The organism is Enterobacter sp. ku-bf2 (assembly GCF_001742765.1).
In the GTDB taxonomy this organism is placed as follows: Bacteria; Pseudomonadota; Gammaproteobacteria; order Enterobacterales; family Enterobacteriaceae; genus Enterobacter; species Enterobacter quasiroggenkampii.
The window spans coordinates 343,739-401,409 of sequence record NZ_MDVW01000018.1 but is presented as its reverse complement, the minus strand read 5'-3'; the positions used below and the strand labels follow the sequence as shown (position 1 = coordinate 401,409).

Genomic DNA, 57,671 nt, shown 5'->3' with positions numbered 1-57,671 from the left:
CTGGTGGTCTCTGCCCTGGTCATCAACTGGGCGATGATCAGCCTGGCACACATCAAGTTCCGCCGCGCGAAACAGCAGCAGGGCGTCACCACGCGCTTCCCTGCCCTGCTCTATCCGCTGGGTAACTGGATCTGCCTGCTGTTCATGGCGGCCGTCCTGGTGATCATGCTGATCACGCCGGGTATGGCGATTTCCGTCTACCTGATCCCGGTCTGGATTGCGATCCTGGGCGTGGGCTATCTGTTCAGTCAGAAAAGCCGTAATGCCATGAAGGCGCACTAAGCCTCCCTCCGCGGTACCTGCTTTTACGGGTACCGCGCGTTGTTACCTTCCTCACACTTTCGCGCCCACAGCGCATTTATCCATATCACCGCCCTGATACTGCAACGCATATATCCCTTCGCCAGCGAATAATTCTTTCCATACCGTAAACCGGAGAGCTGTCGATGGATAACAACACACTGTCAGTAAAAGAAAAGATCGGCTATGGGATGGGCGACGCCGGATGCAACATTATCTTTGGCGCCATCATGCTGTTTGTTAACTATTTTTATACGGATATTTTTGGCCTCGCCCCTGCGCTGGTCGGCGTGCTGCTGCTGTCTGTCCGCGTGATTGACGCCGTAACGGACCCGATCATGGGCGCGATTGCCGACCGTACCCGCAGCAAATATGGCCGGTTTCGTCCATGGCTGCTGTGGATCGCTTTCCCCTACGCGCTGTTCAGCATCCTGATGTTCACCACGCCAGAGTGGAGCTATAACAGCAAAGTTATCTATGCCTTTGTCACCTATTTCCTGCTGTCGCTCACCTACACCGCCATTAACATCCCCTACTGCTCGCTGGGCGGGGTGATCACTAACGACCCGAAAGAGCGCGTCGCCTGCCAGTCGTATCGCTTCGTGCTGGTCGGCATCGCCACGCTGCTGCTCTCATTAACGCTGCTGCCGATGGCCGACTGGTTTGGCGGGGACAACAAAGCCAAAGGCTACCAGATGGCGATGACCGTGCTGGCGCTGATTGGCACCTGTATGTTCCTGTTCTGCTTCGCCACCGTGCGCGAGCGCGTGCGCCCGGCGGTGCAGAGCAACGATGAGCTGAAGAACGATCTGAAAGACGTGTGGAAGAACGACCAGTGGGTACGCATTCTGCTGCTGACGCTCTGCAACGTCTGCCCCGGCTTTATCCGCATGGCGGCCACCATGTATTACGTTACCTGGGTGATGGGCCAGAGCACCCACTTCGCCACGCTGTTCATCAGCCTGGGCGTTGTTGGCATGATGCTCGGCAGCGTGCTGGCAAAAGTGCTGACCGACCGCTGGTGTAAGCTGAAGGTCTTCTTCTGGACCAATATCGTGCTGGCGATTTTCTCCTGCGCCTTTTATTTCTTCGACCCGAAAGCCACCGTCACCATCGTGGTGCTCTACGTCCTGCTGAACATCCTGCACCAGATCCCGTCTCCGCTGCACTGGTCACTGATGGCCGACGTGGACGACTACGGCGAGTGGAAAACCGGGAAGCGCATCACCGGCATCAGCTTCTCGGGCAACATCTTCTTCCTGAAGCTGGGGCTGGCGATTGCCGGGGCGATGGTCGGGTTCCTGCTCTCCTGGTACGGCTACGACGCGGGCGCGAAAGCGCAAAGCGCGGACGCCCTTAACGGGATCGTGCTGCTCTTTACCGTCATTCCCGGCATTGGATACTTAATTACCGCGGGCGTGGTACGTCTGCTGAAGGTGGATCGTGAAACCATGAAGCAGATCCAGGCCGATCTGGAGAAACGCCGCACCAACTACCGTGAACTGAACAACTATCAGGAACTGAAAGCCGCAGAGACAAAATAAGGAGAGCCAAATGCATCAGTGGCCAAACCCGTTTATCGAACAACGCGCCGATCCGTACATTTTACGCCATGAGGGGCAGTACTATTTTATCGCCTCCGTGCCGCAGTACGACAGGCTGGCGATCCGCCGCGCAGCGTCGCTGGAGGGCTTACGTCATGCCGAAGAAGTGGTGGTCTGGCGTAAACCCGACGCTGGCCCCATGAGCCAGCTGATATGGGCGCCGGAACTGCATCATATCGACGGAAAGTGGTACATCTATTTTGCCGCGACGCACACGCAGGCGCTCGATGCACTCGGGATGTTCCAGCACCGCATGTTTGCCATTGAATGTACCGACAGCGATCCGCTTACCGGCACGTGGGTGGAAAAAGGGCAAATCAAAACCCCGTTCGATACCTTTGCTCTGGACGCTACCACCTTTGTGCATCAGGGGAAACGCTGGTATCTGTGGGCGCAAAAGGCACCGGATATCACCGGGAACTCCAACCTTTATCTGTGCGAAATGGCGAACCCGTGGACGCTAAAAGGCGAGCCGGTGATGCTCAGCAAACCGGAGTATGACTGGGAGTGTCGCGGATTTTGGGTTAACGAAGGCCCGGCGGTGTTGGTTCACGGCGATAAGCTGTTTATCAGCTATTCCGCCAGCGCCACCGACGAGAACTACTGCATGGGACTGCTGTGGATAGACCTGAATGCCGATCCGCAAAACCCTGCAAACTGGCACAAATCCCCGCGTCCCGTATTCGTGACCAGCTACGAAAACCGCCAGTTCGGCCCGGGCCACAACAGCTTTACACAAACGCCGGAAGGGGAAGATGTGCTGGTGTATCACGCGCGAAACTACACCGAAATTGAGGGCGATCCGCTATACGATCCGAACCGTCATACCCGCCTGAAGCACGTCCGCTGGAATGAAAACGGGATGCCTGATTTCGGCATCCCGCCTGCGGATACGCTTTAGTCTTTGCGGCGCGCTGGCTTACACCAGCGTGCCGTAGATCGTCAGCAGCGCCACGATAACCACCACCACAAACGACGTTTTCTTCGCCATGGAGACAGCGGCTTTCGGTGTTTCAATCTTGTCGGTATGCGGCTCACGCGCCAGCGAGAACTGTGCCAGACGCGTTAACACCTGGTACTGCGACGTATGGCGGTCAGCAAGCGAAGCAAACCATGCGGGCAGCGCTTTCTCACCGTGTCCAATTAACGCGTACACCACGCCCACCAGACGCACCGGGAGCCAGTCGAGCACGTGCAGGATGGCATCGATGCCGGACAGCAAACGTTCATGCGGCGTCAGATAGCGGGCAAGCCAGGTCTGCCAGGCGCGCAGGAACGCATACCCCATCAGCAAGACCGGTCCCCACGGGCCGCCCACCACAAACCAAAACAGCGGCGCCAGGTAGTAGCGGAAGTTAATCCACAGCAGCGCGTTCTGCAGTTCGCGCAGAAACTCGCGCTCGTCGCAGTCCGGCGGCACGCCGTGGATCATCGTCAACTCGCTCGCCATGGCACCGCGCGCATGGGCATCGTCACGGGAGGCGGCTTTCAGGTAGGCGTGATAGTGCAAACGCACCTTGCCCGCACCAATGCACAGCACGCCGAGCAGGATCCACACCACCAGCAGCGGCACGTTGAAAAACAGTCCATGCAGCGCGCGCAGCAGCAGGAACGTAATGATCATCACTCCTGCCATCATCAGCAGCGTGCGCAGCATGGAAAAATGTTTGATACGGCGGAATAACACCTCCAGCCGGTGATCCAGATGCCAGTGCTCGCCGAGCTTGAACAGGCGTTCAGCGATGATAACCAGCAGCATGGTAAACAACGTCATGGTATCTCCTTATTCTGACGACGCGGTGAGCATGGCGCGGAACCGCAGCCAGTCGAATGCCGGGCCGGGATCGGTTTTTCTCGCCGGGGCAATATCACTGTGTCCCGTAATATTGTCGGCGATGGCCGGATAGAGTCCGATAAGCGTGCGGGTCACAGCCGCTAACTGTTGATACTGTGAATCGGTGTAGGGCGTGGTATCCGTGCCTTCCAGCTCGATCCCGATAGAAAAATCGTTGCACCGTTCGCGCCCGTGATACATCGACACCCCGGCATGCCAGGCGCGCTTATCAAATGGAACATACTGAACCACTTCACCATCGCGACGAATCAGGCAATGAGCCGACACGCGCAGATGCGCAATCTCAGCAAAGAAAGGATGGGCATCGGGATCTATCGTTCCCGTGAATAACGCATCGATCCACGGGCCGCCAAATTCCCCCGGCGGGAGACTAATATTATGAACCACCAGCAGTGTGGGCTTTTCATCCTCCGGGCGGCAGTCGTGGTGCGGCGAAGGCACATGCCGCGCATCCACCAGCCATCCGTTTTCTAACAACATGCTGGAACTCCTTATGTATGGTGCTGTTACTCGGTTCAGAGTAGCATGTTTCAATATTATGATTCGTTACCAATTTGGAGTTTTATCATGCCGCCTCGCCGCTACAACCCCGACCACCGACGTGAAGCGCTTCTGGAACGTATTAATATGGATATTCCGGCAAGCGTTGCCCATGCTTTGAAAGAAGACCTGGGCGGTGACGTCAATGCCGATAAAGATATTACCGCACAATTGTTGCCAAAAGAGACACGCTCCCACGCGGTCATTATCACCCGCGAAGAGGGTGTTTTTTGCGGCAAGCGCTGGGTTGAAGAGGTCTTTACCCAACTGGCGGGCGATGATGTGCAGGTAACATGGCACGTTGAAGATGGCGATAGCGTCACGCCCAATCAGCCGCTGTTCGAGCTGGACGGCCCCTCCCGCGTCTTGCTGACCGGCGAACGTACCGCGCTCAATTTTGTACAAACGCTCTCTGGCGTTGCCAGTGAAGTGCGCCGCTACGTTGACCTGCTGGCCGGCACCCGAACCCAGTTGCTGGATACCCGCAAAACGCTGCCGGGTCTGCGCACGGCGCTGAAGTACGCGGTGCTCTGCGGCGGCGGCGCAAACCATCGTCTGGGCCTGTCCGACGCTTTCCTGATTAAAGAGAACCACATTATTGCCTCGGGCTCCGTGCGCCAGGCGGTGGAGAAGGCCTTCTGGCTGCACCCGGACGTGCCGGTTGAAGTGGAAGTGGAAAACCTGGACGAGCTGGAGCAGGCGATTAAGGCCGGGGCCGATATCATCATGCTCGATAACTTCGAAACCGAGCAGATGCGCGAGGCGGTAAAACTGACCAACGGCCGGGCCCAGCTCGAAGTGTCCGGAAACGTCACCTTCGAAACAATCCGTGAATTTGCCGAAACCGGCGTGGATTACATCTCCGTCGGCGCGCTGACCAAGCACGTTCGCGCTCTCGACCTCTCGATGCGTTTTAAATAGTCATTCCTCTCCCCTCTCCGCCCGGAGAGGGGAATTTCAGCCCCGCTCGCAAATCCGCTGTTCTTCCCTGCAACGCGGCATAAATTCTCTGAATGCGCTCTCCCGTTCCTTTTTTTGCCCCTCGTTTCTGCCCTTTCGCGCTGACAGAGTAGCGCCACCTAACGTAAGGAGCAGATATGAACAGACAACACGGATTCACTCTCATTGAGCTGATGGTGGTCATCGGCATTATTGCGATTCTGAGCGCCATCGGCGTACCTGCCTATCAGAACTACCTGCGCAAAGCGGCGTTGACCGATATGCTGCAAACCTTCGTCCCCTACCGCACCGCCATCGAGCTTTGCGCGCTGGATCACGGGGGCGTGGAGAGTTGCGATGCCGGCAGCAACGGTATCCCTTCCCCCACCACGACACGCTACGTGTCGGGAATGAGCGTAGCGAAAGGGATCGTGACCTTAACAGGACAGGAAAGTCTTAACGGGCTGGAAGTGGTCATGACGCCGCAGTGGAACGACGCTAACGGTATGACGGGCTGGACGCGTCTCTGCAACATCAGCGCTGTTAGCGCCCTGAAGCAGGCCTGCGAAGACGTTTTCCGCTTCGACAATAACTGAGGAGCGGAAAATGAAGACCGATCAACTCGTGGCGCTTTGTCTTCGCCATCACGCACTGCTGCTTACCAGCGACAGTGAAATGGTCAGCATTGCCGTCGTGGGCAACCCCGCGGCTGAACTCATGGAGGCGCTGCGTTTCGCGACTCAGAAACGGATTGATATTGAGTGCTGGAGCGCTGAGCGCATGGAAAAACACCGGCAGCTCACGTCACAATCACATCTGCCCGGTGTTTCGCAAGCGCATTCAACGGTAGATATCCTCAACCACACGCTGCAGCAGGCAATCAACCAGCGCGCCTCTGATATTCATATCGAACCGATGGAGCACGCGTGCCAGATTCGTTTACGTATCGACGGCGTACTTTGCCCGCAGCCTCCGCTTGCGCCGGAACTGGCTAACCTGCTCAGCGCGCGTTTAAAAGTGCTGGGTAACCTGGATATTGCTGAGCGCCGTTTACCCCAGGACGGCCAGTTTACGATTGAGCTGGCCAACGAGCCGGTCTCGTTTCGGATCGCGACGCTTCCCTGCAGCGGCGGCGAGAAAATTGTGCTGCGTCTCCTGCAGCAGGTTCCGCAGGCCCTTGAGCCGAAAGCGCTTGGCATGAATGCTGAGCAGCTGGCCTGTTTTAATGCGGTTCTCCACCAGCCACAGGGGCTGATTCTGGTCACCGGGCCTACCGGCAGCGGCAAAACCGTGACGCTGTACAGCGCGCTGCAGTCGCGTAACACCCCTGACGTCAATATCTGCAGCGTCGAAGATCCTATTGAGATCCCCCTTGCCGGATTAAACCAGACGCAGATTAATCCCCGGGCGGGTTTAACCTTCCAGAGCGTGCTGCGGGCGCTGCTGCGTCAGGATCCCGACATCATAATGGTCGGCGAAATCCGTGACGGTGAAACGGCCGGGATTGCCATTAATGCTGCCCAGACCGGGCACCTGGTGCTGTCGACCCTGCATACCAACTCGACGACGGAAACGCTGGTTCGCCTGGAGCAGATGGGCGTCGCACGCTGGATGATTTCCTCCGCGCTGACGATGGTGATTGCCCAGCGACTGGTTCGACGTCTGTGTCCGTACTGCCGACAGAAAAGCGGGGAGCATGCGGACTTACCTCGCTCAGTATGGCCCAGACCGCTTCCACGCTGGCAGCCTACCGGCTGCGAGCGCTGTTACCACGGTTTTTATGGCCGCGTGGCCATTTTTGAAGTACTTGGGATCGACAATGCCCTGCGAAAGGCCATTGCCAGCGGGGCGGGAACAGACGTCATCGAGGCGAGCGCCCGCCAGGCAGGGATGATTTCTCTTTTTGAACACGGCTGCATGGCCGTCGAACAGGGGCTAACCACGATTGAAGAGTTGCTGCGCGTCCTGGGAATGCCCAATGGCGGCTAATCAGCTCTGGCGCTGGCGTGCGCTCACCAAAGATGGAGAACCCCGAAGCGGGACACTCTGGGCCACGGACCGCAATGCGGCCTTCACCCGGCTAATGCGTAACGACCTCCATCCTCTGACGCTTACCCGATGCACGCAGCGGCGCCGCTGGCGGCAACACCACTGCGACGAGATGTTTCATCAGCTCGCCACGCTTCTGCAGGCTGGACTGACATTGTCCCACAGCCTGCAAATGCTGGCAGAACAGCATCCGTTAAAACCGTGGCAGGCGCTGCTGCAAAGCATTGCCGATGAGCTCAGTGAAGGATGCCCGTTTTCGGAGTCGCTAAAAAAGTGGCCAGCCGTTTTTAGCCCGCTGCATGTCTCGATGGTGAAGACCGGGGAGCTGACAGGGAAGCTGGAGGCGTGCTGTCGTCAGCTCGCGCAGCAACAAAAAGCGCAGCAGCAGCTCAGTGCAAAAGTGAAAAAAGCGCTCCGCTACCCGGCGATCGTCCTGACGCTGGCTGTAGTGGTTGTGCTGGCGATGGTCACCCTGGTCCTGCCCGAGTTTGCTGCGATCTACAAAACGTTTAATACCCCGCTTCCCGTGCTGACGCAGATGGTCATGGGAATGGCCGCCTTTATGCAGTCATATGCCCTCGCGTTGTTCGCCCTGCTACTAACCCCCTTTGCCGTCGCCTGGGCTCTGCGGCAGAACCCTCGCTGGCAGCAAATCCTGATGCAGACGCCCGTGATGGGCGCACTGGCAAAAGGCCAAAAGCTGGGACACATCTTTACCGTGCTGTCACTCACGCAACAGGCAGGCATCCCCTTTTTACAGGGTCTGGAGAGTGCAGAAGAAACCGTTGAGAGCCGGTACTGGCAAGGGATACTTCGCAACGTGCGGGAGGACATTGAAAAGGGTCTACCCGTCTGGTCATCCTTTCAGAAGGCGGCATTGTTTACCCCGCTCTGTATTCAGCTTTTACGAACCGGTGAGATGTCAGGTGCGCTGGACATCATGCTGGCAAACCTTGCCCGTCATCACACGGAACAGACCTTTCAACGAGCAGATAACCTGGCGGCGCTTCTGGAGCCGCTGCTACTGATTGTGACGGGGGTCATTATCGGTACGCTGGTGGTGGCCATGTACCTGCCGATATTCCACCTGGGAGATGCGATGAGCGCGGGATAGTACAATAGGGCTGGCGCACGAGCATGCGCCAGCGAAAGCCATTACAGGCTATTGAATACGCGGTTTTCTTGTTCCTGAACGCGAATAAACGTCGTACGCTTTGTCAGCTCTTTCAGGCGGGATGCGCCCACGTAGGTGCAGGCAGAACGCAGGCCGCCGAGGATATCGCGTGCGGTGTTTTCAACCGGGCCGCGCAGAGGCAGCTTCACGGTTTTGCCTTCTGCCGCGCGGTATTTTGCCACGCCACCGACGTGACGGGTCATCGCAGACTCAGAGCTCATGCCGTAGAACAGCATAAATTTCTCGCCGTTCTCTTCAACGACGGTACCGCCGCTCTCTTCATGGCCTGCCAGCATACCGCCGAGCATCACGAAGTCCGCGCCACCACCGAAGGCCTTTGCTACATCCCCCGGCATGGTGCAACCGCCGTCGCTGATGATCTGGCCGCCCAGTCCGTGCGCCGCGTCGGCACATTCAATGACGGCAGAGAGCTGCGGATAACCGACGCCGGTTTTGACGCGTGTGGTGCATACGGAGCCCGGGCCAATGCCTACTTTCACGATATCGGCACCGGAGAGGATCAGCTCTTCACACATTTCACCGGTCACCACGTTGCCCGCGATGATGGTTTTCGTCGGCCAGGCCTCACGCGCCTTGCTGACGAACTGCACGAAGTGCTCGGAGTAACCGTTCGCCACATCAATACAAACGAAGTTCAGCGCCGGGTTAGCCTTCAGGATCTGTTTGGTCTTCTCGAAATCCGCATCGGAGGTGCCGGTGGAGACCATCACGTGCTTCACCACATCAGCAGAGGCGGACGCAACAAACGCATCCCACTCTTCAGGGCTGTAATGTTTGTGAACCGCGGTGAGAATATCGAACTGTGCCAGCGCGGTTGCCATCTCAAAGGTTCCCACAGTATCCATATTGGCAGCGATGATCGGCACGCCAGACCAGGTCTGACCGGAATGCTTAAAGGTGAATTGACGTTCGAGTTCAACGTCTGAGCGACTTTTCAGTGTAGAGCGTTTAGGGCGGATAAGAACGTCTTTGAAACCTAACTTCAGATCTTCTTCGATACGCATGTGCGGATTCCTGGGGTTAGAGGCAAATATGTTAAAAGCACAACTCCAGTGACGCTATCATACGCACTAATACCTGCTCCGCAAGACTGCGAAATTCTCTTTTTTTACGCTACAATCCTATAAATTTACCTAGTAAAAAGCCGGTAAACAGGGCTAAACAGTGACTGGCGCATCTGTGATTTTTAATCAACTGATTTTTATAATGAATAATTCCCAGGATTTGATTTAATGGGGTATATCGTTGCATTAACCGGCGGCATCGGTAGTGGCAAAAGTACCGTTGCGGACGCGTTTTCTCGTTTGGGTATCACGATTATCGATGCCGATATCATTGCCCGCCAGGTGGTAGAGCCCAATACACCCGCGCTAAAGGCCATCGCAGAACATTTTGGTCAGGCCATCATCAATGCCGATGGCACCCTGAATCGCCGTCAGCTTCGCGAATGCATTTTTTCCGATTCTGCGGAAAAAGTCTGGCTTAATGCCCTGCTCCACCCCATCATCCACCAGGAAACTCAGCGTCAGATCGCCGCGGCTCGCTCGCCCTATGTCTTGTGGGTGGTTCCGCTGCTGGTTGAAAATCAGCTGCAGAAGAAAGCCGACCGTGTGCTGGTGATTGATGTCACCCCCGAAACGCAAATCCAGAGAACCATGACGCGCGACCACGTCTCGCGAGAACATGCTGAACACATTCTTGCCGCTCAGGCCACGCGCGCTCAGCGCCTTGCCGTGGCGGATGATGTCATTGATAATAACGGCGCACCAGATGCCATTGCATCGGATGTTGCCCGTCTGCACGCGCAGTATCTGACGTTTGCCGCGCAGGCCGTTGCACAGGAAAAACCATAATGTCGACACACATCCTTTTTGAGCATCCGCTCAACGAAAAAATGCGTACCTGGCTGCGCATCGAATTCCTCATTCAGCAGCTTTCACAACATCTGCCGGTTAACGATCACGCTACGGCGTTGCATTTCTTCCGCAATGTAGGCGATCTGCTGGATGTGATTGAACGCGGCGATGTCCGCACAGAATTGCTTAAAGAGCTGGAGCGCCAGCAGCGTAAGTTACAGGCATGGGCTGAGGTTCCGGGGGTGGATGTAAGCCGTATCGATTCCCTTCGCCAGCAGCTTAAAACCAGCAGCAGCATCCTGATGGCTGCACCGCGCGTCGGGCAGTTTTTGCGTGAGGACCGCCTGATTGGCCTGGTGCGCCAGCGCCTGAGCATCCCTGGCGGTTGCTGCAGCTTCGACTTGCCGACGCTGCATATGTGGCTCCATATGCCACAAGCCCAGCGTGACGCGCAGGTGAACAGCTGGCTGGCAAGCCTGGAGCCGATGCACCAGACGCTGTCGCTGATCCTCGATCTGATCCGTAACTCAGCGCCGTTCCGCAAGCAAACCAGCCTGAATGGTTTCTACCAGGACAACGGTGATGATGCCGATCTTCTGCGCCTGAATTTATCGCTTGGCGAACAGCTTTATCCGCAAATTTCCGGGCATAAGAGCCGCTTTGCGATTCGCTTTATGCCTCTGGACAGCGAAAATGGCACCGTGCCGGAACGCCTCGATTTTGAACTGGCCTGTTGTTAAGGAGTGCCGATGTCTGATATCACCACCGTAAACTGCCCTACCTGTGGCAAAACCGTTGTCTGGGGCGAAGTGAGTCCGTTCCGCCCATTCTGCTGCAAACGCTGCCAGCTTATTGACCTGGGCGAATGGGCGGCGGAAGAGAAACGTATTCCGAGTAAAGGCGATCTCTCGGACAGCGACGACTGGAGTGAAAATCAGCAGTAATCTGTAAAGCCTGCTGACGCGTCGCTTAGCAGGCCTTCGGTTGTGCAACGAGCCGCATGATCACAGGCTCGTTGGCTGGCGGGAATTTTTCGGCATCACTTGCCTGAAGCGCCACCCAGTTACCCGGCTGCCCCTCTTTCCCCCAGGGTTCACCTTCCCAGCTTTCCACCAGCCAGAACCACAGCGTAATGTGCCTGTCCGGGAACTGGTATTCGAGCTTATCGAACAGCGTTGCGCCAAGCGGGGTGATCCCGACTTCTTCCTGAAGCTCGCGAACCAGCGCCGCTTCCGGGGTTTCACCAGCCTCAATTTTTCCGCCTGGAAACTCCCATTTGTTCGCCATATGGGCGTCGGCAGCACGCTGGGTGATAAAGATTTGGTTTTGCGGGTTGCGAATAATCCCGACGGCAATTTGCAGTATTTTCATATTGTTACTTCCATAAAAAAGGCGCAGATGTCTGCGCCTTTTTGTTTTTTTATGAATTTAGCTCAGACGCCCGTGACACGCCTTGTACTTTTTACCGGAGCCACATGGGCACGGATCGTTACGACCCACTTTGCGATCGCCAGTCTGCGCGGCGATCGCCGCTGCGGCTTCGCTGTCGTCGGTCTGATGGCTCAGCTGTTGCATTTGTGCCAGACGCTCGGCTTCTTCACGACGCTGCTGCTCCATCGCTTCTACCTCTTCCGGCATACGCACCTGAACCTTGCTCAGGGTGCTGATCACTTCATACTTCAGCGACTCAAGCATAGAGGCAAACATGGAGAAGGACTCACGCTTGTATTCCTGCTTCGGATCTTTCTGCGCATAGCCACGCAGGTGGATACCCTGACGCAGGTAGTCCATCGCCGCCAGATGCTCTTTCCAGAGGGAATCCAGCGTCTGCAGCATCACGCCTTTTTCGAAGTGACGCATCATCTCAGCGCCAACAACCTCTTCCTTACGCTTGTAAACATCCAACGCGGTTTCGTAGATACGCTCGCGCAGGGTCTCTTCGTGCAGCTCAGGCTCTTTATCCAGCCACTCTTTGATAGGCAGATCGAGGTCAAAGTCGTTTTTCAGACGTTCCTGCAGGCCTTCGATGTCCCACATCTCTTCCAGAGACTGAGGAGGAATATGCGCATCAATCGTGGCTTTAAACACATCTTCACGAATGCTGTTGATGGTTTCGCTCACGTCAGACACGTCCAGCAGTTCGTTACGCTGGGTGTAGATCGCACGACGCTGATCATTAGCCACGTCGTCATATTCCAGCAGCTGCTTACGAATATCGAAGTTGCGGCTTTCCACTTTACGCTGGGCGTTCGCGATCGCTTTGGTGACCCACGGGTGCTCAATGGCTTCGCCAGGCTTCATGCCCAGCTTGCGCATCATGCCGGACACGCGGTCGGAGGCGAAAATACGCATCAGCGCATCTTCCATCGACAGGTAGAAGCGGGAAGAACCGGCATCACCCTGACGACCCGCACGGCCACGCAGCTGGTTATCGATACGACGCGATTCATGACGCTCGGTACCAATGATATGCAGACCGCCGGATGCCAGCACCGCGTCGTGACGCACCTGCCAGTCGGCCTTGATCTGCGCAATCTGTTCAGGCGTTGGGTTTTCCAGCTCAGCCACTTCGGCCTGCCAGCTACCGCCCAGCATAATATCAGTACCACGACCCGCCATGTTGGTGGCGATGGTTACCGCAGCCGGATAACCTGCCTGCGCAACAATGTCCGCTTCTTTGGCGTGGAATTTGGCGTTCAGTACGTTGTGTTTAATACCCGCTTTGGTCAGCTCGTGAGAAACCACTTCGGATTTTTCAATGGAGATGGTCCCCACCAGAACCGGCTGGCCTTTGGCAGTACGCTCGCGGATATCTTCAATGATTGCCTGAATTTTTTCCGCTTCGGTCATGTACACCAGGTCCGGCATATCCTTACGAATCATCGGACGGTTGGTTGGAACGACCACGGTATCCAGCTTGTAGATGGAGCTGAATTCAAACGCTTCGGTATCGGCAGTACCGGTCATGCCCGCCAGCTTCTCGTACAGACGGAAGTAGTTCTGGAAGGTGATAGAGGCCAGCGTCTGGTTTTCGTTTTGAATATCCACGCCTTCTTTGGCTTCTACAGCCTGGTGCAGACCGTCAGACCAGCGACGCCCCTGCATGGTACGGCCGGTGTGCTCATCGACAATGATCACTTCGCCGTCTTTCACGATGTAGTCGACGTCGCGGGTGAACAGCGCGTGGGCACGCAGCGCGGCGGTCACGTGGTGCATCAGCATGATGTTGCTCGGGGAGTACAGAGACTCGCCCTCTTCCATAATGCCTTCAGCAACCAGCAGCTCTTCAATTTTCACCAGACCACGTTCGGTCAGGTTCACCTGGCGCGCTTTTTCATCAACGGAGAAGTGGCCTTCACCCTGGAAGGTATCCGAGTCTTCTTTCTCCTGACGCAGCAGGTGTGGAATGATTTTGTCGACTTTACGGTACATCTCGGAGCTGTCTTCAGCCGGGCCGGAGATGATCAGCGGGGTACGCGCTTCATCGATCAGGATGGAGTCTACCTCATCCACCAGCGCATAGTGCAGCTTACGCTGGACACGCTCTTCAGGGCTGAACGCCATGTTGTCACGCAGGTAGTCGAAGCCGTATTCGTTGTTGGTACCGTAGGTGATATCCGCATTGTACGCTTCACGCTTGGCTGGCGCAGGCAGGCCGGACATGTTGATGCCGACGGTCATGCCGAGGAATTCGAACAGTGGACGGTTGTTTTCGGCGTCACGCTGCGCCAGATAATCGTTGACGGTAACGACATGAACGCCTTTACCAGTCAGCGCGTTCAGGTAAGCCGGCAGCGTTGCGGTCAGGGTTTTACCTTCACCGGTACGCATTTCCGCGATGCAGCGCTCGTTAAGCACCATACCGCCCAGCAGCTGAACGTCGAAGTGACGCATGCCGAACACGCGCTTACTTGCTTCACGCACAACGGCAAACGCTTCCGGGATCAGACTTTCTAAGGTTTCACCTTTTTCCAGACGCGCACGGAATTCCGCCGTTTTCGCTTTCAGCTTATCATCAGAGAGCTTCTCCATCGCCGGTTCCATACCGTTGATGACGGCAACAGCTTTGCGCATACGGCGCAGGGTACGATCGTTACGACTACCAAAAACTTTAGTTAATAATTTGATTAGCATAATAAATTCTCAAACGCCCCATCATGGGCAGATAAATTAAGGTATTGAAAAAGTTAATTTAGCTGAGGCGTTGAGGCCCGGCGCGAATGCCATGAACCTGGCTAATCCAGGTTGATACAGAGAATGAAACAGGAGAAACGAGCGCGCGTTGCGCCGTCTCGCGCACCATGACCGGCGGCTGGCTGTCCTGCGTAAGCAGAGCATTAAGCGTGTCCAGCAGGGCAAGATGCTGTGCCTGCACCGGCAGCGTCTCTTCCGCCACAGGCATTGCCTGGGGCGCCATCGCGAAGGAGAGATGGCGGATAACCGTGCGGATAGCGTGCTGGTGCCAGTAATCAACGGAGAAATTCGGGCGGCGGCTGGCTTCAAGCCACGCGAGGTTTGTAAAGTTAACCCGCGTGTTGAGATCGTGTTTGCTGGTAGAGGTCTTCGCTGGCGTCGCCGCTTCGGCACTGTTACTGAGCGCAGGCAAGCCGAGACTCGCCGCGACCATCCCTAATAAGAGATGCGGCCAGAAGTAACGTCTGCCAAATTGTCGCCAGCGCGTCAGTATTCCGCTCACTTGCTCCACCACATAAGCCAGCCTGTAACAGGCTACTTTTAAGTTATTTTTTTAAGCGCCCAGATATTACCACTAAAGCCAATGCACATCAGCAGGAATGAGGTGCCGCCGCGGGGAAAAACGGTCAAGAATGCAGCTAACGCACGCATTTTCTGCGCAAGACAAACAAGAGATAACGCCGGGGCAAACGAAGAAGGGCAAAAATAAAAACGACTGGTCTTCCTGGTCGGAGAGAGTACCAGGTTAACCAGTCGATTTTTTACGAAACGGCGTGAACCGTTACGCCAGAACCATGTTTGGCGCTTTGAAAGCCAGCGGCAGTTCTGCTTCGTCTTCGAAGGTCACATATTCCCAGGCTTCCTGTTTTGCCAGGACGGCCTGCAACAGTTTGTTGTTCAGCGCATGACCGGATTTGAACGCGGTAAATGCACCAATGATATTGTGACCACACATAAACAGGTCGCCGATAGCGTCCAGCATTTTGTGACGAACGAATTCATCTTCGAAACGCAGGCCGTCTTCGTTCAGTACGCGATAATCGTCAACAACGATGGCACAATCGAAGCTGCCGCCCAGGCACAGGCCGCGGGACTGCAGATATTCGATATCACGCATGAAGCCAAACGTACGGGCTCGGCTGATCTGGCGCATAAACGCATCAGCAGAGAAGTTCATCGCGTAGCGCTGGGTGCTGGAATCAATCGCCGGATGGTTAAAGTCGATGGTAAAGTCCAACGAGAAACCATTGTACGGTTTGAATTCAGCCCACTTGTCGCCATCTTCGACGCGAACGGTCTCTTTGATGCGAACAAATTTCTTCGCGCAGTTCAGCTCTTCGATGCCGGCATCCAGCAACAGATAGACGAACGGTGCAGCACTGCCATCCATAATCGGGATTTCTGGCGCATCGACTTCAACAATAATGTTGTCGATACCCAGCCCCGCCAGGGCGGCGTTCAGGTGCTCTACGGTAGAAATCCGCACGTCATGCTCGTTCACCAGACAAGTACAGAGCATAGTATCACGCACAGATTTGGCATCGGCCGGAAAATCTACCGGTGGATTCAAGTCGGTGCGACGATAGATGACCCCGGTATTGGCCGGCGCAGGGCGTAACGTCAGCGTGACTTTCTTGCCGGTATGTAAACCGACACCCGTCGCCTGAACGATACGTTTAAGTGTCCTTTGTTTGATCATCGTATAATCTCGCCAAATTAACTATCCAACCGAGAGTGTATATCACTAACGGTGGGCCAGTTTAGCACAAAGAGCGCAAATCCCCTAATTCCAGCCAATTCTTAATCAGCTTGCTTACGCAGGAACGCCGGGATATCCAGATAATCTGGCTCTTTCGCCGTTTGCGGCGTTGGGTCGTTCACCACTTTCGCGGCCGGTTTCTGCTCTTGAGTCAGCGGAGACATACCGTGCTGCTGGTAACGATCCATTACCGGTTGCTGAGTCTGCTTGTTGGTCACTAAGGTGATCTCAGGACGCTTGTCCATACCGATACCGGTCGCAACAACGGTAACACGCAGCTCGTCGTTCATTTCAGGGTCAAGCGAAGTACCGATTACCACGGTAGCGTTGTCAGAGGCGAACGCACGGATAGTGTTACCCACGGTTTCGAACTCATCCAGACGCAGGTCAAAGCCAGCGGTAATGTTGACCAGCACGCCGCGCGCACCAGACAGATCGATATCTTCCAGCAGTGGAGAAGAGATGGCCATTTCAGCCGCTTCTTCTGCACGGTCTTCGCCGCTCGCCACGCCAGAGCCCATCATCGCGTAGCCCATTTCGGACATCACGGTGCGAACGTCTGCAAAGTCAACGTTCATCAGTCCAGGACGGGTAATCAGTTCAGCGATACCCTGAACCGCGCCTTTCAGCACGTCGTTTGCTGCACCGAAGGCGTCCAGCAGGGAGATACCGCGACCCAGAACCTTCAACAGCTTGTCGTTCGGGATAGTGATCAGCGAGTCCACGTGCTTGGACAGTTCGGTGATACCCTGCTCCGCGAAGGCCATACGCTTCTTGCCTTCAAAATTGAAAGGCTTAGTCACGACAGCAACGGTCAGAATACCTAAATCTTTAGCCACTTCAGCTACAACAGGTGCTGCGCCGGTACCGGTACCGCCCCCCATACCTGCTGCAATGAAGACCATGTCCGCACCTTCCAGTGCAGCGCGCAGGGCTTCACGATCTTCTTCAGCCGCATTGCGGCCCACTTCCGGGTTAGCCCCTGCTCCCAGCCCTTTGGTGATACCACCGCCGATCTGGATAGTCTGGCCTACAGCCGTCTTACGCAGTGCCTGTGCATCGGTATTAACTGCAAAGAATTCAACACCTTCAATGCGTTCACGCACCATATGCTCTACGGCGTTACCGCCGCCGCCACCGACGCCGATGACTTTAATCACCGCGTCGTTGGTCAGTTCCATAGGTTCAAACATAATTTCTCTCTCCGTTGTGCCTGTCGCCCGAGACCGCTAATTCTCTCCGGTCTCTTAAAAAAATTAAAACTCTTTTCGCAACCAGTTGTTCAGTCGTTTGACCCACGACCCCACTGAGACGCGTTTTTCCACTTCCGCTTCACCACTGAGATGAGATTCCTTCCCGTAGTGGAGCAGGCCCACAGCCGTTGAATAATACGGCTCCTGAGCATAATCCGTTAAACCGGTGATATTCAGCGGCGCACCAATACGCACCTGCGTATGGAACACGCGCTGTGCACAGGCCGCAAGACCTTCAATTTGCGCTGCACCGCCGGTTAATACAATCCCCGCCGCAAGATGATGCTTAACGCCCTGCTGACGAAGCTGTTCCTGTAACTGTAAAATTTCTTCGTTGACCAGGTTGAGCAGCTCGGTATAGCGCGGCTCGATCACCTCTGCCAACGTCTGGCGCTGCAGGCTGCGCGGTGGACGACCACCGACGCTTGGCACTTCAACGCTCTCATCTTTGCCAACAATAGAGCCCAGCGCACAGCCGTGGCGCACTTTAATCGCTTCTGCATCGCTCGGTGGCGTACCAAAAGCGTAAGCAATATCGCTGGTCACGACGTTCCCTGCGTACGGGATCACTTTGGTGTGGCGCAACGCACCGCCGGTATACACGGCCATGTCCATTGTACCACCACCAATATCGACCACACAGACACCCAGTTCACGTTCATCTTCGGTCAGCACGGAATAACTTGCCGCCAGACCGGCGAAAATAAGTTGGTCAACTTTCAGGCCACAACGTTCAACGGCTTTTACAATGTTCTTCGCCATATCGTTGTGACATGTGATCAGGTGCACTTTTGCCTGCATACGAACGCCTGACAGACCGACCGGGTTCTTGATCCCTTCCTGGTAGTCAATCGCATATTCCTGCGGGATCACATGCAACACGCGATGCTCATCGCGGACACGCACGGATTTCGCCGTATGCACAACGTTTTCAACGTCTTCCTGCGTCACTTCCTCTTCGGAAATCGGCACCATACCGATTTCGTTCTGGCAGCTAATGTGCTTACCAGAAAGGGCCAGATAGACAGAAGAAATCTGGCAATCTGCCATCAATTCAGCCTGATCGATGGCGCGCTGGACGCATTTCACCACCGATTCAAGATCGTTTACCCCACCTTTATCCATACCACGGGACGGGCAACTGCCCACGCCAATGATATTGACCATACCGTCGGGCAGAACTTCCCCTACTAAAGCGGCAACCTTCGCGGTGCCAATCTCCAGTCCAACTACCAGTTTTCTGTCCGTCGCCTTGATCATTGTTGTTCTGCCTGTACCTGTGCCTGATTCTGTTGCTGATTAGGTTCCTCGACCGGAGCCGGTACCCAACCGACTGCTGCGCCTGAGTCATAGCGCAAATCAACGTAGCTTATCCGTTTGCCGTCAGTCTGTGCCTGCTGCTGTAAAACCGGGTAAAGTTCGACAAAACGCGCCAGACGCTTCATGGTGTCCCCGCGCCCCAGGTTGAGCTTAATGCCGTTCGTTAACGTAAGCTGCCAGGAACGGCGCGCCGTCATGGCAGCATCTTTTAACGTAAACCTGTCCTTCGCCAGAACCTGACCCATTTCGCGAAAACCCTGTAACACTTCGTTTTCGCTGCCTTCAGGGCCATACAACATCGGTAAATTTTGCTTGTTGACACGATCGACCGGGACGCTGAAGGAATTTCCGTCGACGTCAACCATGTGCTGATCATTCCAACGCGCAATGGGCACATATTCAACCAGATGAATCTTCAATTCATCAGGCCATTGCTTTCTTACGCTCGCCTGTTTTATCCATGGCAGACGTTCAATCTGGCTCTGGATAATATTGACGTCCTGAGTCATAAAGGTGCCAGGCGAGCCCAGTGCCAGTATTGACTGGCGAATATCGTCGTTACGCGTGTAGTGACGCTCACCGGTGACCACCAGCTTAGAAAGTGGCAACCGCTGCGCATCTTCCATCCAGCCCAGGACCATCCAGCCGCTGATAAACACGGTGCACAGCACCCCGAGCAGGAAAATGATGCCTGCAAGACGCGTTCCATTACTGCGGCGTGAAGAGGTGTATTCTTCCTCGTCATCGCGGTTGCGCGTGTTCAATGCAGCCTGAGACATATCAGCCCGCCTGGTCCAGAATGCGTACGACTAACTGCGAGAAGCTCATCCCCGCCTGACGCGCGGCCATCGGCACAAGGCTGTGGCTGGTCATTCCCGGAGAGGTATTGGCTTCCAGCAGATAAAATTGTCCATCCCGGTCCTGCATCACGTCGATGCGCCCCCAGCCCTGGCAACCCAGAACATGCCAGGCTTTAAGCACCAGGGACTGTAAATCGGCTTCACGCTCAGCTTCAAGACCACTTGGGCAGAAATATTGCGTCTCATCAGAGAGATACTTCGCCTCATAATCATAGAAGACTCCAGCAGGTTGGATACGGATTGACGGTAAAATTTCTTCGCCAAGCATCGCGACGGTAAATTCCGGCCCGCTAAGCCATTTTTCTACCAGAACTTCATCATCATGTTGAAATGCCAGCGCTAAAGCGGACGCTAAATCGTCAGCTTTGTCGACTTTGGACATTCCCACGCTGGAGCCTTCCCGGCTGGGCTTTACAATAACCGGTAAGCCCAGTTCAGCAATGCGTGCATTAACGCTATCCGACAGGCCCAATTCAAATTCGTGTCGCGTCAGCGCTACCCATGGTGCGACAGGTAACCCTGCGCCCTGCCACAGCAGCTTGCTGCGCAGTTTATCCATAGAGATAGCGGAAGCCATCACGCCGCTGCCGGTGTACGGCAGGCCGATCAGATCCAGAAGCCCCTGCAGGGTACCGTCTTCACCGCCACGACCGTGTAAAGCGATAAAAACTTTATCGAAGCCCATGGCTTTTAATTGCGTCACGTCGACCTCTTTTGGGTCAACCAGGTGCGCATTGACGCCACCTTCACGCAGGCCCGCCAGTACAGCCGCGCCGGAATTCAGGGAAACCTCGCGCTCGGCGGAGGTGCCGCCAGACAGGACAGCAATCTTATCAGCCATGATGCTCATCCTCCTGGTTTTGCGGCTTCAGTTTGATTTCAGCTAAGGTACGGGCGATTTTGCCGATATTTCCCGCGCCCTGAATCAGAATCAGATCGTTACCAGTCAGAACCGGTGCCAGAATTTCCGCCACCTGTGCAGGGTCAGAAACCAGAATAGGGTCAACCTTACCGCGTCCACGAATGGTGCGACACAGAGAACGGCTGTCTGCGCCAGGAATCGGCGTCTCGCCTGCGGCGTATACATCCAGCATTAACAGGGTATCAACCTGCGACAGGACGCTGGCGAAATCGTCATACAGATCGCGCGTACGCGTGAAACGGTGCGGCTGGAACACCATCACCAGATTCTTGTCCGGCCAGCCCGCACGTGCGGCTTTAATGGTGGCGTCCACTTCGGTTGGATGGTGACCATAGTCGTCCACCAGCATCGCCGTACCGGCTTTACCGTTCACCGGATCCAGCGGGAATTCACCGAGGAAGTCGAAACGACGACCGGTGCCCTGGAAGCTTTCCAGCGCGCGCAGGATCGCATCATCATCAATGCCTTCTTCCGTCGCGACGGCCACTGCCGCTGCGGCATTGAGCGCGTTATGGCGCCCTGGCGCATTCAGCGTCACGTGCAGCAGCTCTTTGTCCTGACGCGCCAGCGTGAAGTGCCCCTGCGCGCCAATCTGTTTGTACTCTTCCACGCGGACGTCAGCGTCTTCACTGAAACCGTAGGTGGTGATTTGACGACCCACGCGCGGCAGCAGCTCGCGGATCACCGGATCGTCTACGCACATCACCGCGCGCCCGTAGAACGGCAGGTTGTGCAGGAAGTTGATAAAGGTCTGCTTTAAGTTCTCGAAGTCACCCTGGTAGGTATCCATATGGTCCGCTTCGATGTTGGTGACAATCGCCACCATCGGCTGCAGGTGCAGGAACGACGCGTCGCTCTCATCCGCTTCAGCAATCAAATAACGACTGTGGCCCAGACGCGCATGCACACCTGCGGCTTTGACCAGGCCGCCGTTGACAAACGTCGGGTCGAGACCCGCTTCTGCATAAATACTGGAGACCATCGCCGTGGTCGTGGTTTTACCATGGGTCCCGGCAATCGCGATGCCGTGGCGAAAACGCATCAGTTCCGCCAGCATTTCTGCACGGCGGATCACCGGAATGCGCGCGTCATGCGCGGCAACGATTTCCGGGTTGTCAGAGGAGATAGCGCTCGATACCACTACCACGCTCGCATCGCGCACGTTTTCCGGGCGATGATTGAAATAGATAGTCGCCCCAAGCGACGCCAGCTGCTGCGTTACAGGGTTTGGCGCCAGGTCAGACCCGCTGATCTGATAGCCTTCGTTAGCTAACACTTCGGCAATACCGCCCATGCCAGCACCACCGATGCCAACAAAGTGAATGTGCCGGACGCGACGCATCTCGGGCACGATTGAACGCAGTTTTGCCAGTTGTTGTGTATTCATTCTCTAAACGCCATCGACTACTTAAAATTCGTGCCGCGCTTCACGCGCTGCGAGGGTTAAGCCTGGGCTGCCAGGCTCACTTCTTTTGCCACCCGTTCCGTCGCATCAGGGATAGCCGCCGCGCGCGCGCGTTCAGCCATCTCAAGCAATACGTCTCTGTTCCAGCCCGCCAGGGTGGTGGCGACCGCGTCGGCGGTAAATTGTGGCTGCTCAAAAATTTTCGCCGCACCGGCTTTCTCAAGCGGCAGGGCATTCCAGTACTGCTGTCTGTCTTTGTGCTGGAAAGGCACAAACAGAGCCGGCAGCCCCGCGGCAGCGATTTCGCTTACCGTTAAGGCGCCAGAACGACAGACCACGACATCGGCCCAGGCGTACGCTGCCGCCATGTCGTCGATAAATTCCGTCACGTTATGCTGCGACTGCCCCGCCTCGGCGTAAGCCTGCTCAACGGTCTGCTGAGCGCCTTTTCCACTCTGGTGCCAGATGGTGACGGCATCACCCAGCTTTGCGGCAACCTGCGGCATCGTCTGGTTTAAAATACGTGCGCCCTGAGAGCCGCCGACGACCAGCACACGCACCGGCCCTTCACGGCCCGCCAGGCGAGCCTCCGGCAGCGGCAGTGCCAGTACGTCCACGCGCACCGGGTTTCCCACCACGTCCGCTTTCGTGAACGCGCCGGGAAATGCCTGCATGACTTTGGTGGCGATTTTCGCCAGCCATTTGTTGGTCAGACCCGCAATACCGTTCTGCTCATGCAGCACGACGGGAATACCTAACGACCACGCGGCTAACCCACCTGGACCCGAGACATAGCCGCCCATGCCCAGCACCACATCGGGCTTAAAGCGCTTCATGATGGTGCGCGCCTGACGCCAGGCGTTAAAAATGCGCACCGGTGCCAGCAGCATTGCCTTGAGGCCTTTGCCCCGAAGGCCGGAAATACGAATAAAGTCGATCTCAATACCGTGTTTCGGTACCAGGTCGGCCTCCATGCGGTCTGCGGTTCCCAGCCAGCGTACCTGCCAGCCCTGATCCATTAAATGGTGCGCAACCGCCAGTCCCGGGAACACATGTCCGCCAGTACCGCCTGCCATCACCATTAACCGCTTCGGTTGATTCATCGTGAACCTCGTGTAAACGCCTGGGCTTTTTCCAGACGCGTCTCATAATCTATGCGCAACAACAGCATGATGGCCGTCGACATAATCAACAGACTGGAACCACCATAACTGATCAACGGCAACGTCAGACCTTTGGTCGGCAGCATACCTGCTGCGGCCCCGACGTTAACCAATGCCTGGAAGCTAAACCAGATACCAATTGAGCAGGCCAGGAAGCCTGAGAAACGGTGATCGATCTCCAGCGCTTTCCGGCCGATGGACATGGCGCGGAAAGCGACGAAGAATACCATTAATAGCGCTAATACCACACCGATATAACCCAGTTCTTCCGCAATAATGGAGAAGATGAAGTCAGTATGCGCTTCCGGTAAATACTCCAGTTTCTGTACCGAGTTACCCAGCCCCTGCCCCCAGAGCTCACCGCGCCCAAAGGCCATAAGTGACTGCGTCAGCTGATAGCCGCTGCCGAACGGGTCTTCCCACGGGTTCCAGAACGAGGTCACGCGGCGAATACGGTAAGGCTCGGCGAGGATCAGCAGCACAACCGCTGAAATCCCCATCCCGATAATGGCGATGAACTGCCACAGCTTTGCGCCCGCCAGGAACAGCATAGCCAGCGTGGTGACAAACAGTACCACCACGGTACCGAGGTCAGGCTGCGCCAGCAGTAATACCGCCAGCACCAGAATCACGCCCATCGGTTTTAAGAAGCCGCGCAGGTTATTACGCACTTCATCTACCTTACGCACCAGGTAGTTCGCCAGGTAGCAGAACAGGGAGAGCTTGGTAAATTCCGCAGGCTGAATACGCAGCGGGCCAAAGGCGATCCAGCGTGATGCCCCGTTTACGGAACTCCCCACCACCAGAACGATCAGCAGCATAATGATCGAGGCGATCAGCATCGCCGTACTGTGTCGCTGCCAGAACTCCATCGGCAGACGCAAGGTCACCAGCGCCAGGCAGAATGCCAGGATAATGTACAGACCATCACGCTTGGCAAACAGGAAAGGATCGTTCGCCAGACGCTGCCCGACGGGCATTGACGCTGACGTCACCATAATAAAGCCGACCGCCGCGAGCCCCATCGTGAGCCAGAACAGCGTGCGGTCGTACATGATCAGGCTGTCGTTATCTTTTTGACGAGAGCCCATCACCCAGCCTTTGAGTGCCGCAAACAACCACACCAGGATCCCAAATCCTGGCAGGCGCGGCATTTTCAGGCGAGGGAGAGATAAACGCATCAGCCTAACTCCTTCGCCAGGCGGGTAAAGACATCACCACGCTGTTCGAAATTCTTGAATTGATCGAGGCTGGCACAGGCCGGAGAGAGCAGCACCATATCACCCGGCTTCACGCGAGGGGCAATCAGCCGCATCGCCTGTTCCATGGTTTCGGTTTGCTCGGCGACCTCAGGGCGCAGTGCAGCCAGCTCGCTGCCGTCACGGCCGAAGCAGTACAGACGGACGTTATCGCCGGAGAGATACGGCTTCAGGGACGAGAAATCCGCTGATTTACCGTCGCCGCCCAGCAGCAGATGCAGGGTACCGTCAACGTGCAGGCCGTTCAGCGCGGCCTCCGTGCTGCCCACGTTGGTGGCTTTGGAGTCGTTGATCCAGCGCACGCCGTTGTGCTCCAGCGCCAGCTGGAAACGGTGTGCCAGGCCGGAAAACGTGGTTAACGCTTTCAGGCTTGAGGAGCGCGGCAGCCCCACTGCGTCCGCCAGCGCCAGCGCCGCCAGCGCATTGGTATAGTTGTGCTGACCAGAGAGCTTCATCTCTTTCACGTTCAGCACTTTCTCACCTTTCACGCGCAGCCAGGTTTCACCCAGCTGGCGGTTCAGATGATAATCACCCATGGTGATGCCAAAACTAATGCAGCGGTCGTCTGCGCCACGCACCGGCATGGTCAGCGCATCATCGGCGTTCACTACGCAGACTTTGGCATTCTCATAAACGCGCAGCTTGGCAGCACGGTACTGCTGCAGACCAAATGGATATCTGTCCATGTGATCTTCAGTCACGTTGAGGATCGTCGCAGCGGCAGCATGCAGGCTGGAGGTCGTTTCCAGCTGGAAGCTGGAAAGCTCGAGAACATACAGTTCACAGCCTTTGTCCAGCAGCATCAGAGCAGGCAAACCAATGTTACCGCCAACGCCGACGTTCATGCCCGCCGCTTTTGCCATTTCCCCCACCAGAGTGGTGACGGTGCTTTTACCGTTAGAACCGGTAATCGCGATAACGGGCGCCTGCGCTTCGCGGCAGAACAGCTCGATATCGCCGACAATCTCAACGCCTGCATCTGCGGCAGCGCTCAGGGAAGGATGCGCCAGCGCCATACCCGGGCTGGCGACAATCAGATCGGCTGCCAGCAGCCAGTCATCATTCAGACCACCAAGGTGGCGTTCAACCTGTTCCGGCAGTTTATCCAGACCCGGCGGAGAGACACGCGTATCCATCACGCGCGGCGTCACGCCACGTGCGAGGAAAAAGTCCACGCAGGAAAGGCCCGTGAGGCCTAACCCGATGATAACGACTTTTTTACCCTGGTAATCTGCCATGATTAACGTACCTTCAGCGTTGCCAGGCCAATCAGCACCAGCATCAGCGAAATAATCCAGAAGCGCACAATGACGCGCGGCTCCGGCCAGCCTTTCAGTTCATAGTGGTGGTGAATCGGCGCCATACGGAAGATGCGCTGGCCGCGCAGCTTGAAGGAGCCGACCTGCAAAATCACCGACAGCGTCTCAACCACAAACACGCCGCCCATGATCACCAGCAGGAATTCCTGACGCAGCAGCACGGCAATAATGCCCAGCGCGCCGCCTAACGCCAGTGAACCAACGTCACCCATAAAGACCTGAGCCGGGTAGGTGTTGAACCACAGGAAGCCAAGCCCCGCGCCGACAATCGCCGTACAGACGATCACCAGTTCACCCGCGTGGCGCAGATAAGGGATGTGCAGGTAGTTCGCGAAATTCATGTTACCGGTCGCCCAGGCCACCAGCGCAAAACCGGCCGCCACGAAGACGGTAGGCATGATTGCCAGTCCATCCAGACCGTCGGTCAGGTTAACGGCGTTACCGGTGCCGACAATCACAAAGTACGCCAGCAGAATGTAGAACAGACCCAGCTGCGGCATCACGTCTTTAAAGAACGGCACGACCAGCTCGGTCGCTGGCGTGTCTTTCCCTGCCAGATACAGCGCGAAGGCCACGCCCAGCGCGATCACCGACATCCAGAAGTACTTCCAGCGGGCAATCAGGCCTTTGGTATCTTTGCGGACGACTTTGCGGTAATCATCGACGAAACCAATGATCCCGTAACCCACCAGAACCGTCAGCACACACCAGACGTACGGGTTGGACGGGTACGCCCACAGCAGTACGGAAACGACGATGGCAGTCAGGATCATGATCCCGCCCATGGTCGGGGTACCGCGCTTGCTGAAGTGCGATTCCGGGCCGTCGTTACGCACAACCTGGCCGAAAGAGAGCTTTTGCAGACGGGCAATCATGCGCGGGCCCATCCACAACGAGATGAACAGCGCAGTCAGCAGGCTGACGATGGCGCGAAACGTCAGATAGGAAAAGACGTTAAAGCCTGAGTAATATTTGACCAAATGTTCGGCCAGCCAAACTAACATGTCCCGTTCTCCTGTAATGCGTGCACAACCTCTTCCATGGCGGCACTACGTGAACCTTTCACTAACACTGTCACAATTTGTTTTTCTGTCATTAATGCCTTAAGGCGCTCAATCAACGCGGCTTTATCGGCAAAATGCTCGCCAACGCCGCTGGCCTGGCTAATCGCCTGGCTCAGTTTTCCTGCGCTCAGTACACAGTCCAGCCCCGCCGCTTTCGCCGCTTCACCGACCTGGGTATGACAGGCTTCGCTTTCGTCGCCCAGCTCTGCCATGTCGCCAACCACCATGATGCGGAAGCCCGGCATTTCAGATAACACCTGCACCGCCGCCGTCATCGAGCCAACGTTCGCGTTGTAGGAGTCGTCCAGCAGCAGTTTGTTTTCCGAAAGCTGAATCGGGAACAGGCGTCCCGGCACGGCTTTCAGGTTCGCCAGCCCGGCTTTGATTGCCTCATGTGAAGCGCCTACCGCCGTTGCCAGCGCCGCCGCCGCAAGGGCATTGGCGATGTTATGGCGACCCGGCAGCGGCAGCAGCACCTCCACGCCACCCGTTGGGGTGGTGAGGGTGAACTCGGTGCCGTGCGACGTCACATGGATATTGGTCGCCGTAAAATCACTGTTGGCCGCATTTGGCGAGAAGCGCCAGGTTTTACGCGCACCAATGATGCTCTGCCAGTTCAGCCAGTCGTTGTTATCGGCGTTCAGAATGGCGATCCCGCTTTCCGGCAGGCCGGTGTAAATCTCGCCTTTTGCTTTCGCCACGCCTTCCAGCGAGCCAAAGCCTTCCAGGTGCGCAGCCGCGAGGTTATTCACCAGCGCTGCTTCCGGTCGAGTCAGGCTCACGGTCCAGGCGATTTCACCCTGGTGGTTTGCACCTAACTCGATCACCGCATACTCGTGCTCTTTGGTCAGGCGAAGCAATGTCATCGGCACGCCGATGTCATTATTGAGGTTGCCCGCGGTATAAAGCGTATTGCCGCACTGGCTGAGGATCGCCGCCGTCATCTCTTTCACTGACGTTTTGCCAGAGGATCCGGTCAGGGCGACGACGCGAGCCGGCACCTGCTGACGAACCCAGGCCGCCAGCTCGCCGAACGCGAGACGCGTATCTTTCACCACAACCTGCGGCAGATCGATATCAAGCTTGCGGCTGACCAGCAGCGCACCGGCGCCGTTCTCTTTGGCCTGTTCAGCAAAATCATGCGCGTCAAAACGCTCGCCTTTCAGCGCCACGAACAGACAGCCAGCGGTGACTTTGCGGGTGTCCGTCGTCACGGCATCAATGGTCAGGTCTTGCCCGTGCAGGTCGCCGTGCAGTACCGCTGCGGCCTGGCTTAACGAGAGGCTAATCATGCGACGACTCCCAGCAGGCGAGCTGCCGTTACGCGATCGGAGTAATCCAGACGGCGGTTGCCAACGATCTGATAATCTTCATGGCCTTTACCCGCCAGCAGAACAACATCATTCTCCTGGGCCTGCATGATGGCGTTCGTCACGGCTTCCGCCCGGCCTTCCACGACGCGCGCGCGGCCCGCATCCAGCATGCCCGCCAGAATGTCATTAATGATGGCGCGCGGCTCTTCCGTACGCGGGTTGTCATCGGTGACAACCGGAATATCTGCGAACTGTTCCGCAATAGCGCCCATCAGCGGGCGTTTGCCTTTGTCACGATCGCCGCCACAACCAAACACGCACCAGAGCTTACCGGTACAGTGCAGGCGCGCCGCTTCCAGCGCTTTTTCCAGCGCATCCGGCGTGTGGGCATAATCAACCACAACGGTCGGTTTGCCCGGCGCGCTAAACACTTCCATACGGCCACAAACTGGCTGCAGACGCGCGGCGGTTTTCAGCAGTTCAGCCATCGGGTAACCCAGCGCCAGCAGCGTTGCCAGCGCCAGCAGCAGGTTGCTGACGTTAAACGCACCCATCAGGCGGCTTTCAATTTCGCCTTCACCCCAGGAAGAGGCAAAGCGGATGGTCGCTCCGCTATCGTGATAATTCACCTCAACCGCCTTCAGCCAGCGGCCGTGGCAGTTCGGATTGATATGGTCTTCCATCGATACGGCAACCGCATCGGGCAGCTTCGCCAGCCAGCGGCGGCCGACTTCATCGTCGGCATTGATGATCGCCTGACCACAGTGGTGAGTGGAATAGAGCAGCCATTTCGCGGCTTCGTAGTGCTCCATATCACCATGATAATCAAGATGATCGCGGCTCAGGTTGGTAAACACGGACGCGGCAAATTTCAGCGCCGCGACGCGGTGCTGTACCAGACCGTGCGAAGAGACCTCCATCGCGGCAAAGGTTGCGCCCTGCCCTGCCAGACCGGCGAGCACGTGCTGTACGTCAACCGCGGAGCCGGTGGTGTTTTCCGTCGGGCTCACTTTGCCCAGCAGACCGTTACCCACGGTCCCCATCACCGCGCCGGTTTCACCCAGCAGCTGAGCCCACTGCGCCATCAGCTGCGTGGTGGTGGTTTTTCCGTTCGTACCCGTTACGCCAACCAGGCGCAGCTGGTCGGAAGGTTCGTGATAAAAACGCCCCGCCAGTGCGGAAAGACGTTCGTTTAACTGGCTGAGATAGATGACCGGCACGCCGTGCATTTCACGGATCTCACCGTCGGTTGCCTCATCTTTAGCCTCAGCAATAATGGCAGCCACACCTTGCGCAATCGCCTGCGGGATATAACGACGCCCGTCCGCCTGATGACCGACCACCGCCACAAAAAGATCGCCAGACGCAGCCACGCGGCTGTCCAGTACCATCTCTCGCAGTGCTCGCTCCGGTGCATTTGGCACCCACGGAGCGAGAAGGTCGCGCAAATTACGATCTGCCACCTGTACCCTCGCCTTGATTAATTACAAATTCACTTTTTTCGCCCGTCGCCAGCGCATCCGGTTCAATGTTCATGGTGCGTAACACGCCGCCCATGATGGCCCCGAACACAGGCGCGGAGACGGCGCCGCCGTAGTATTTACCCGCCTGTGGATCGTTTATCACGACCACCAGCGCAAAACGCGGATTGCTTGCAGGCGCAACGCCTGCGGTATAGGCAATGTATTTGTTGATGTAGCGGCCGTCTGGCCCCACTTTTTTCGCTGTACCGGTTTTAATGGCGATACGATAGCCTTTAATCGCCGCCTTCACGCCGCCGCCGCCCGGCAGCGCCACGCTTTCCATCATGTGCACCACGGTACGAACGATGGATTCCGGGAAGATACGCTCGCCCGGGACCGGTGGATCAACTTTGGTAATCGACAGCGGGCGATAAACACCATAGCTGCCAATCGTTGCGTAGACTCGCGCTAACTGTAACGGGGTTACCATTAGCCCGTAGCCGAAAGAGAAGGTGGCCCTCTCTATGTCAGACCACCGTTGTTTTTGAGGATATAAGCCACTGCGTTCTCCGACCAACCCCAAATTGGTCGCCTTTCCCAGTCCAAAACGTGAGTAAGTCTCTACTAACGCTGAGGACGGCATCGCTAACGCCAGCTTTGAAACACCGACGTTACTCGACTTCTGTAACACCCCGGTCAGGGTCAATTCGCTGTAGCGCGCCACGTCTTTTATCTCGTGGCCGTTAATACGGTATGGGATGGTGTTCAGAACCGTGTTTTCATTGACGATGCCGCGCTGGAGCGCGGTCATCACCACCATCGGCTTCACCGTGGATCCAGGTTCGAACACGTCGGTAATCGCCCGGTTACGCATGGCATCTTTTGCGGTGCCGGTAAAGTTGTTCGGGTTGTAGGACGGACTGTTGGCCATCGCCAGCACTTCACCGGTGCTGACATCCACCAGCACGGCGCTGCCTGACTCCGCCTTGTTGAACGCCACGGCGTTGTTCAGCTCGCGGTAGACCAGCGCCTGCAGGCGCTCGTCGATACTGAGGGCCAGGTTGTGCGCTGCCTGACTGTCCGTGGAAGAGATATCTTCGATGACGCGCCCGTAGCGGTCCTTACGCACGATTCGCTCGCCCGGCTGACCGGTGAGCCACTTATCGAAGCTTTTTTCAACGCCCTCAATCCCCTGGCTGTCGACGTTGGTGAAGCCAATGAGGTGAGCGGTTACTTCGCCGGATGGATAGTAACGACGGGATTCTTCACGCAGATGAATGCCCGGTAGCTTCAGTTTGCGAATGTAGTCCGCCATGTCAGGGTTAACCTGACGCGCCAGATAGATAAAACGCCCTTTCGGGTTCGCGTTAACGCGGGAGGCCAGCTGATCCAGCGGCATTTTCAGCGCATCAGCCAGCGCTTTCCAGCGGTTATCAAGGGTAATGCCACCGGCGTCGTGCAGCTCTTTCGGATCGGCCCAGATAGCCTTCACCGGCACGCTCACCGCCAGCGGACGACCGGAGCGGTCGGTGATCATCCCGCGGGACGTGGAGACCTCCTGAACGCGCAGAGAGCGCATATCGCCCTGGCGTACCAGCATGTCAGGCGCGACGATCTGCAGCCAGGCCACGCGGCCCAGCAGAAAACCCAGCGCCAGTAAAATGCAGCCGCAAAGCAACGCAAAACGCCAACTGATAAAGTTGGCCTGTTCTTCCTGACGTTTTGGTTTTAGCGTTTTTGCCGCTGCTTTCATGCGTCGCGTTTTCCCTTATTTTTGTACTACGATATTTTCCTGTGAAGGATCAACATGCTGCAGCTGCAGCTTTTCCGTTGCGATCCGTTCAACCCGGCTGTGATCGCCGAGCGCGTTTTCTTCAAGGATCAGATTTCGCCATTCAATATCCAGCGCATCGCGTTCCAGTACCATCTGCTCGCGTTGCGCAGTCAATAAACGTGTATGGTGGGCTGTCGTCACCACCGTTACTGCCGTGACAATGATGCAAATGAACAGACAGAGTGGCAGTTTCCCAAACCGCAAAAGATCGTCGCCGATCACGCCAGGCAAGGCATGGCGCTCGTTGCTTCCTAACGAATCCTTAACTTTGCTTAGGGTCTCTGTCACTCTGCCGATCATGCGTTCGTCCTCTCTGCAACACGCAGCACTGAACTACGGGCGCGTGGATTCTCTGCCACTTCTTCTTCGCCCGGCATCAACTTGCCTAATGCTCGCAACTGACGGCCACCCAGCTTCCTGAGTTGTTCTTCCGTCATCGGCAGCCCCGCTGGCACCTGTGGACCGCGGCTTTGTTCACGCATAAAGCGTTTCACAATACGGTCTTCCAGCGAATGGAAGCTGATGATGGATAACCGCCCACCCGGGGCAAGCACGTCGAGCGAGCTTTTTAGCGCCAGCTCTATTTCCTCCAGTTCACTGTTTACCCAGATGCGAACCGCCTGGAAGGTACGGGTCGCGGGATGTTTGTGCTTATCCTTCACCGGGGTCGCTGCCGCGATCACCTCGGCCAACTCTTTGGTGCGGGTCATTGGCTCAATGCGGTTGCGCTCAACAATGGCGCGCGCGATACGTTTGCCAAAACGCTCTTCGCCAAACGTTTTAATGACCCATGCAATATCGGCTTCGTCAGCGGTCTGTAGCCACTCGGCGGCGGATTGTCCGCGCGTCGGGTCCATCCGCATGTCCAGCGGACCATCTCGCATAAAGGAGAAACCACGCTCAGCGTCGTCGAGTTGGGGTGAAGAGACGCCAAGATCGAGAAGAATCCCGTCGATCTTGCCCGTCAGGCCGCGCTCAGCCACATAGTCCGCGAGCGCAGAGAAAGGTCCATGCACGATGGAAAAGCGTGGGTCATTGATGGTCTGTGCAACGGCAATTGCCTGCGGATCGCGATCGATTGCCAGCAGACGTCCCTCCTCACCCAGCTGGGAGAGGATCAAACGCGAGTGGCCACCGCGACCAAATGTGCCATCAATGTAGATGCCATCCGGACGAATATTCAGGCCGTTAACGGCCTCGTCCAGTAACACCGTTTTATGTTTATAATTTTCCATCATATTTATAGAGACAAGTCCTGCAGTCGTTCCGATAATGTCGCGGAATCAGACTGCTCAGCGTCGATATCTTCCTTGACCTGTTGATACCAGGTCGTTTCATCCCACAGTTCAAACTTGTTGAACTGCCCGACCAGCATCACTTCTTTTGTCAGACCGGCATGTTGCCGCAACACAGGGGCAATCAGTAATCGCCCTGCGTTATCCATCTGACATTCACTGGCATGTCCCAATAACAGCCGCTGCACGCGGCGCTCCTGCGGGTTCATGCTCGACAGTCGCGACAGCTTTTGCTCAATAATTTCCCATTCAGGTAAGGGGTAAAGCAGCAGGCAGGGGGAGTTAATGTCAATGGTGCAAACCATTTGACCCGCAGCGTTCTCAATCAGCTGGTCGCGGTATCGGGTTGGTACCGATAAACGCCCTTTGCTGTCGAGATTGACTAACGTTGCTCCACGGAACATGCCAGTCTCACCCCTCCTCACCACTTTAACCCACAAATTCCCACCTAAAGGAGTTTACGGAGCGAGGGAAAAGCTTGTCAAGCCAGGACTCTCCGTATAAGGACTCGAAAGCCCTCTATTTACAGAGTTAAACAGTCCTGGTTAATAACTGCACAACTGGCGAGGCAAAATTAACGTTATGAATATTTGTAAGAAAAAAACCGAATATGCACACTAGCGTTAAGGCTCACTCGATATCATCGCAGATAAATATAAAGTGTCAGTTTGCGACGCGGGCAGCATTTTATGACAGATTCTCAGGGGATGACAGCGCCAGATTCACCCAGGCACACGGTAAGCGCAGTGGTTAGCACGTAAGCTGGCAAAGGAAGAGGAAAAAACGTCTGAATATTCATCGACCGAAGAGGGTTTGTAACAAAATAATACAAAGAATACCGTTTAAAATCGCTGAGATGTTCTTTAAAGAACAATTTAAAAGCCAAAATGAATTAAGAAAAATAGGCGATTATGATCTCACAAGAATTATCCTAATTTCTCTCCGGGAATTATCTGCACGAATTATTGCAGCAAAATGGGGCAGATTTCGCCGCCCCAGTCATTTCATTTTTGGCGGCTTAAAATTCCGCGATGGTAGAGATTACGTTTGATACGCGTCAGGCCCGGCTTTGGTTTGCGGGGTTCATCCAGACTCGCCAGCACAATCTCCAGCACGCGTTCAGCCACGTCACGGTGACGCTGTGCAACCGCCAGCACCGGGCACTGAAGGAAGTCGAGCAGCTCGTTATCTCCGAACGTGGCAATCGCCAGGTCGGAGGGGAGTTTACCTTCACGGCGTAAGGTGACATCCATGACGCCCTGCAAGAGCGCAAACGAGGTCGTGAACAGCGCCTGAGGCATCGGGTGGGTTTCCAGCCATTTCTCGAACAGCTGCGCGGCGGCTTCACGTTCGTAGCTGTTGGCATAGAGGTAGTGAACCTCGCGCGGATCGTCTTTCCAGGCAGTTCTGAATCCCTGCTCGCGCAGGAAGCTCACCGAAAGCTCGGGCAACGCGCCAAGATACAGCACCGTTTCCGCCGGGAACGTCCGCAGCTCTGCGGCCAGCATTTCGGCATCATCCTGGTCCGCACCCACTACGCTGGTGAAATGTTCACGATCGAGCGCGCGATCCAGCGCCACGATTGGGAACGGGTCGTTCGCCCAACGCTGGTAGAACGGATGTTCTGGCGGTAAGGAGGTCGAAACAATAATGGCATCCACCTGGCGCTGGAGCAGGTGCTCAATGCAGCGCATCTCGTTATCAGGCTGATCTTCCGAGCAGGCAATCAGCAGCTGATAGCCACGCTGGCGCGCCTGACGTTCAAGATAGTTGGCGATACGGGTATAGCTGGTGTTTTCCAGGTCCGGGATCACCAGACCAATAGAGCGGGTGCGCCCGGCGCGCAGACCGGCTGCGACAGCATTCGGATGGTAGTTATGTTCACGAACCACCGCCATAACTTTTTCAACGGTCTTGTCGCTGACACGGTACTGCTTTGCTTTACCGTTAATCACATAGCTGGCCGTTGTTCGTGACACGCCGGCTAGCCGGGCGATTTCATCCAGTTTCACAATTGCCCCTTAAAAAAAGAAAAGAGTCCATGGCCCTGTCAAGGTTATGGTTAAATCTTTTAACATCTAAACGCAGAAAAGCCTTCGCGGCAACCGCTTTTATCTGCGTTGTCGGCTGATTACGCAAAAAAAAGCCCGGCTTTGGTGACCGGGCAGAAAGAGGCGAACCTTTTTGACAACTAACGCATGATTTTCTCGCCGCGTGACAGACTCACGACACCCGATCTTGCGACTTCAACAATTTTTGCCACATCCCGCACGGACGTCAGGAAAGCATCCAGCTTGTCACTTGTCCCGACCAGCTGAACCGTATAAAGAGAAGGCGTGACGTCGATAATCTGTCCGCGGAAAATATCCGCATTGCGTTTAACTTCTTCACGCCCGTAGCCGCTGGCCTGGATTTTCACCAGCATGACCTCACGTTCAACGTAGGCCCCCTGCCCCAGCTCGCTCACGCGCAGCACATCAACCAGCTTATGCAGCTGTTTTTCAATCTGTTCAAGCACTTTGGCGTCGCCAACGGTTTGAATCGTCATGCGCGACAGCGTGGGATCCTCCGTCGGCGCGACGGTCAGGCTTTCAATGTTATAACCGCGCTGCGCAAAAAGACCAATGACGCGCGACAGTGCGCCAGACTCGTTTTCCAGTAAAACCGATAATATCCGGCGCATATCAGGTTCTCTCCGTTTTGCTTAACCACATTTCATCCATACCGCCCCCCCGAATATGCATCGGATAAACGTGTTCGGTTCCATCAACAATCACATCCATAAAGACAAGGCGGTTGTTTTTAACGTGCTCAAGCGCTTGTGCGAGCTTCGTTTCCAGCTCGGCCGGATCGGTCACTCGCATCCCAACATGGCCATAAGCTTCAGCAAGACGAACAAAATCCGGCAGCGATTGCATATAGGACTGCGAATGACGGCCAGAGTAAATCATATCCTGCCACTGCTTCACCATGCCGAGGTAGCCGTTATTCAGGTTCAGCACAAGAACCGGCAGCTCATACTGCAGTGCGGTAGACAGCTCCTGAATGTTCATCTGAATACTGCCGTCTCCGGTCACGCAGACGACGGTTTCATTCGGCAGGGCCAGCTTCACGCCCAGCGCGGCAGGCAGACCGAAGCCCATGGTGCCTAAGCCACCCGAGTTGATCCAGTGACGCGGTTTATCAAACGGGTAATACAGGGCGGCAAACATCTGGTGTTGGCCCACGTCTGAGGTTACATACGCCTCACCTTTCGTCAGTCGCCACACCGCTTCGATGACCGCCTGCGGCTTAATGTTTTCGCTTTGCGTGTCATATTTCAGGCACTGACGCGCTCGCCACTGTTCAATCTGCTGCCACCAGTCGCGGATCTCATCCAGCGGCTGGGTCGCGTTCTCCTGGGTCAGCAGATCCAGCATCTGTTCCAGAACCTGACGAGCATCACCGACGATCGGCACATCAGCCGACACCGTTTTTGAAATGGACGTCGGATCGATATCAATGTGCAGCACGGTGGCGTTCGGGCAATACTTCGCCAGATTGTTGGTGGTGCGATCGTCAAAACGCACGCCGACGGCAAAGATCACATCGGAGTGATGCATCGTCATGTTGGCTTCATAGGTACCGTGCATACCCAGCATGCCCAGCGCCTGGCGGTGAGTGGCGGGAAACGCCCCCAGCCCCATTAGCGACGACGCCACAGGAAGGTTGAGTTTTTCAACCAGTTCACGAAGCTGGGCTTCACAGGCAGCGTTGATCGCCCCGCCGCCGACATAGACGACCGGTTTTTTGGCTGCCAGAAGCGTTTGCAACGCCCGCTTGATCTGTCCTTTATGCCCCTGCGTTGTCGGATTGTAAGAACGCATGCTCACCGAGTCAGGCCAGACGTACGGCAGCTTGTTTGCCGGGTTCAGAATGTCTTTAGGCAGATCGACCACCACCGGTCCCGGGCGTCCGCTTGCTGCCAGCCAGAAGGCTTTTTTCAGTACGCCGGGAATGTCTTCGGTTTGCTTGACCAGAAAGCTGTGCTTCACAACGGGACGGGAAATCCCGACCATGTCACACTCCTGAAAAGCATCGTAGCCAATCAGCGAGGTTGCTACCTGCCCGGAGAGGATCACCAGCGGGATAGAGTCCATATACGCCGTTGCAATACCGGTAATGGCGTTTGTCGCGCCGGGGCCGGACGTGACTAAGACCACGCCCACTTCACCCGTCGCACGCGCCAGACCGTCGGCCATGTGTACAGCCGCCTGCTCGTGACGTACCAGAACATGGTCAATGCCCCCTACCGTATGCAGCGCATCATAAATATCCAGGACCGCGCCGCCAGGGTAGCCGAACACTTGCTTTACGCCCTGATCGATCAGCGACCGCACGACCATTTCCGCGCCAGACAACATCTCCATGCTTTGCCTCCAGGCATTTTGTTATAGACGGACTGCCGAATTCATTTCCGCACCGTCTTACGATCGGGATGAACCAATCTTATATTTTGCAGAGTGTTCTTTACCTTAACCGCTCGTTATGAGGCAGGCAATTAGCAAACCCGGGGAGATAAACGGTGCGTAAAGCAGAAAAAGCAGCCGTTAACTGAAGATATGGTTAATTCCTCTGGGAATAGAGGACGGTGTGATAAATCATCGCTGAAAAGCGGGGCAATGCAGGAAATCATCTATTTTTGCGTACCGAAGAGCGGCCCGAAAAAATGCATCACAGAACAAAATAGTAATTATCTATAAAAACTCAGGATAAATCACACAATCCGATGCGATTTATCCTGATGCGTTTACCGGCGGCAGATACCGACCAGCAACTCTTCCATCCATTGGTGTCCTTTATCCCTTCCGGCCGCTTCATGCCAGGAGAGATAGCAGGTTCGGCTATTTAACTTAAGCGGCAGAGGCAAAATTTGCAGATTTAACGGGTCAGAAAACTCTTCTGCCAGCCAGCGCGGTGCAATCGCCACCAGATGTGTTTGGGAGACAACGTTTAATACGCTGACCATAGCCATCCCCTGATAAGCAACGCTCGCCTGCTTATCCGCAGAGTCATACCATGGCAGGCTAAAGGAAGCATATCTGTCGAGGGCAACAACGGCATGCTGCTCGTTATAGACATCATTTTCGCGTAGTGGATATTTCAGCCGGGGATGATTTTTACTGGCCACCAGAACCATTTCATCTTTAAACAGCGGTACGCAGGAAAATTCAGGACGACGGAACTCTTCATACCCCAGGACGAATTCAATCTCCTGATAGCGTAACTGATGCTCTGTACTTTGGTTCAGGGATGATTTAAAAACCAAATGGATATTTGGCGCGATCTCTTCGACTTTATTATAGATAATCGAGGTTAAATAATTATCTAATGGACTGCAGACACACAGATGAAATGTGCGCTCGCTGCTTAAAGGTTCAAAGCCCGAGCCCGGCAGCTCGTTTTGTACCAGCTGCAACGCCTGACGGATTGAGCCGAACAGCTGGAATGCACGCGCAGTAGGCTGGATCCCTCTTCCGTAACGAACAAACAATTCGTCGTTAAACATGACCTTAAGCCTGGCAACGGCGTTACTCACAGCAGGTTGTGACATCCCCAACGCCTGGGCCGCGCGGGTGATATTCTGTTCCTGCATGACAGCATCAAACACCGTCAGAAGATTAAGATCCACCGTGCGTAACTGCGGTTTAATCCCATCAGTAGCTTGAGGTTGTTTAATATTATTTTCTGACACTTCTGACTCCACTGTCACGCTACACTCCCTTTGCTCACGTACGGTAATAATCTCGAAAAATATGATTTATCATGCAAATACGATCAGCGAAAGAGAATTATTTAAAATTCAGAATATATAAAGACGCTATACAAACGAAAAGAAAATAGCGCAAATGATATGTTTGACTTTAGGATTTAAATGAAACCATAAACCAAGCAAATACACAATGACCGCCAGATTAATGATGACTTAAGTATTATTAAACTGTTATCGCCACCGCTCATCAGTTAGTTAATAACATGTTACCTCTGTTCATTTTTTAGCGACGCGTAATAGATTCACCGTAATTATAACTTAATGATAGTAAACCCCTTTATGTACAGAATACTCTCTGTAACGCACGTCACTCATTTTAAACAATTATATTTATTTATTTCTGCAACTGTTTTCTTCAGTCCAAAATTAGACAATTAGTCGGCTCGCAAAAGCCAAAACCAGCACAATTAGCTAAAGTAAAATCCTGCCAGTTCCGCCCGTCGGGTCCGTTTTTATCGTCAGGGGTTGACATCAACTGCCGTATCCAGTACCACTAAAAGCATATTGAATTTAACGGAGCACGATTCATGATTCGCACCATTCGTTTCACCGGTCTACTACTACTAAACGCATCCACTGTGCGCGGTAGACTGGCGGGCGAAATTCAGCGTTGAATCGTCACCAGTAAGACTAAAAACCCGCGCCACTGCGCGGGTTTTTTTATGCTCGTAGCAAGGCGCCCTAAGACTGACAAGGACCTAACCCATGAGCCAGCAAGTCATTATTTTCGATACTACTTTACGTGACGGTGAACAGGCATTACAGGCAAGCCTGAGTGTAAAAGAGAAACTGCAGATCGCGCTGGCTCTCGAACGTATGGGTGTCGACGTGATGGAGGTGGGTTTCCCGGTCTCGTCTCCGGGTGATTTCGAATCCGTCCAGACCATCGCCCGCACCATTAAAAACAGCCGCGTATGTGGTCTGGCGCGCTGTGTAGAAAAAGATATCGACGTTGCAGCCGAGTCGCTGAAAGTGGCCGAAGCGTTCCGTATCCACACCTTTATTGCCACCTCGCCCATGCACATCGCCACCAAGCTGCGCAGCACGCTGGATGAGGTGATTGAGCGCGCGGTGTACATGGTGAAACGCGCACGCAACTACACCGATGACGTTGAATTCTCCTGTGAAGATGCAGGCCGTACGCCAATCGACGATTTGGCGCGCGTCGTGGAAGCCGCCATTAACGCGGGTGCCAAAACCATCAACATCCCGGACACCGTCGGCTACACCATGCCGTTTGAGTTCGCCAACATCATCACCGGCCTGTATGACCGCGTTCCAAACATTGATAAAGCGATTATCTCCGTCCACACCCACGATGATTTGGGTCTGGCCGTGGGCAATGCTATCGCCGCCGTCCACGCTGGCGCGCGTCAGGTAGAAGGCGCGATGAACGGCATCGGCGAACGCGCGGGCAACTGTTCGCTGGAAGAAGTGATCATGGCGATCAAAGTGCGCAAGGACATCATGGACGTGCACACCCGCATCAATCACAACGAGATCTGGCGCACCAGCCAGACCGTCAGCCAGATTTGCAACATGCCTATTCCGGCCAACAAAGCGATTGTCGGCACTGGCGCCTTCGCGCACTCCTCCGGTATTCATCAGGATGGCGTGCTGAAGAACCGTGAAAACTACGAAATTATGACCCCGGAATCCATCGGCCTGAACCAGGTCCAGTTGAACCTGACCTCCCGTTCCGGTCGCGCGGCAGTGAAGCACCGCATGGAAGAGATGGGTTATAAGGACAGCGATTACAACATGGATCAGCTGTATGACGCGTTCCTGAAGCTGGCCGACAAAAAAGGGCAGGTGTTCGACTATGACCTGGAAGCGCTGGCCTTTATTAACAAACAGCAGGAAGAGCCAGAGCACTTCCGTCTGGATTACTTCAACGTGCAGTCCGGCTCCAGCGACATCGCCACCGCCTCGGTCAAGCTGGCCTGCGGAGATGAAATTAAAGCAGAGGCAGCTAACGGTAATGGACCTGTCGATGCGATTTACCAGGCCATCAACCGCGTTACCGAGTACGACGTTGAGCTGGTCAAATATGACCTGACAGCTAAGGGCCACGGCAAAGATGCGCTGGGCCAGGTCGACATTGTTGTGACCCACAATGGCCGCCGCTTCCATGGCGTGGGTCTGGCGACCGATATCGTTGAATCCTCCGCGAAAGCGATGGTGCATGTGCTGAATAACATCTGGCGCGCCGCCGAAGTCGAAAAAGAGTTGCAACGCAAAGCTCAGAATAAAGAGAACAACAAGGAAACCGTGTAATGTCGAAGAATTACCATATTGCTGTGTTACCGGGCGACGGTATTGGCCCGGAAGTGATGGCACAGGCGCTGAAAGTACTGGAAGCCGTTCGCGCACGTTTTGCGATGAAAATCACCACCAGCCACTACGATGTGGGCGGTATTGCGATTGATAACCACGGTACGCCACTACCAAAAGCGACCGTGGAAGGCTGTGAAAATGCCGATGCCGTGCTGTTTGGTTCCGTCGGTGGTCCAAAATGGGAACATCTGCCGCCAGCAGAGCAGCCAGAGCGCGGCGCGCTGCTGCCGCTGCGTAAACATTTCAAACTGTTCAGTAACCTCCGTCCGGCGAAGCTGTACCAGGGTCTGGAAGAGTTTTGCCCGCTGCGCGCCGATATCGCCGCTAACGGTTTCGACATTCTGTGCGTACGTGAACTGACCGGTGGGATCTATTTCGGTCAGCCAAAGGGGCGCGAAGGCAGCGGTCAGCATGAAAAAGCGTTCGATACCGAGGTGTATCACCGCTTCGAAATTGAACGTATCGCCCATATCGCGTTTGAGTCGGCGCGCAAACGCCGCCATAAGGTGACCTCGATTGATAAAGCGAACGTGCTGCAGTCTTCCATTCTGTGGCGCGAGATCGTCAGCGAAGTCGCTAAACAGTACCCGGACGTTGCGCTGTCGCACATGTACATCGACAACGCGACCATGCAGCTGATTAAGGATCCGTCCCAGTTTGACGTGCTGCTGTGCTCCAACCTGTTCGGCGATATTCTTTCTGACGAGTGCGCGATGATTACCGGCTCGATGGGCATGCTGCCATCCGCCAGCCTGAATGAAGAAGGGTTTGGTCTGTATGAACCGGCAGGCGGCTCCGCACCGGATATCGCCGGCAAAAACATCGCTAACCCGATTGCGCAGATCCTCTCTCTGGCCCTGCTGCTGCGCTACAGCCTGGATGCAGGCGATGCAGCAACCGCAATTGAAAACGCCATTAACCGGGCGTTAGAAGAAGGCGTTCGTACCGGTGATTTAGCACGCGGCACGGCGGCAGTCAGTACCGATGAAATGGGCGACATTATTGCCCGCTATGTCGCTGAAGGGGTGTAATCATGGCTAAGACGTTATATGAAAAGTTGTTTGATGCGCACGTTGTCTACGAAGCACCAAACGAAACCCCACTGCTGTATATCGACAGACATCTGGTACACGAGGTGACCTCTCCTCAGGCATTTGACGGCCTGCGCGCGCACAAGCGTCCGGTACGCCAGCCGGGTAAAACCTTCGCGACGATGGATCACAACGTTTCCACCCAGACTAAAGACATTAACGCCTCGGGTGAGATGGCGCGTATCCAGATGCAGGAGCTGATTAAGAACTGCAATGAATTTGGCGTTGAGCTGTACGACCTGAACCATCCGTATCAGGGCATCGTCCACGTGATGGGCCCTGAGCAGGGGATTACCCTGCCGGGCATGACCATCGTCTGCGGTGATTCCCATACCGCAACCCACGGCGCGTTTGGCGCCCTGGCGTTCGGGATTGGTACTTCCGAGGTAGAACACGTGCTGGCGACGCAGACCCTGAAGCAGGGTCGCGCCAAAACGATGAAGATTGAAGTGAAGGGCAAAGCGGCACCAGGCATTACCGCGAAAGATATCGTGCTGGCGATTATCGGTAAAACCGGCAGCGCAGGCGGTACCGGCCACGTCGTTGAGTTCTGCGGCGACGCTATTCAGGCGCTGAGCATGGAGGGTCGCATGACCCTGTGCAACATGGCCATTGAGATGGGTGCCAAAGCCGGGCTGGTCGCGCCAGATGAAACGACCTTTAACTATGTGAAGGGCCGTCTGCACGCGCCGAAAGGGCAGGATTTTGACGACGCGGTAGCCTACTGGAAAACCCTGAAAACCGACGACGGAGCAACGTTTGATACCGTTGTCACGCTGCAGGCAGAAGAGATTGCCCCTCAGGTGACCTGGGGGACCAACCCGGGTCAGGTGATTTCCGTCAACGACGCCATTCCCGATCCGGCTTCCTTCGCCGATCCGGTCGAGCGCGCCAGTGCGGAAAAAGCGCTGGCCTATATGGGGCTGAAGCCCGGCGTGCCGTTGACCGACGTGACCATTGATAAGGTGTTTATCGGCTCCTGCACCAACTCCCGTATCGAAGATTTGCGTGCGGCGGCAGAGATCGCCAAAGGCCGTAAAGTCGCGCCGGGCGTGCAGGCGCTGGTCGTTCCAGGCTCCGGTCCGGTGAAAGCCCAGGCGGAAGCCGAAGGTCTGGATAAGATCTTTATCGAAGCAGGCTTCGAGTGGCGCCTGCCAGGCTGTTCCATGTGTCTGGCCATGAACAACGATCGCCTGAATCCGGGTGAGCGCTGTGCCTCCACCAGCAACCGTAACTTTGAAGGCCGTCAGGGCCGCGGTGGGCGCACCCATCTGGTCAGCCCGGCAATGGCCGCCGCTGCGGCAGTCACCGGCCATTTCGCCGACATTCGCAGCCTGAAATAAGGAGACAATCATGGCAGAGAAATTTACCCAACATACAGGCCGGGTTGTCCCCCTGGACGCCGCGAACGTCGATACTGACGCCATTATTCCTAAGCAGTTTTTGCAGAAGGTGACGCGTACCGGTTTTGGCGCGCACCTGTTCAACGACTGGCGTTTCCTGGACGACAAAGGCGAAGTGCCTAATCCGGAATTCGTTCTGAACTTCCCGGAATACAAAGGTGCCTCCATTTTGCTGGCGCGGGAAAACTTTGGCTGCGGCTCGTCGCGTGAGCATGCGCCCTGGGCGTTGACCGACTACGGCTTTAAGGTGGTTATTGCTCCCAGCTTCGCGGATATCTTCTACGGCAACAGCTTCAACAACCAGCTGCTGCCGGTGACGCTGAGCGATGAGCAGGTCGATGAATTGTTTGCGCTGGTTAAGGCCAATCCGGGCATGTCGTTTGAAGTGGATCTGGAAGCGGAAGTGGTGAAAGCCGGGGATAAGACCTACAGCTTCAGCATTGATGCGTTCCGCCGTCACTGCATGCTGAACGGTCTGGACAGCATTGGTTTGACGCTGCAGCACGAAGCGGCGATTGCCACTTACGAAAACAAACAACCTGCATTTATGAAGTAATCCTCCGGCCTGCAGTGCACTCTGCAGGCCGCGTTTTATCCCGATACCCGCCCTCCTTCTGTAGATATTCCCAAACCCAGCCAATAATGACGTTATATTTAATGTCAATTTAATGTTCCCTGCGCAGAATACTCGCTTAATCAGTTGTCGGCGGAAATCATCATGAAAAAGAAAAATAGCAATGAGTCTCATATCCGTTCTCGGGAAATACATAAATGCACATTAGTAAGCGTAATAATAAATAGTTTACTCACCGGCTTTCAGATAATTACAGGAGTATTCTCCGGCTCACAGGGGTTAATTGCTGATGGGATTCATTCTCTTTCCGATTTATCCTCTGACTTTGTCGTTCTGATTGCGAATAAAAAGAGTCAGAAAGCCTCTGATATCGACCATCATTATGGTCATCTGCGCTTCGAAAACGGTGCAAAGCTCATTATTGGCGCTATTCTGCTGCTTGTTGGCGTCGGGATGCTCTGGTCCGCAGGCAATAAACTGCTTCATCCTGAGACGCATCAGCTGGTGAAAGGGGCTGCTTTGTGGGTGGCAATACTGGCACTGGTGGTGAAGGAAAGTCTGTTCAGATATATGTTTGCCACGGGAAAACGTATTCAGTCCTCGCTGCTGATAGCCAATGCCTGGCATGCCCGTTCTGATGCCGCCTCGTCAGTGGTTGTCGCCATCGGCATTGCCGGGAATTTAATCGGTTTTCACGCGATGGACCTGATTGCGGCCCTGATTGTTGGAGCGTTCATCGCCCATATGGGTTACAAATTCTCTGCCGATGCCCTGCACGATCTGATGGACCGTTCGCTTGCACCCGAGCTGGAGCATGATATCAAAACCTGTCTTCTCTCAACTGAGGGTGTCACCGGTCTCCATGATTTAAAAACCCGCAAGATGGGCGATTTAGCCCTTGTCGATGTCCACCTGGAAGTGAACGGCGAATTAAGCGTAAAAGAAGGACATCAGATTGCCGTCAATGCCAGAAACAACGTGATGAAAAAATTCAATGTACTGAATGTAATGACGCATATTGACCCTACACACTAATCGGAACGCATAAATACAGTGTGACGCTACTCATCGTTAAGGTTTCGTTAATTAATCTGCGTCACACTGCATCGCATCAGCTCTCTCATTATTGAGGTAAAAAGCGATGAATCCAACGCTACGCAATACGCTCCCCCATAAAGAAACGCCTTTTCTTCGCGTACTGCACATTCTTGTGGCCGTACTGGTGCTGGCTCAGATTATCAATTCTAATTTCACCGAAAGTGAAGCTCTCCACGAGTCCGGACTGAACGGAATTATCACTTGGATCCATGTTATCTCAGGATTTGGTTTAATTTTTTGTGGGATTGCCATGATGGCATGGATGTTAACCCAGCGCGGATTTAAGTATTACTTCGCCTGGCTGACGCTGGATTTTCGTGGAATCGTTGACGATATTCGCACCCTCGCACAACGTCAGCTACCTGACGCGCATGCTGGCGGTATGGCGGCAACAGTGCAAGGTCTGGGTGTGCTGGCGCTGCTGGGCGTTGCAGTTTGCGGCGCGGCCTGGTTTGTACTGAACGCCACGCTCGGGCCGGTTTCGTCCGTAACGGAATCCGTATTAGATTTGCATAAATTTCTGACGGTCTTTATTGAGACCTATTTCTGGGCACACGGTTTTATGGGCCTCGTTCATATGTACCTGACGCTACGCGCACAGCGTAAATATCAGTATTCCGAATAAAACGGTTCGCAGAGCCCGGCGTTTCCGGGCTCCGTTTCATTCATTCGATCACACGTCTTTTACCCGGCAGGTCAGCAGGAGCGTCACGACGGATAGCGCCGCAATCATCCAGTAAACCGACGTATGACCATAGCTTTGCGCCAGCGCGCCCTGGATCACACCGGCCAGAATCACCCCGGTTGAAATACTGTTCGTAAAGAGCGTCGTGGCCGAGCCCGCGCGTCCGGGCATCAGATCCTGAAACCAGAGCATGCCGATTCCGGCAACGATGCCAATAAACACAGCATTAAACAGCTGCAGCGCCAGCAGCGCTTCGCGCGAGTGGAATAAGATCAGCCCAAGATAAAACAACACCCCGGCAGCAACCGCAACCACCATCATTTTGCGTTTACCGAAACGCTTTACGTAATATCCCGCCAGAATCATTGCCGGAATTTCCAGCCCGGCAGCGGTCCCCATTAAGATCCCCGCAAGCTTGTCCGGTAAGCCCAGATCGCTGCTGATCCACAGCGGCATGTCGATGATGTACATGGTGTTGCAGGTCCACATCAGCGTGGAGGCAATAAACAGCATACGGACGTTTTTGTCCTGCCAGCCGCTCACCTGGGTGAGCGGTTTATCCGTTGTCTGTTCGACGCGCGCCACGGACGGCAGCGCGAAGGCTATCAGCGCCAGGCTGATGACAAAAATCCCGGCCGCGATGGTGAACATGGTGGTAAAGCCGTAGTTCAACGCCAGCATAAAGGCCAGCGGCGGACCAATGACCCACGCCAGCGAGAGCTGGGCACGCATCACCGAGCTGAACATCACCACTTCCCGCGCCGAGCTATCCGCATATTCCCGCGCCAGCGCAAACAGCTGCGGCATGGCGGTATTCGCCAGCGATGCCAGCAGCACGCCGCAGGTAATGAGCGTCAGGTAATGACGGTTGAAAGCAAAGAGCAGTGCGTTACCCACGGCCATGGCGCAGCAAAAGAGGATCAGCTTGCGGCGATCGCCCTGGCTGTCCGATCGTTTCGCCAGCGCGAGGCTGACCAGGATCCCGGCAATCGCGTTAACGGTATAAAACAGCCCTACCCAAAACGGCTGCGCCCCCACCTCGCGGCTGAGAAACAGGCTCAGCGTCGGCGCCTGCAGCGCCCCCGCCACGCCCATCATAAAGGCCACCAGCATAAAAGCGACATACACGCCGTTCAGGCGTCGCCCCATCGTCATCAACCACAGCATGCGCAAGTCCTTGTGAAAGCGAATCGAAATTGGGTGAAAGAATAAACGAAAAAAGCCAGCAAAAACATTTTGCTGGCGGGTGATAAGCACCAATACTCAGTCACACATGATCGAGGCGAGTCAGCGAGAAGAGGCCGGTTTCGTAACGTCCCACTGCATCAGTTCTTCTAACATTTTCAGCCGTTGCTCTGCACACTGGCGGGCCAGCCAGGACGATCCTTTTGTCGCTGAAAAGTACTGCTGATAAAACTGACGTGCGGTAGACCTCTTCATCATTTACCTCCTCGCTTCATCGGGAAGCATTATTGGCCTAATATAGGGATTAATAAATTGCTGGTTTTTTGTCAGGAGTTCCCCTTTTATGCCTTCCGGTCGTCTGCAGCAACAATTTATCCGCCTCTGGCAGTGCTGCGAGGGGCAATCGCAGGAAACGACGCTCAACGAGCTGGCCGACCTGCTTAGCTGTTCCCGCCGTCATATGCGTACGTTGCTCAATACCATGCAGCAGCAGGGCTGGTTAAGCTGGGAAGCGGAAGCGGGACGCGGGAAACGCTCGCGACTGACCTTTCTCTACACCGGGCTTGCATTGCAGCAGCAGCGTGCAGAAGACCTGCTCGAGCAGGACCGCATCGATCAGCTGGTCCAGCTGGTGGGCGACAAAGCCGCCGTGCGCCAGATGCTGGTTTCCCATCTCGGACGCAGTTTTCGTCAGGGCCGACACATTCTGCGGGTACTCTACTATCGGCCAATGAAAAATCTGTTGCCCGGCACGGCGTTACGCCGCTCAGAAACCCATATGGCCCGGCAAATCTTCAGCGGCCTGACGCGGATAAATGAGGAAAACGGGGAACTGGAGGCGGATATCGCGCACCACTGGCAGCAGCTTTCCCCGCGCCACTGGCGCTTTTTCTTACGCCCTGGCATCCACTTTCACCACGGTCGCGAGCTGGAGATGCACGACGTCATCGCCTCTCTGGAACGCGCCCGCAGGCTGCCGCTCTACTCGCATATTTCGCGCATCCACTCTCCCACCGCCTGGACGCTGGATATTGAGCTGTCGCAGCAGGACAAGTGGCTTCCCTGGCTGCTGGGCTATGTACCGTCGATGATTTTGCCCGGCGAGTGGGAATCGATGAACAATTTTGCCAGCCTGCCAATTGGCACCGGCCCCTACGCCGTGTCCCGCAATAACAGCAATCAGCTGAAAATCCGCGCGTTCGATGACTACTTTGGCTATCGGGCGCTGATCGACGAAGTGAACGTGTGGGTATTGCCGGATCTCAATGAAGACCTGAGCTGCGGGCTGACGCTGGAAGGCCCCACCACGGGAGAAAAGGCCGTGGAGAGCCGCCTGGAGGAAGGATGCTACTATCTCCTCTTTGACCGCCGCACCCACCGCGGGGCAAACCAGGATGTCCGGAAGTGGATCAGCCACGTGTTGTCCCCTTCCAATCTGATCTACCATGCGGAAGCGCAGTACCAGACATACTGGTTCCCGGCGTACGGCCTGCTTCCGCGCTGGCACCACGCCCGCCCGTCGCATTGCGACAAACCCGCAGGGCTGGAGTCCATCACCCTGACCTACTACCGCGAGCATGTTGAGCATCGTTTTATCGCGAGGATCATGACCCGCCTGCTGGCAGCCGAGGGGGTCAGGCTGGACATCAGGGAAGTGGACTATGACGAATGGCATAAGGGGGAGATCGCCAGCGATATCTGGCTCAACAGCGCTAATTTTACCCTGCCGCTCGATTTTTCCCTTTTCTCGCATTTGTATGAAGTCCCGCTGATCCAGCACTGCATCGACCGTGACTGGCAGCAGGATGCCGCCCTATGGCGTGCGGGCGAGATGAATCTTGCCGTGTGGTGCCAGCAGCTGCTGGCCGAGCAGGCCATCGTCCCGTTGATCCACCACTGGCTGATGATTCAGGGCCAGCGCAGCATGCGCGGCCTGCGGATGAACACCCTGGGCTGGTTTGATTTCAAATCCGCCTGGTTTGCGCCCCCGGAGCCATAACGCTTTCGTAATATTCACCAAATCATTACAATAGCGCCGTTCTCAACGGGGTGCTGCATCACAGATGTGCGCTGAGATAATACCCGTCGAACCTGATCCGGATAACGCCGGCGAAGGGATTTGAGGCTGTCGCTCAAAATCCTTTGCCACTCAACCCTGAGGTGCAAAGTGTTAAAAAAAGTTCTCCCCCTGCTGGCGCTGTTCGCGCTGCCCGCTTTAGCTAAACCCGTCCTGACGGTCTACACCTACGACTCTTTCTCTGCCGACTGGGGCCCTGGCCCGGTTGTCAAAAAAACCTTTGAAGCTGACTGCAACTGCGAGCTGAAGTTCGTGGCGCTGGAAGATGGCGTTTCACTGCTCAACCGTCTGCGCATGGAAGGGAAAAACAGCAAGGCTGACGTGGTGCTCGGTCTGGATAACAACCTGCTGGAAGCCGCCTCGCAGACCAAACTGTTTGCCAAAAGCGGCGTCGCAGCAGAGGCCGTTAACGTGCCTGGCGGCTGGAAGAACGACACCTTTGTGCCGTTCGACTACGGCTACTTTGCTTTTGTTTACGACAAAAACAAGCTGAAAAACCCGCCGAAGAGCCTGAAAGAGCTGGTGGAAAGCGACCAGAAGTGGCGCGTGATTTATGAAGATCCGCGGACCAGCACGCCGGGCCTGGGTCTGCTGCTGTGGATGCAGAAAGTCTACGGCGATAAGGCGCCGGAAGCGTGGCAGAAGCTGGCTGCCAAAACCGTGACCGTGACCAAAGGCTGGAGCGAAGCCTATGGCCTGTTCCTGAAAGGTGAAAGCGACCTGGTGCTGAGCTACACCACCTCCCCGGCTTACCACATTATCGCCGAGAAGAAAGATAACTATGCTGCCGCAGATTTTGCGGAAGGGCACTATCTGCAGGTGGAAGTCGCAGCGCGTACCGCTGCCAGCAAACAGCCTGAGCTGGCCGAGAAGTTCCTGAAGTTTATGGTTTCGCCGGCATTCCAGAATGCCATTCCCGCAGGCAACTGGATGTATCCGGTCACCAGCGTTGCACTGCCTGCAGGTTTTGAACAGTTGACCAAACCGAAAACCTCGCTGGAGTTTACGCCGCAGCAGGTCGCCGCGCAGCGTGCCGCATGGGTAAGTGAATGGCAACGCGCCGTCAGCCGCTAATTCCCGGCTGGTTGCTTCCCGGGCTGCTCGCCGCCGTCGTAATGGTGGCAGTCAGCCTGGGGGCTTTTCTTGCGCTGTGGTTTAACGCGCCGGAGAGCGACCTGCTCGCTCTCTGGCACGACAGCTATCTCTGGCACGTCATTCGGTTCTCTTTCTGGCAGGCGTCTCTTTCTGCCCTGATGTCGGTGCTCCCGGCTATTTTTCTTGCACGCGCGCTGTATCGACGGCGCTTCCCCGGCAGGCAGGCTCTGCTGCGCCTGTGCGCCATGACGCTGATCCTGCCCGTGCTGGTGGCGGTATTTGGCATTCTGAGCGTTTACGGTCGCCAGGGGTGGCTGGCTTCGCTGTTCGGCCTGCTTGGTCTGGAATGGTCATTCTCGCCTTACGGACTGCAGGGCATCCTGCTGGCACACGTCTTTTTCAATATGCCGATGGCAACGCGCCTCTTTTTGCAGGCGCTGGAGAATATTCCAGGCGAACAGCGCCAGATTGCCGCCCAGCTCGGCATGCGCGGCGCGTCGTTCTTCCGCTTTGTCGAATGGCCGTGGCTGCGCCGCCAGCTCCCGCCCGTAGCGGCATTAATCTTCATGCTCTGCTTTGCCAGCTTTGCCACCGTGCTGTCACTTGGCGGCGGGCCGCAGGCCACCACCATTGAGCTGGCGATTTACCAGGCGCTGAGTTACGACTACGATCCCGGTCGCGCCGCACTGCTGGCGATAGTCCAGATGGCGTGCTGCCTTGCACTGGTACTGTTGAGCCAGCGGCTGAGTAAAGCCATTCCCGCTGGCAGTCATCAAATAACCGGCTGGCGCGATCCGCAGGACAGCCTGCACAGCCGCGTCAGCGATGTTATCCTGATCGGGCTGGCGCTCCTGCTGCTGTTGCCGCCGCTGCTGGCCGTTATCGTTGACGGACTGAACCTCAATCTCATGTCTGTCCTGCAACAGCCCGTCCTCTGGCAGGCCACCTGGACCTCGCTGCGTATCGCGCTGGCTGCCGGATTACTGTGCGTCATCCTGACCATGATGCTGTTGTGGAGCAGCCGTGAGCTTTACGCCCGCCAGGCGCAAAAAGCCGGACAAATGCTGGAGCTGACGGGCATGCTGATTCTTGCTATGCCGGGGATTGTACTGGCAACGGGCTTCTTTTTACTGTTCAACAGCACCATCGGCCTGCCCGAAAGGGCCGACGGCATTGTGATCTTTACCAACGCCTTAATGGCTATTCCTTACGCGCTCAAGGTGCTGGAAAACCCGATGCGCGACGTCAACAGCCGCTACAGTTTGTTGTGCCAGTCGTTGGGCATGCAGGGCTGGCAGCGACTGAAGGTGGTTGAACTGCGCGCGCTAAAGCGTCCGCTGGCACAGGCGCTGGCGTTTGCCTGCGTGCTCTCTATTGGAGACTTTGGGGTCGTGGCGCTGTTCGGCAATGACGATTTCCGCACGCTGCCATACTGGCTCTATCAGCAAATCGGCTCTTACCGCAGTCAGGACGGCGCGGTCACCGCGCTGTTACTGCTGCTGCTGTGCTTTGCCTTATTTACCGTTATCGAAAAACTTCCGGGGCGTGATGCTAAAACTGACTGATGTAACCTGGCTTTATCAGCATCTGCCGATGCGCTTCACGCTCTCCGTGCGCCAGGGAGAGATGATCGCCGTGCTTGGCCCAAGCGGTGCCGGGAAAAGCACCTTGCTCAATTTGATCGCCGGTTTTCTGCAACCTGCCAGCGGGTCGATAGCCATCAATAATCGTGATTTCACCAGCGCCCCTCCGGCTAAACGTCCTGTCTCAATGCTGTTTCAGGAAAACAACCTGTTTACCCACCTGACGGTGCGGCAAAACATCGCGCTGGGAATGCACCCGGGACTCAGGCTGAACGATGATCAGCGCCATAAGCTGGAGGTCATTGCCGCGCAGATGGGGATCGCCGGGTTTATCGACAGGCTGCCGGGCGAGCTTTCCGGCGGGCAGCGTCAGCGCGTGGCGCTGGCACGTTGTCTGGTGCGCGAGCAGCCGATACTGCTGCTGGATGAGCCGTTCTCGGCGCTCGATCCCGCGCTGCGTCAGGAGATGCTGGCCCTGGTGCAGGAGGTCTGTCAGCACCAGCAGCTGACGATGCTGATGGTGTCGCACAGTATCGAGGATGCCGCACGGATTGCCCCGCGATCGGTGGTGATCGCGGAGGGACGCATTTTGTGGGATGGAGCAACAGAAGCATTAATGAGCGGAAAAGAAAGCGCTTCTGGATTATTGGGTATAAAACCGTAGGCCGGGCAAACGCAGTGCCGCCCGGCGCTTAACGGCTCACAACTTTCAACAGGATCTCACCGTACACCGGCATCAGCGGGTGGCGAATCAGCGCCACCAGCGCCACCACCGCCACACCCAGCGTCAGCGGGGCCAGCCAGAGCAGGCGAGTACGCGGGAGGTAGCGCGTCAGGCGATCGATATTTGCCTTCGCGCTGCGCCACAGTCGCCAGCAGAGCCATGCCGCCAGCCATAGCAGCAGCGCCGTGCCCAGCAGTAGCCACTTAAACTCACCGCTTTGCATACCGTCAGGAATATCGATGGCGGCCCCCGCGAGGATCCCCGGCAGGAAGTAGAACGGCGGCCAGAAGACGCAGCCGATAATGTTTGGCACCACGAATTTCGCAACGGGCAGATCCAGCATCCCGGCCACCATCGGCACCAGCGGACGCGTTGGCCCAACGAAGCGGCCGACGAGGATGGTAAACATGCTGTGCTGGTGCAGCGCATGCTCGGTCTTATCCAGCAAGGCTTTGTTCTTTTTCATGAACGACCAGCGGTGCAGCGGCTTCTTAAAACGCCAGCCCAGCCAGAAGGAGATCCAGTCGCCCAGCAGACAGCCGATTATCCCGGCCAGCCATGCCTGCCAGAAATTGACCTCACCGCTGCCGATAAGCGCCCCAAGCCCCGCCATCATCACGGTGCCGGGCAGGATTAACCCGACAAGCGCCAGCGATTCCAGAAACGCCACCAGCGCCACGGCGATGAGCGAGTACATAACGGACTGGGTAATAAAGTGTTCCAGCAATGCCTGCATAACTATTCCGGTCAGAAAACGAATCAGCGATTCTGCTTAGCGCCCCGCACCGCGTCAAGGCAACAATTGTCTGAATAGTTTACAGGTTGCTTCCCGCATTCACCTGTTTGTTTATCTTTTTTTACCGTTTATTCACATCCAGCGCGGAATTCACTGGGGCTGGCACCGGTGCATTTTTTAAATACCCGGGAGAAATAGAGCTGATCCTCAAAGCCCACGTTGCGCCCCACGGTGGCGATGGGCATCCGGGTGGTGCTGAGCAGCAGCTTCGCCTGGCTGATGCGCTGGTCCTCGCGCCAGCTCAACACGCTGACGCCCAGCTGCTGGCGGAACAGATGCGACAGACGCGACGGTGACAGGCAGACGTGCTGGGCAACGCTGGCGATATCAAACTGGCTATCGGCCAGGTGGTCGCTGATGTACTGGCAGGCGTCGCGCACGCGGTTATCCAGCGGCGGGTTAAGCGACGCGTTAATCGCCTCCATCCGTCGCAGCAGCAGCTGCTCAAGCAGGTTAATCGCCAGCAGTTCAGCGTAGCGCCCACCGGCCTGTCCCGCCTCGATAATCTGCGCAAAAAGTTCGCGAAACTGCGCCAGATGCACCTCATCCGGGCGATAAAAACCGGTGTGCGCAAAAATCGCCGGCCAGGAAAGCCACTCCTGCCAGTAGGCCCGCGGACGGAAATAGACCCACTGGTGATACCACTCTTTGGCATCCGGATGACGGCCGTAGTGGTGGATCTCCCCCGGCGGGAACAGCAGGATATCCCCCGGGCGGCAGACAAACTGCTGGTCGCCGTTTTTGATGATCCCTTCCCCCCGCACGGTCAGGTTAAGGATATATCCTTTCATCCCAAGCGGTCGGTCGACGTAAAAGTCGAGATATCCTTCAGCCTCGATAGGAGTCAGTCCCGCCACAAGGTGCGCGTTAAACGAGTATCCCGGCAGCAGAGGATCGTTTTGCGTTTCGGCCATAGATTCAGTTCTCCCAAGGGTCATCAAGGAAACCAATTGTCCATATCACTAAAAGCAGGTTAAAAATGGCCCGCGAAAAGATCCAAAAAGCATCACGCCGCTTTTACGTCCGCCATGTTTCAGCCTTTCCCCCTGATTTCTCCGCCTGAGCAGGCAGATAAGCAGTAACAAAAGTGTCTATAACTGCGGCAGAAATGTCCACATTGAATATTTGCACGGCGTCACACTTTCCGTTGTAACAGCAATTTAGTCCATAAGATTAGCGGATCCTGCCTGACGACTTTTGTCCCCAGTCTCTAATGTTCTTCCATACCTCTTTTTTCGATGGAGCAACACCATGGCAATTGCGATTGGCCTCGATTTTGGCAGCGATTCGGTTCGCGCGCTGGCAGTGGACTGTACGTCCGGCCAGGAGATAGCAACCAGCGTTGAGTGGTACCCGCGCTGGCAAGAGGGGCGCTACTGCGATGCGCCGAACAACCAGTTTCGGCATCACCCGCGTGACTACATTGAGTCGATGGAAGCGGCCATTAAAACCGTTCTGGCCGAACTGACCGACGCCCAGCGGGCGGATATTGTTGGGATTGGCGTCGACAGTACCGGCTCCACGCCTGCCCCTGTGGATGCCGATGGCCGCGTGCTGGCGCTGCGTCCTGAGTTTGCCGACAACCCGAACGCCATGTTCGTGCTCTGGAAAGACCATACCGCCGTGGAAGAGGCCGAAGCCATCACCCGCCTGAGCCATCAGCCGGGCAAAACGGACTACTCGCGCTACATCGGCGGGATTTACTCCAGCGAATGGTTCTGGGCCAAGATCCTGCACGTCACCCGTGCCGACGCAACCGTTGCGCAGGCTGCAGCGTCATGGGTTGAACTGTGCGACTGGGTGCCTGCCCTGCTCTCCGGCACCACGCGTCCACAGGATATCCGCCGCGGTCGCTGCAGCGCCGGGCATAAATCCCTGTGGCATGAAAGCTGGGGCGGCCTGCCTCCGGCAGCCTTCTTCGATGAACTCGACCCGATCATCAACAAGAACCTGACATACCCGCTGTTTACCGACACCTTTACCGCCGATATTCCCGTCGGCACCCTCTGTGAGGAGTGGGCGACGCGCCTTGGCCTGCCGCAAAACGTGGCGATCTCCGGCGGCGCGTTTGACTGCCATATGGGCGCCGTGGGCGCGGGCGCACAGCCAAACACGCTGGTCAAAGTCATCGGTACCTCCACCTGCGACATCCTGACGGCGGATAAAGCCACCGTCGGCGACCGCGCGGTAAAAGGCATCTGCGGCCAGGTTGACGGCAGCGTGGTGCCGGACTTCATCGGTCTGGAGGCCGGTCAGTCCGCGTTTGGCGATATCTACGCCTGGTTTGGCCGCGTGCTGGGCTGGCCGCTGGATCGACTGGCGGCGGCGCATCCTGAACTGAAAACCCAGATAGCCGAGAGCAAAAAGCAGCTTCTGCCGCAGCTTACCGACGCCTGGGCCAAAAATCCCTCTCTCGATCACCTCCCGGTGGTGCTGGACTGGTTTAACGGTCGTCGCACACCGTTTGCCAACCAGCGCCTGAAAGGGGTGATTACCGATCTCAACCTCGCGACCGACGCGCCCGCGCTGTTCGGCGGCCTGATTGCCGCAACGGCCTTCGGTGCCCGCGCCATTATGGAGTGCTTCACCGAGCAGGGCATCGACGTGAATAACGTGATGGCACTGGGCGGCATCGCCCGTAAAAACCCGGTGATCATGCAGGCCTGCTGCGACGTGCTGAACCGTCCGCTGCAGATTGTGGCGTCCGATCAGTGCTGCGCGCTGGGCGCGGCGATTTTCGCCGCCGTCGCCGCGGGCGTCCATGCGGATATCCCCACCGCGCAGCAGCACATGGCGAGCGCCGTCGAAAACACCCTTCAGCCGCGTGCTCACCAGGCACAACGCTTTGAACAGCTTTATCAGCGCTACCAGCAGTGGGCAAAAAGCGCCGAACTTCACTATCTCCCTGTCGCCGCCCCGGCCAAAAGCACCGCGGACACTACGGCAACCCTGACCCATTAAGGACACGATGATGACCATTTTTAATAACTATGAAGTGTGGTTTGTGATTGGCAGCCAGCATCTGTACGGACCGGAAGCGCTGCAGCAGGTAACGAAACACGCGGAGCACGTCGTTAACGCGCTGAACGCGGAAGCCAAACTGCCGTGCAAGCTGGTGCTGAAACCGCTGGGCACAACGCCGGATGAGATTACCCATATCTGCCGCGACGCGAACTACGACGATAAATGCGCCGGTCTGGTGGTGTGGCTGCACACCTTCTCACCGGCAAAAATGTGGATCAACGGCCTGTCTATCCTCAACAAACCGCTGCTGCAGTTCCATACCCAGTTCAACGCCTCCCTGCCGTGGGACAGCATCGACATGGACTTTATGAACCTGAACCAGACCGCACACGGCGGCCGCGAGTTCGGCTTCATCGGCGCGCGTATGCGTCAGCAGCACGCGGTGGTCACCGGCCACTGGCAGGATGGTAAGGCGCAACAGCGTATCGGATCCTGGATGCGCCAGGCGGTTTCGAAGCAGGATACCCGCCACCTGAAAGTGGTGCGTTTCGGCGACAACATGCGTGAAGTGGCGGTCACCGACGGTGACAAAGTGGCCGCGCAGATCAAGTTCGGCTTCTCCGTGAATACCTGGGCCGTGGGCGACCTGGTGCAGGTAGTGAATGAAATCAGCGATGGCGACGTGAGCGCGCTGGTGGACGAGTACGAAAGCAGTTACCGCCTGACGCCTGCGGCACAGATCAACGGCGACAAGCGTCAGAACGTGCTGGATGCGGCGCGCATCGAACTGGGCATGAAGCGCTTCCTGCAACAGGGCGGTTTCCACGCCTTTACCACCACTTTTGAAGATCTCCACGGTCTGAAACAGCTGCCGGGTCTGGCAGTACAACGTCTGATGCAGCAGGGCTACGGCTTTGCCGGCGAAGGCGACTGGAAAACTGCCGCTCTGCTTCGCATCATGAAGGTGATGTCGACCGGTCTGCAGGGCGGCACCTCCTTTATGGAGGACTACACCTATCACTTCGAGAACGGCAATGACCTGGTGCTCGGCTCGCACATGCTGGAAGTGTGTCCTTCCATCGCGGTAGAGGAAAAACCGATCCTCGACGTGCAGTACCTCGGCATCGGCGGTAAAGCCGATCCGGCGCGTCTGATCTTCAACACCCGCACGGGCCCGGCCATCAACGCCAGCCTGATCGATCTGGGCGATCGTTTCCGCCTGCTGGTGAACTGCGTCGATGCGGTTGAAACGCCACATTCGCTGCCGAAATTGCCGGTCGCCAACGCCCTGTGGAAAGCACAGCCGGACCTGCCAACCGCGTCAGAAGCCTGGATCCTGGCCGGTGGCGCGCACCATACCGTCTTCAGCCACGCGCTGGATCTGAACGACATGCGTCAATTCGCCGAGCTGCACGATATCGAACTGACCGTCATTGATAACGATACCCGCCTGCCCGCCTTCAAGGACGCGCTGCGCTGGAACGAA

At 56.1% G+C, this 57,671-nt stretch carries 53 protein-coding genes and 1 riboswitch (2 of these 54 running past the window's edge); of the genes, 23 read left to right on the top strand and 30 right to left on the bottom strand.

From position 1 onward, the window contains the following. The 3 genes from aroP to BFG58_RS16870 form a co-directional block, all read left to right on the top strand. A protein-coding gene (aroP, locus tag BFG58_RS16880) for an aromatic amino acid transporter AroP (protein ID WP_024907477.1) crosses the window boundary here: on the top strand, positions 1–282 show its 3' portion. Its footprint begins 1,089 nt before the window's first position; the window shows 282 of its 1,371 coding nt (coding positions 1,090–1,371); its start codon lies beyond the left edge, outside the window; the stop codon is at positions 280–282. A gap of 164 nt (positions 283–446) precedes the next feature. Further along, the gene (locus tag BFG58_RS16875) at positions 447–1,844 is read left to right on the top strand and encodes a glycoside-pentoside-hexuronide (GPH):cation symporter (protein WP_069720172.1); all 1,398 of its coding nucleotides are present in this window, start codon (positions 447–449) and stop codon (positions 1,842–1,844) included. A gap of 10 nt (positions 1,845–1,854) precedes the next feature. After that, positions 1,855–2,805 carry a family 43 glycosylhydrolase gene (locus BFG58_RS16870; protein ID WP_063620801.1) on the top strand — a complete coding sequence of 317 codons (951 nt, stop codon included), beginning with the start codon at positions 1,855–1,857 and terminating at the stop codon, positions 2,803–2,805. Between the two features lie 18 nt (positions 2,806–2,823). Here the strand turns inward: BFG58_RS16870 and ampE are convergent, their stop codons facing one another. Both ampE and ampD read right to left on the bottom strand, forming a co-directional pair. Continuing rightward, a complete protein-coding gene (gene ampE / locus BFG58_RS16865) occupies positions 2,824–3,678 on the bottom strand; it encodes a beta-lactamase regulator AmpE (protein ID WP_069720171.1) in 855 nt (284 codons plus the stop codon). A gap of 9 nt (positions 3,679–3,687) precedes the next feature. Beyond that, positions 3,688–4,239 carry a 1,6-anhydro-N-acetylmuramyl-L-alanine amidase AmpD gene (ampD, locus tag BFG58_RS16860; RefSeq protein ID WP_069720170.1) on the bottom strand — a complete coding sequence of 184 codons (552 nt, stop codon included), beginning with the start codon at positions 4,237–4,239 and terminating at the stop codon, positions 3,688–3,690. A gap of 87 nt (positions 4,240–4,326) precedes the next feature. Here ampD and nadC point away from each other — a divergent pair, with 87 nt between their 5' ends. From nadC to hofC, 4 genes are all read left to right on the top strand, one after another. Beyond that, on the top strand, positions 4,327–5,220 hold the full coding sequence (gene nadC / locus BFG58_RS16855) for a carboxylating nicotinate-nucleotide diphosphorylase (protein ID WP_021240514.1): 894 nt from the start codon (positions 4,327–4,329) through the stop codon (positions 5,218–5,220). A 176-nt stretch (positions 5,221–5,396) separates the two neighbouring features. Continuing rightward, positions 5,397–5,834: a prepilin peptidase-dependent pilin gene (gene ppdD / locus BFG58_RS16850; protein WP_069720169.1), complete on the top strand. Its 438-nt coding sequence runs from the start codon at positions 5,397–5,399 to the stop codon at positions 5,832–5,834. A gap of 10 nt (positions 5,835–5,844) precedes the next feature. Further along, positions 5,845–7,227, top strand: a complete 1,383-nt coding sequence (gene gspE / locus BFG58_RS16845) for a type II secretion system protein GspE (protein ID WP_063620794.1) — start codon at positions 5,845–5,847, stop codon at positions 7,225–7,227. After that, a complete protein-coding gene (gene hofC / locus BFG58_RS16840; protein ID WP_063620792.1) occupies positions 7,217–8,401 on the top strand; it encodes a protein transport protein HofC in 1,185 nt (394 codons plus the stop codon). Before gspE ends, hofC begins: the two co-directional genes overlap by 11 nt. 41 nt (positions 8,402–8,442) lie before the next feature. Here the strand turns inward: hofC and BFG58_RS16835 are convergent, their stop codons facing one another. Continuing rightward, a complete protein-coding gene (locus BFG58_RS16835) occupies positions 8,443–9,486 on the bottom strand; it encodes a GMP reductase (RefSeq protein WP_023293282.1) in 1,044 nt (347 codons plus the stop codon). A 228-nt stretch (positions 9,487–9,714) separates the two neighbouring features. On the opposite strand from BFG58_RS16835, the gene coaE reads away from it, so the two are divergent. From coaE to yacG, 3 genes are read left to right on the top strand one after another with little or no spacing between them, the layout of a single operon-like run. Further along, positions 9,715–10,335: a dephospho-CoA kinase gene (gene coaE, locus BFG58_RS16830; RefSeq protein WP_063620790.1), complete on the top strand. Its 621-nt coding sequence runs from the start codon at positions 9,715–9,717 to the stop codon at positions 10,333–10,335. Then, a complete protein-coding gene (zapD, locus tag BFG58_RS16825) occupies positions 10,335–11,078 on the top strand; it encodes a cell division protein ZapD (RefSeq protein ID WP_008501972.1) in 744 nt (247 codons plus the stop codon). The genes coaE and zapD overlap by 1 nt, the downstream gene beginning before the upstream one ends. Positions 11,079–11,087: 9 nt before the next feature. Then, positions 11,088–11,282: a DNA gyrase inhibitor YacG gene (gene yacG, locus BFG58_RS16820; RefSeq protein ID WP_069720168.1), complete on the top strand. Its 195-nt coding sequence runs from the start codon at positions 11,088–11,090 to the stop codon at positions 11,280–11,282. Positions 11,283–11,307: 25 nt separating this feature from the next. Here the strand turns inward: yacG and mutT are convergent, their stop codons facing one another. The 23 genes from mutT to leuO form a co-directional block, all read right to left on the bottom strand. Further along, the gene (gene mutT, locus BFG58_RS16815; protein WP_069720167.1) at positions 11,308–11,709 is read right to left on the bottom strand and encodes an 8-oxo-dGTP diphosphatase MutT; all 402 of its coding nucleotides are present in this window, start codon (positions 11,707–11,709) and stop codon (positions 11,308–11,310) included. Positions 11,710–11,766: 57 nt separating this feature from the next. Next, on the bottom strand, positions 11,767–14,472 hold the full coding sequence (secA, locus tag BFG58_RS16810; protein WP_069720166.1) for a preprotein translocase subunit SecA: 2,706 nt from the start codon (positions 14,470–14,472) through the stop codon (positions 11,767–11,769). 58 nt (positions 14,473–14,530) lie between these two features. Further along, on the bottom strand, positions 14,531–15,034 hold the full coding sequence (secM, locus tag BFG58_RS16805; RefSeq protein ID WP_175430178.1) for a secA translation cis-regulator SecM: 504 nt from the start codon (positions 15,032–15,034) through the stop codon (positions 14,531–14,533). 279 nt (positions 15,035–15,313) lie between these two features. After that, positions 15,314–16,231: a UDP-3-O-acyl-N-acetylglucosamine deacetylase gene (gene lpxC / locus BFG58_RS16800; protein ID WP_010426966.1), complete on the bottom strand. Its 918-nt coding sequence runs from the start codon at positions 16,229–16,231 to the stop codon at positions 15,314–15,316. 101 nt (positions 16,232–16,332) lie between these two features. Further along, on the bottom strand, positions 16,333–17,484 hold the full coding sequence (ftsZ, locus tag BFG58_RS16795) for a cell division protein FtsZ (protein ID WP_008501978.1): 1,152 nt from the start codon (positions 17,482–17,484) through the stop codon (positions 16,333–16,335). Between the two features lie 63 nt (positions 17,485–17,547). After that, the gene (gene ftsA / locus BFG58_RS16790) at positions 17,548–18,804 is read right to left on the bottom strand and encodes a cell division protein FtsA (protein ID WP_006173845.1); all 1,257 of its coding nucleotides are present in this window, start codon (positions 18,802–18,804) and stop codon (positions 17,548–17,550) included. Next, complete coding sequence (ftsQ, locus tag BFG58_RS16785) at positions 18,801–19,643, bottom strand: cell division protein FtsQ (protein WP_069720165.1); 843 nt, start codon at positions 19,641–19,643, stop codon at positions 18,801–18,803. Before ftsQ ends, ftsA begins: the two co-directional genes overlap by 4 nt. A 1-nt stretch (position 19,644) precedes the next feature. Further along, positions 19,645–20,565, bottom strand: coding sequence for a D-alanine--D-alanine ligase (locus BFG58_RS16780; protein ID WP_069720164.1), 921 nt, complete (start codon positions 20,563–20,565; stop codon positions 19,645–19,647). Beyond that, positions 20,558–22,033, bottom strand: a complete 1,476-nt coding sequence (gene murC, locus BFG58_RS16775; protein WP_023293287.1) for a UDP-N-acetylmuramate--L-alanine ligase — start codon at positions 22,031–22,033, stop codon at positions 20,558–20,560. The genes BFG58_RS16780 and murC overlap by 8 nt, the downstream gene beginning before the upstream one ends. A gap of 56 nt (positions 22,034–22,089) precedes the next feature. Further along, complete coding sequence (gene murG, locus BFG58_RS16770; protein WP_069720163.1) at positions 22,090–23,154, bottom strand: undecaprenyldiphospho-muramoylpentapeptide beta-N-acetylglucosaminyltransferase; 1,065 nt, start codon at positions 23,152–23,154, stop codon at positions 22,090–22,092. Then, complete coding sequence (gene ftsW, locus BFG58_RS16765; protein WP_008501983.1) at positions 23,151–24,395, bottom strand: cell division protein FtsW; 1,245 nt, start codon at positions 24,393–24,395, stop codon at positions 23,151–23,153. Before ftsW ends, murG begins: the two co-directional genes overlap by 4 nt. Next, positions 24,395–25,711: a UDP-N-acetylmuramoyl-L-alanine--D-glutamate ligase gene (gene murD / locus BFG58_RS16760; RefSeq protein WP_045907796.1), complete on the bottom strand. Its 1,317-nt coding sequence runs from the start codon at positions 25,709–25,711 to the stop codon at positions 24,395–24,397. The genes ftsW and murD overlap by 1 nt, the downstream gene beginning before the upstream one ends. A 2-nt stretch (positions 25,712–25,713) precedes the next feature. Beyond that, complete coding sequence (mraY, locus tag BFG58_RS16755) at positions 25,714–26,796, bottom strand: phospho-N-acetylmuramoyl-pentapeptide-transferase (protein ID WP_008501985.1); 1,083 nt, start codon at positions 26,794–26,796, stop codon at positions 25,714–25,716. Further along, positions 26,790–28,148: a UDP-N-acetylmuramoyl-tripeptide--D-alanyl-D-alanine ligase gene (murF, locus tag BFG58_RS16750; RefSeq protein WP_045907795.1), complete on the bottom strand. Its 1,359-nt coding sequence runs from the start codon at positions 28,146–28,148 to the stop codon at positions 26,790–26,792. The genes mraY and murF overlap by 7 nt, the downstream gene beginning before the upstream one ends. Beyond that, entirely contained in the window at positions 28,145–29,632 is a 1,488-nt protein-coding gene (gene murE / locus BFG58_RS16745) for a UDP-N-acetylmuramoyl-L-alanyl-D-glutamate--2,6-diaminopimelate ligase (RefSeq protein WP_039265669.1), read from the bottom strand. Before murE ends, murF begins: the two co-directional genes overlap by 4 nt. Further along, complete coding sequence (locus BFG58_RS16740) at positions 29,619–31,385, bottom strand: peptidoglycan glycosyltransferase FtsI (RefSeq protein WP_045907793.1); 1,767 nt, start codon at positions 31,383–31,385, stop codon at positions 29,619–29,621. Before BFG58_RS16740 ends, murE begins: the two co-directional genes overlap by 14 nt. 15 nt (positions 31,386–31,400) lie before the next feature. After that, positions 31,401–31,766 (bottom strand): cell division protein FtsL, encoded by a 366-nt coding sequence (gene ftsL, locus BFG58_RS16735; RefSeq protein WP_008501989.1) that lies wholly within the window; start codon positions 31,764–31,766, stop codon positions 31,401–31,403. After that, positions 31,763–32,704, bottom strand: coding sequence for a 16S rRNA (cytosine(1402)-N(4))-methyltransferase RsmH (rsmH, locus tag BFG58_RS16730; RefSeq protein WP_021240527.1), 942 nt, complete (start codon positions 32,702–32,704; stop codon positions 31,763–31,765). The genes ftsL and rsmH overlap by 4 nt, the downstream gene beginning before the upstream one ends. Before the next feature lie 2 nt (positions 32,705–32,706). Beyond that, a complete protein-coding gene (gene mraZ / locus BFG58_RS16725) occupies positions 32,707–33,165 on the bottom strand; it encodes a division/cell wall cluster transcriptional repressor MraZ (protein WP_021240528.1) in 459 nt (152 codons plus the stop codon). Positions 33,166–33,765: 600 nt separating this feature from the next. Beyond that, complete coding sequence (gene cra / locus BFG58_RS16720; protein WP_008501993.1) at positions 33,766–34,773, bottom strand: catabolite repressor/activator; 1,008 nt, start codon at positions 34,771–34,773, stop codon at positions 33,766–33,768. Between the two features lie 179 nt (positions 34,774–34,952). Then, positions 34,953–35,444, bottom strand: coding sequence for an acetolactate synthase small subunit (gene ilvN / locus BFG58_RS16715; protein ID WP_069720162.1), 492 nt, complete (start codon positions 35,442–35,444; stop codon positions 34,953–34,955). 1 nt (position 35,445) lies between these two features. Beyond that, positions 35,446–37,170, bottom strand: a complete 1,725-nt coding sequence (ilvI, locus tag BFG58_RS16710) for an acetolactate synthase 3 large subunit (protein WP_045907791.1) — start codon at positions 37,168–37,170, stop codon at positions 35,446–35,448. 380 nt (positions 37,171–37,550) lie between these two features. Next, positions 37,551–38,513 carry a transcriptional regulator LeuO gene (leuO, locus tag BFG58_RS16705; protein ID WP_275430302.1) on the bottom strand — a complete coding sequence of 321 codons (963 nt, stop codon included), beginning with the start codon at positions 38,511–38,513 and terminating at the stop codon, positions 37,551–37,553. 587 nt (positions 38,514–39,100) lie between these two features. On the opposite strand from leuO, the gene leuL reads away from it, so the two are divergent. The 7 genes from leuL (at position 39,101) to BFG58_RS16675 (ending at position 45,701) form a co-directional block, all read left to right on the top strand. Continuing rightward, complete coding sequence (gene leuL / locus BFG58_RS24455) at positions 39,101–39,187, top strand: leu operon leader peptide (protein WP_071530973.1); 87 nt, start codon at positions 39,101–39,103, stop codon at positions 39,185–39,187. A gap of 91 nt (positions 39,188–39,278) precedes the next feature. Continuing rightward, a complete protein-coding gene (gene leuA, locus BFG58_RS16700; RefSeq protein WP_008501997.1) occupies positions 39,279–40,850 on the top strand; it encodes a 2-isopropylmalate synthase in 1,572 nt (523 codons plus the stop codon). Continuing rightward, entirely contained in the window at positions 40,850–41,941 is a 1,092-nt protein-coding gene (gene leuB / locus BFG58_RS16695; RefSeq protein WP_023310385.1) for a 3-isopropylmalate dehydrogenase, read from the top strand. The genes leuA and leuB overlap by 1 nt, the downstream gene beginning before the upstream one ends. A 2-nt stretch (positions 41,942–41,943) precedes the next feature. Further along, a complete protein-coding gene (leuC, locus tag BFG58_RS16690) occupies positions 41,944–43,344 on the top strand; it encodes a 3-isopropylmalate dehydratase large subunit (protein WP_008501999.1) in 1,401 nt (466 codons plus the stop codon). 10 nt (positions 43,345–43,354) lie between these two features. Continuing rightward, a complete protein-coding gene (leuD, locus tag BFG58_RS16685; protein ID WP_069720161.1) occupies positions 43,355–43,960 on the top strand; it encodes a 3-isopropylmalate dehydratase small subunit in 606 nt (201 codons plus the stop codon). Positions 43,961–44,122: 162 nt separating this feature from the next. Continuing rightward, the gene (locus BFG58_RS16680; RefSeq protein WP_069720160.1) at positions 44,123–45,013 is read left to right on the top strand and encodes a cation diffusion facilitator family transporter; all 891 of its coding nucleotides are present in this window, start codon (positions 44,123–44,125) and stop codon (positions 45,011–45,013) included. 106 nt (positions 45,014–45,119) lie between these two features. Beyond that, a complete protein-coding gene (locus tag BFG58_RS16675) occupies positions 45,120–45,701 on the top strand; it encodes a cytochrome b/b6 domain-containing protein (RefSeq protein ID WP_069720159.1) in 582 nt (193 codons plus the stop codon). A 48-nt stretch (positions 45,702–45,749) separates the two neighbouring features. On the opposite strand, the gene BFG58_RS16670 is transcribed toward BFG58_RS16675, so the two are convergent. Both BFG58_RS16670 and sgrT read right to left on the bottom strand, forming a co-directional pair. Next, the gene (locus tag BFG58_RS16670) at positions 45,750–46,928 is read right to left on the bottom strand and encodes a sugar efflux transporter (protein ID WP_069720158.1); all 1,179 of its coding nucleotides are present in this window, start codon (positions 46,926–46,928) and stop codon (positions 45,750–45,752) included. Between the two features lie 120 nt (positions 46,929–47,048). Then, complete coding sequence (gene sgrT / locus BFG58_RS16665; RefSeq protein WP_045907787.1) at positions 47,049–47,201, bottom strand: glucose uptake inhibitor SgrT; 153 nt, start codon at positions 47,199–47,201, stop codon at positions 47,049–47,051. Between the two features lie 88 nt (positions 47,202–47,289). Between sgrT and sgrR the strand changes: the two genes are divergently transcribed. The 4 genes from sgrR to thiQ all read left to right on the top strand — a co-directional run bounded on the left by sgrR (position 47,290) and on the right by thiQ (position 52,365). Beyond that, positions 47,290–48,945, top strand: coding sequence for an HTH-type transcriptional regulator SgrR (sgrR, locus tag BFG58_RS16660; protein WP_069720157.1), 1,656 nt, complete (start codon positions 47,290–47,292; stop codon positions 48,943–48,945). A 36-nt stretch (positions 48,946–48,981) separates the two neighbouring features. Then, positions 48,982–49,082, top strand: a riboswitch (TPP riboswitch). A 31-nt stretch (positions 49,083–49,113) separates the two neighbouring features. Further along, a complete protein-coding gene (gene thiB / locus BFG58_RS16655) occupies positions 49,114–50,097 on the top strand; it encodes a thiamine ABC transporter substrate binding subunit (protein ID WP_069720156.1) in 984 nt (327 codons plus the stop codon). Beyond that, positions 50,073–51,683, top strand: a complete 1,611-nt coding sequence (gene thiP, locus BFG58_RS16650) for a thiamine/thiamine pyrophosphate ABC transporter permease ThiP (protein ID WP_069720155.1) — start codon at positions 50,073–50,075, stop codon at positions 51,681–51,683. The genes thiB and thiP overlap by 25 nt, the downstream gene beginning before the upstream one ends. After that, entirely contained in the window at positions 51,667–52,365 is a 699-nt protein-coding gene (gene thiQ, locus BFG58_RS16645; protein ID WP_069720154.1) for a thiamine ABC transporter ATP-binding protein ThiQ, read from the top strand. The genes thiP and thiQ overlap by 17 nt, the downstream gene beginning before the upstream one ends. Positions 52,366–52,393: 28 nt before the next feature. Here the strand turns inward: thiQ and BFG58_RS16640 are convergent, their stop codons facing one another. Further along, complete coding sequence (locus BFG58_RS16640; RefSeq protein ID WP_045907783.1) at positions 52,394–53,161, bottom strand: DedA family protein; 768 nt, start codon at positions 53,159–53,161, stop codon at positions 52,394–52,396. 128 nt (positions 53,162–53,289) lie between these two features. Then, a complete protein-coding gene (gene araC / locus BFG58_RS16635) occupies positions 53,290–54,135 on the bottom strand; it encodes an arabinose operon transcriptional regulator AraC (protein ID WP_023293301.1) in 846 nt (281 codons plus the stop codon). 337 nt (positions 54,136–54,472) lie between these two features. Here araC and araB point away from each other — a divergent pair, with 337 nt between their 5' ends. After that, positions 54,473–56,182 carry a ribulokinase gene (gene araB, locus BFG58_RS16630; protein WP_069720153.1) on the top strand — a complete coding sequence of 570 codons (1,710 nt, stop codon included), beginning with the start codon at positions 54,473–54,475 and terminating at the stop codon, positions 56,180–56,182. A 10-nt stretch (positions 56,183–56,192) separates the two neighbouring features. After that, positions 56,193–57,671, top strand: partial view of an L-arabinose isomerase gene (gene araA / locus BFG58_RS16625; RefSeq protein ID WP_045907781.1) — the 5' portion only. The gene runs 24 nt beyond the window's last position; the window shows 1,479 of its 1,503 coding nt (coding positions 1–1,479); the start codon lies at positions 56,193–56,195; the stop codon falls past the right edge of the window.

Excerpts from the sequence above, each read along its gene's own strand:
- BFG58_RS16875 (WP_069720172.1), top strand. The coding sequence starts at position 447 with ATGGATAACAACACACTGTCAGTAAAAGAAAAGATCGGCTATGGGATG.
- BFG58_RS16870 (WP_063620801.1), top strand. The coding sequence starts at position 1,855 with ATGCATCAGTGGCCAAACCCGTTTATCGAACAACGCGCCGATCCGTAC.
- ampE (WP_069720171.1), bottom strand. The coding sequence starts at position 3,678 with ATGACGTTGTTTACCATGCTGCTGGTTATCATCGCTGAACGCCTGTTC.
- ampD (WP_069720170.1), bottom strand. The coding sequence starts at position 4,239 with ATGTTGTTAGAAAACGGATGGCTGGTGGATGCGCGGCATGTGCCTTCG.
- nadC (WP_021240514.1), top strand. The coding sequence starts at position 4,327 with ATGCCGCCTCGCCGCTACAACCCCGACCACCGACGTGAAGCGCTTCTG.
- ppdD (WP_069720169.1), top strand. The coding sequence starts at position 5,397 with ATGAACAGACAACACGGATTCACTCTCATTGAGCTGATGGTGGTCATC.
- gspE (WP_063620794.1), top strand. The coding sequence starts at position 5,845 with ATGAAGACCGATCAACTCGTGGCGCTTTGTCTTCGCCATCACGCACTG.
- hofC (WP_063620792.1), top strand. The coding sequence starts at position 7,217 with ATGGCGGCTAATCAGCTCTGGCGCTGGCGTGCGCTCACCAAAGATGGA.
- BFG58_RS16835 (WP_023293282.1), bottom strand. The coding sequence starts at position 9,486 with ATGCGTATCGAAGAAGATCTGAAGTTAGGTTTCAAAGACGTTCTTATC.
- coaE (WP_063620790.1), top strand. The coding sequence starts at position 9,715 with ATGGGGTATATCGTTGCATTAACCGGCGGCATCGGTAGTGGCAAAAGT.
- zapD (WP_008501972.1), top strand. The coding sequence starts at position 10,335 with ATGTCGACACACATCCTTTTTGAGCATCCGCTCAACGAAAAAATGCGT.
- yacG (WP_069720168.1), top strand. The coding sequence starts at position 11,088 with ATGTCTGATATCACCACCGTAAACTGCCCTACCTGTGGCAAAACCGTT.
- mutT (WP_069720167.1), bottom strand. The coding sequence starts at position 11,709 with ATGAAAATACTGCAAATTGCCGTCGGGATTATTCGCAACCCGCAAAAC.
- secA (WP_069720166.1), bottom strand. The coding sequence starts at position 14,472 with ATGCTAATCAAATTATTAACTAAAGTTTTTGGTAGTCGTAACGATCGT.
- lpxC (WP_010426966.1), bottom strand. The coding sequence starts at position 16,231 with ATGATCAAACAAAGGACACTTAAACGTATCGTTCAGGCGACGGGTGTC.
- ftsZ (WP_008501978.1), bottom strand. The coding sequence starts at position 17,484 with ATGTTTGAACCTATGGAACTGACCAACGACGCGGTGATTAAAGTCATC.
- ftsA (WP_006173845.1), bottom strand. The coding sequence starts at position 18,804 with ATGATCAAGGCGACGGACAGAAAACTGGTAGTTGGACTGGAGATTGGC.
- ftsQ (WP_069720165.1), bottom strand. The coding sequence starts at position 19,643 with ATGTCTCAGGCTGCATTGAACACGCGCAACCGCGATGACGAGGAAGAA.
- BFG58_RS16780 (WP_069720164.1), bottom strand. The coding sequence starts at position 20,565 with ATGGCTGATAAGATTGCTGTCCTGTCTGGCGGCACCTCCGCCGAGCGC.
- murC (WP_023293287.1), bottom strand. The coding sequence starts at position 22,033 with ATGAATACACAACAACTGGCAAAACTGCGTTCAATCGTGCCCGAGATG.
- murG (WP_069720163.1), bottom strand. The coding sequence starts at position 23,154 with ATGAATCAACCGAAGCGGTTAATGGTGATGGCAGGCGGTACTGGCGGA.
- ftsW (WP_008501983.1), bottom strand. The coding sequence starts at position 24,395 with ATGCGTTTATCTCTCCCTCGCCTGAAAATGCCGCGCCTGCCAGGATTT.
- murD (WP_045907796.1), bottom strand. The coding sequence starts at position 25,711 with ATGGCAGATTACCAGGGTAAAAAAGTCGTTATCATCGGGTTAGGCCTC.
- mraY (WP_008501985.1), bottom strand. The coding sequence starts at position 26,796 with ATGTTAGTTTGGCTGGCCGAACATTTGGTCAAATATTACTCAGGCTTT.
- murF (WP_045907795.1), bottom strand. The coding sequence starts at position 28,148 with ATGATTAGCCTCTCGTTAAGCCAGGCCGCAGCGGTACTGCACGGCGAC.
- BFG58_RS16740 (WP_045907793.1), bottom strand. The coding sequence starts at position 31,385 with ATGAAAGCAGCGGCAAAAACGCTAAAACCAAAACGTCAGGAAGAACAG.
- ftsL (WP_008501989.1), bottom strand. The coding sequence starts at position 31,766 with ATGATCGGCAGAGTGACAGAGACCCTAAGCAAAGTTAAGGATTCGTTA.
- rsmH (WP_021240527.1), bottom strand. The coding sequence starts at position 32,704 with ATGATGGAAAATTATAAACATAAAACGGTGTTACTGGACGAGGCCGTT.
- mraZ (WP_021240528.1), bottom strand. The coding sequence starts at position 33,165 with ATGTTCCGTGGAGCAACGTTAGTCAATCTCGACAGCAAAGGGCGTTTA.
- ilvN (WP_069720162.1), bottom strand. The coding sequence starts at position 35,444 with ATGCGCCGGATATTATCGGTTTTACTGGAAAACGAGTCTGGCGCACTG.
- ilvI (WP_045907791.1), bottom strand. The coding sequence starts at position 37,170 with ATGGAGATGTTGTCTGGCGCGGAAATGGTCGTGCGGTCGCTGATCGAT.
- leuL (WP_071530973.1), top strand. The coding sequence starts at position 39,101 with ATGATTCGCACCATTCGTTTCACCGGTCTACTACTACTAAACGCATCC.
- leuA (WP_008501997.1), top strand. The coding sequence starts at position 39,279 with ATGAGCCAGCAAGTCATTATTTTCGATACTACTTTACGTGACGGTGAA.
- leuB (WP_023310385.1), top strand. The coding sequence starts at position 40,850 with ATGTCGAAGAATTACCATATTGCTGTGTTACCGGGCGACGGTATTGGC.
- leuC (WP_008501999.1), top strand. The coding sequence starts at position 41,944 with ATGGCTAAGACGTTATATGAAAAGTTGTTTGATGCGCACGTTGTCTAC.
- leuD (WP_069720161.1), top strand. The coding sequence starts at position 43,355 with ATGGCAGAGAAATTTACCCAACATACAGGCCGGGTTGTCCCCCTGGAC.
- BFG58_RS16680 (WP_069720160.1), top strand. The coding sequence starts at position 44,123 with ATGAAAAAGAAAAATAGCAATGAGTCTCATATCCGTTCTCGGGAAATA.
- BFG58_RS16675 (WP_069720159.1), top strand. The coding sequence starts at position 45,120 with ATGAATCCAACGCTACGCAATACGCTCCCCCATAAAGAAACGCCTTTT.
- BFG58_RS16670 (WP_069720158.1), bottom strand. The coding sequence starts at position 46,928 with ATGCTGTGGTTGATGACGATGGGGCGACGCCTGAACGGCGTGTATGTC.
- sgrT (WP_045907787.1), bottom strand. The coding sequence starts at position 47,201 with ATGAAGAGGTCTACCGCACGTCAGTTTTATCAGCAGTACTTTTCAGCG.
- sgrR (WP_069720157.1), top strand. The coding sequence starts at position 47,290 with ATGCCTTCCGGTCGTCTGCAGCAACAATTTATCCGCCTCTGGCAGTGC.
- thiP (WP_069720155.1), top strand. The coding sequence starts at position 50,073 with ATGGCAACGCGCCGTCAGCCGCTAATTCCCGGCTGGTTGCTTCCCGGG.
- thiQ (WP_069720154.1), top strand. The coding sequence starts at position 51,667 with ATGCTAAAACTGACTGATGTAACCTGGCTTTATCAGCATCTGCCGATG.
- BFG58_RS16640 (WP_045907783.1), bottom strand. The coding sequence starts at position 53,161 with ATGCAGGCATTGCTGGAACACTTTATTACCCAGTCCGTTATGTACTCG.
- araC (WP_023293301.1), bottom strand. The coding sequence starts at position 54,135 with ATGGCCGAAACGCAAAACGATCCTCTGCTGCCGGGATACTCGTTTAAC.
- araB (WP_069720153.1), top strand. The coding sequence starts at position 54,473 with ATGGCAATTGCGATTGGCCTCGATTTTGGCAGCGATTCGGTTCGCGCG.